This window comes from Okeania sp. SIO3I5, assembly GCF_010672085.1.
Classification (GTDB): Bacteria; Cyanobacteriota; Cyanobacteriia; order Cyanobacteriales; family Microcoleaceae; genus Trichodesmium.
Window position 1 is genome coordinate 24521 of the sequence record NZ_JAAHHT010000019.1, and the last position, 57671, is coordinate 82191.

General features: G+C 34.7%; 38 protein-coding genes and 2 tRNA genes (1 of these 40 cut by a window edge). 26 read left to right on the plus strand and 14 right to left on the minus strand.

Annotated features, from left to right (window positions below; translation table 11 throughout):
- Positions 1 to 33 precede the first annotated feature (33 nt).
- Together F6K40_RS06885 and F6K40_RS06890 are read right to left on the minus strand one after the other, a co-directional pair.
- Positions 34 to 225 carry a hypothetical protein gene (locus F6K40_RS06885; RefSeq protein ID WP_293133260.1) on the minus strand — a complete coding sequence of 64 codons (192 nt, stop codon included), beginning with the start codon at positions 223 to 225 and terminating at the stop codon, positions 34 to 36.
- Positions 226 to 373: 148 nt separating this feature from the next.
- Positions 374 to 3001 (minus strand): dynamin family protein, encoded by a 2628-nt coding sequence (locus F6K40_RS06890; protein ID WP_293133263.1) that lies wholly within the window; start codon positions 2999 to 3001, stop codon positions 374 to 376.
- Positions 3002 to 4075: 1074 nt separating this feature from the next.
- Here F6K40_RS06890 and F6K40_RS06895 point away from each other — a divergent pair.
- A complete protein-coding gene (locus F6K40_RS06895) occupies positions 4076 to 6481 on the plus strand; it encodes a hypothetical protein (RefSeq protein ID WP_293133266.1) in 2406 nt (801 codons plus the stop codon).
- An 872-nt stretch (positions 6482 to 7353) separates the two neighbouring features.
- Here F6K40_RS06895 and F6K40_RS06900 read toward each other — a convergent pair.
- Positions 7354 to 8223: a DUF47 family protein gene (locus F6K40_RS06900; RefSeq protein WP_293133269.1), complete on the minus strand. Its 870-nt coding sequence runs from the start codon at positions 8221 to 8223 to the stop codon at positions 7354 to 7356.
- A gap of 185 nt (positions 8224 to 8408) precedes the next feature.
- On the opposite strand from F6K40_RS06900, the gene F6K40_RS06905 reads away from it, so the two are divergent.
- From F6K40_RS06905 to F6K40_RS40675, 7 genes are all read left to right on the plus strand, one after another.
- On the plus strand, positions 8409 to 8549 hold the full coding sequence (locus tag F6K40_RS06905) for a hypothetical protein (RefSeq protein WP_293133272.1): 141 nt from the start codon (positions 8409 to 8411) through the stop codon (positions 8547 to 8549).
- A 490-nt stretch (positions 8550 to 9039) separates the two neighbouring features.
- Positions 9040 to 9870: an OmpA family protein gene (locus tag F6K40_RS06910; protein ID WP_293133275.1), complete on the plus strand. Its 831-nt coding sequence runs from the start codon at positions 9040 to 9042 to the stop codon at positions 9868 to 9870.
- 185 nt (positions 9871 to 10055) lie between these two features.
- Entirely contained in the window at positions 10056 to 10199 is a 144-nt protein-coding gene (locus tag F6K40_RS06915) for a hypothetical protein (RefSeq protein ID WP_293133278.1), read from the plus strand.
- 446 nt (positions 10200 to 10645) lie between these two features.
- On the plus strand, positions 10646 to 11083 hold the full coding sequence (locus F6K40_RS06920) for an NUDIX hydrolase (RefSeq protein WP_293133281.1): 438 nt from the start codon (positions 10646 to 10648) through the stop codon (positions 11081 to 11083).
- Between the two features lie 741 nt (positions 11084 to 11824).
- Complete coding sequence (locus F6K40_RS06925; RefSeq protein WP_293133284.1) at positions 11825 to 11962, plus strand: hypothetical protein; 138 nt, start codon at positions 11825 to 11827, stop codon at positions 11960 to 11962.
- Complete coding sequence (locus F6K40_RS40670) at positions 11940 to 12173, plus strand: hypothetical protein (RefSeq protein WP_365670474.1); 234 nt, start codon at positions 11940 to 11942, stop codon at positions 12171 to 12173. The genes F6K40_RS06925 and F6K40_RS40670 overlap by 23 nt, the downstream gene beginning before the upstream one ends.
- 69 nt (positions 12174 to 12242) lie before the next feature.
- Complete coding sequence (locus F6K40_RS40675; RefSeq protein ID WP_365670517.1) at positions 12243 to 12668, plus strand: hypothetical protein; 426 nt, start codon at positions 12243 to 12245, stop codon at positions 12666 to 12668.
- Positions 12669 to 12850: 182 nt separating this feature from the next.
- Here F6K40_RS40675 and F6K40_RS06935 read toward each other — a convergent pair whose 3' ends face one another.
- Positions 12851 to 14554, minus strand: a complete 1704-nt coding sequence (locus F6K40_RS06935) for an asparagine synthetase B family protein (RefSeq protein ID WP_293133287.1) — start codon at positions 14552 to 14554, stop codon at positions 12851 to 12853.
- 955 nt (positions 14555 to 15509) lie between these two features.
- Positions 15510 to 16145 carry a ceramidase domain-containing protein gene (locus tag F6K40_RS06940; RefSeq protein WP_293133290.1) on the minus strand — a complete coding sequence of 212 codons (636 nt, stop codon included), beginning with the start codon at positions 16143 to 16145 and terminating at the stop codon, positions 15510 to 15512.
- A gap of 302 nt (positions 16146 to 16447) precedes the next feature.
- On the opposite strand from F6K40_RS06940, the gene iscB reads away from it, so the two are divergent.
- The 6 genes from iscB to F6K40_RS06970 all read left to right on the plus strand — a co-directional run bounded on the left by iscB (position 16448) and on the right by F6K40_RS06970 (position 22389).
- Entirely contained in the window at positions 16448 to 17236 is a 789-nt protein-coding gene (gene iscB / locus F6K40_RS06945; protein ID WP_293133293.1) for an RNA-guided endonuclease IscB, read from the plus strand.
- Complete coding sequence (locus tag F6K40_RS06950) at positions 17221 to 17556, plus strand: hypothetical protein (protein ID WP_293133296.1); 336 nt, start codon at positions 17221 to 17223, stop codon at positions 17554 to 17556. Before iscB ends, F6K40_RS06950 begins: the two co-directional genes overlap by 16 nt.
- Before the next feature lie 837 nt (positions 17557 to 18393).
- Positions 18394 to 20223: an ABC transporter ATP-binding protein gene (locus tag F6K40_RS06955; RefSeq protein WP_293133299.1), complete on the plus strand. Its 1830-nt coding sequence runs from the start codon at positions 18394 to 18396 to the stop codon at positions 20221 to 20223.
- Positions 20224 to 20550: 327 nt separating this feature from the next.
- Positions 20551 to 20632 (plus strand) — tRNA-Tyr (locus tag F6K40_RS06960).
- 26 nt (positions 20633 to 20658) lie between these two features.
- A tRNA-Thr gene (locus F6K40_RS06965) sits at positions 20659 to 20730 on the plus strand.
- A gap of 729 nt (positions 20731 to 21459) precedes the next feature.
- Positions 21460 to 22389, plus strand: a complete 930-nt coding sequence (locus F6K40_RS06970) for a transcriptional regulator (RefSeq protein WP_293133302.1) — start codon at positions 21460 to 21462, stop codon at positions 22387 to 22389.
- A gap of 208 nt (positions 22390 to 22597) precedes the next feature.
- Here F6K40_RS06970 and F6K40_RS06975 read toward each other — a convergent pair whose 3' ends face one another.
- Positions 22598 to 22858 carry a DUF1049 domain-containing protein gene (locus F6K40_RS06975; protein ID WP_293133305.1) on the minus strand — a complete coding sequence of 87 codons (261 nt, stop codon included), beginning with the start codon at positions 22856 to 22858 and terminating at the stop codon, positions 22598 to 22600.
- Between the two features lie 664 nt (positions 22859 to 23522).
- On the opposite strand from F6K40_RS06975, the gene F6K40_RS06980 reads away from it, so the two are divergent.
- On the plus strand, positions 23523 to 24188 hold the full coding sequence (locus tag F6K40_RS06980) for a phosphate ABC transporter permease (protein WP_293133308.1): 666 nt from the start codon (positions 23523 to 23525) through the stop codon (positions 24186 to 24188).
- A 544-nt stretch (positions 24189 to 24732) separates the two neighbouring features.
- On the opposite strand, the gene F6K40_RS06985 is transcribed toward F6K40_RS06980, so the two are convergent.
- The gene (locus F6K40_RS06985; RefSeq protein WP_293133311.1) at positions 24733 to 25359 is read right to left on the minus strand and encodes a precorrin-8X methylmutase; all 627 of its coding nucleotides are present in this window, start codon (positions 25357 to 25359) and stop codon (positions 24733 to 24735) included.
- A 925-nt stretch (positions 25360 to 26284) separates the two neighbouring features.
- On the opposite strand from F6K40_RS06985, the gene F6K40_RS06990 reads away from it, so the two are divergent.
- The 5 genes from F6K40_RS06990 (at position 26285) to F6K40_RS07010 (ending at position 34483) form a co-directional block, all read left to right on the plus strand.
- Positions 26285 to 27874 (plus strand): alkaline phosphatase D family protein, encoded by a 1590-nt coding sequence (locus F6K40_RS06990; protein WP_293133314.1) that lies wholly within the window; start codon positions 26285 to 26287, stop codon positions 27872 to 27874.
- 100 nt (positions 27875 to 27974) lie between these two features.
- Positions 27975 to 28964 carry a hypothetical protein gene (locus F6K40_RS06995; RefSeq protein WP_293133317.1) on the plus strand — a complete coding sequence of 330 codons (990 nt, stop codon included), beginning with the start codon at positions 27975 to 27977 and terminating at the stop codon, positions 28962 to 28964.
- 651 nt (positions 28965 to 29615) lie between these two features.
- Complete coding sequence (ilvN, locus tag F6K40_RS07000) at positions 29616 to 30140, plus strand: acetolactate synthase small subunit (protein WP_293133320.1); 525 nt, start codon at positions 29616 to 29618, stop codon at positions 30138 to 30140.
- An 872-nt stretch (positions 30141 to 31012) separates the two neighbouring features.
- A complete protein-coding gene (locus tag F6K40_RS07005; protein ID WP_293133323.1) occupies positions 31013 to 32728 on the plus strand; it encodes a CAP domain-containing protein in 1716 nt (571 codons plus the stop codon).
- A 426-nt stretch (positions 32729 to 33154) separates the two neighbouring features.
- A complete protein-coding gene (locus F6K40_RS07010; protein ID WP_293133326.1) occupies positions 33155 to 34483 on the plus strand; it encodes a calcium-binding protein in 1329 nt (442 codons plus the stop codon).
- Between the two features lie 882 nt (positions 34484 to 35365).
- On the opposite strand, the gene F6K40_RS07015 is transcribed toward F6K40_RS07010, so the two are convergent.
- Entirely contained in the window at positions 35366 to 39019 is a 3654-nt protein-coding gene (locus F6K40_RS07015) for an adenylate/guanylate cyclase domain-containing protein (protein WP_293133329.1), read from the minus strand.
- Positions 39020 to 39493: 474 nt separating this feature from the next.
- Here F6K40_RS07015 and F6K40_RS07020 point away from each other — a divergent pair, with 474 nt between their 5' ends.
- Positions 39494 to 39712 carry a hypothetical protein gene (locus F6K40_RS07020; protein ID WP_293133332.1) on the plus strand — a complete coding sequence of 73 codons (219 nt, stop codon included), beginning with the start codon at positions 39494 to 39496 and terminating at the stop codon, positions 39710 to 39712.
- 532 nt (positions 39713 to 40244) lie between these two features.
- Here F6K40_RS07020 and F6K40_RS07025 read toward each other — a convergent pair.
- Positions 40245 to 41366 (minus strand): Rid family detoxifying hydrolase, encoded by a 1122-nt coding sequence (locus tag F6K40_RS07025; protein WP_293133334.1) that lies wholly within the window; start codon positions 41364 to 41366, stop codon positions 40245 to 40247.
- Positions 41367 to 42159: 793 nt separating this feature from the next.
- Between F6K40_RS07025 and F6K40_RS07030 the strand changes: the two genes are divergently transcribed.
- The 5 genes from F6K40_RS07030 to F6K40_RS07050 all read left to right on the plus strand — a co-directional run bounded on the left by F6K40_RS07030 (position 42160) and on the right by F6K40_RS07050 (position 46875).
- Positions 42160 to 42681 (plus strand): pentapeptide repeat-containing protein, encoded by a 522-nt coding sequence (locus tag F6K40_RS07030; RefSeq protein ID WP_293133337.1) that lies wholly within the window; start codon positions 42160 to 42162, stop codon positions 42679 to 42681.
- A gap of 415 nt (positions 42682 to 43096) precedes the next feature.
- Positions 43097 to 44086 (plus strand): threo-3-hydroxy-L-aspartate ammonia-lyase, encoded by a 990-nt coding sequence (locus tag F6K40_RS07035; RefSeq protein WP_375340554.1) that lies wholly within the window; start codon positions 43097 to 43099, stop codon positions 44084 to 44086.
- A 523-nt stretch (positions 44087 to 44609) separates the two neighbouring features.
- A complete protein-coding gene (locus F6K40_RS07040) occupies positions 44610 to 45137 on the plus strand; it encodes an AlbA family DNA-binding domain-containing protein (protein ID WP_293133345.1) in 528 nt (175 codons plus the stop codon).
- Positions 45138 to 45361: 224 nt separating this feature from the next.
- Positions 45362 to 45892 carry a hypothetical protein gene (locus F6K40_RS07045; RefSeq protein ID WP_293133347.1) on the plus strand — a complete coding sequence of 177 codons (531 nt, stop codon included), beginning with the start codon at positions 45362 to 45364 and terminating at the stop codon, positions 45890 to 45892.
- A 5-nt stretch (positions 45893 to 45897) separates the two neighbouring features.
- Positions 45898 to 46875, plus strand: coding sequence for an ATP-binding protein (locus F6K40_RS07050; RefSeq protein ID WP_365670520.1), 978 nt, complete (start codon positions 45898 to 45900; stop codon positions 46873 to 46875).
- A 474-nt stretch (positions 46876 to 47349) separates the two neighbouring features.
- Here F6K40_RS07050 and F6K40_RS07055 read toward each other — a convergent pair whose 3' ends face one another.
- The 5 genes from F6K40_RS07055 to F6K40_RS07075 all read right to left on the minus strand — a co-directional run.
- Positions 47350 to 48789, minus strand: a complete 1440-nt coding sequence (locus F6K40_RS07055) for a trypsin-like serine protease (protein WP_293133351.1) — start codon at positions 48787 to 48789, stop codon at positions 47350 to 47352.
- A 709-nt stretch (positions 48790 to 49498) separates the two neighbouring features.
- Positions 49499 to 52639, minus strand: coding sequence for a contractile injection system tape measure protein (locus F6K40_RS07060; RefSeq protein ID WP_293133353.1), 3141 nt, complete (start codon positions 52637 to 52639; stop codon positions 49499 to 49501).
- 178 nt (positions 52640 to 52817) lie between these two features.
- Positions 52818 to 55487, minus strand: coding sequence for a hypothetical protein (locus tag F6K40_RS07065; RefSeq protein ID WP_293133355.1), 2670 nt, complete (start codon positions 55485 to 55487; stop codon positions 52818 to 52820).
- 254 nt (positions 55488 to 55741) lie between these two features.
- Complete coding sequence (locus tag F6K40_RS07070) at positions 55742 to 55978, minus strand: hypothetical protein (protein WP_293133357.1); 237 nt, start codon at positions 55976 to 55978, stop codon at positions 55742 to 55744.
- A 70-nt stretch (positions 55979 to 56048) separates the two neighbouring features.
- A protein-coding gene (locus tag F6K40_RS07075; RefSeq protein WP_293133359.1) for an autotransporter outer membrane beta-barrel domain-containing protein crosses the window boundary here: on the minus strand, positions 56049 to 57671 show its 3' portion. It continues 402 nt past the right edge of the window; 1623 of the gene's 2025 nt are visible here — the last part of the coding sequence; its start codon lies beyond the right edge, outside the window; the stop codon is at positions 56049 to 56051.

Sequence of the window (57671 nt, forward strand, 5' to 3'; positions counted from 1 at the left end):
GATTGTTTCAATTTGATTTTTTATTTCTTTAAGTTACTGTCTTTTTTCGGTAATTATATTTTTCTGTGAATCTAATTGTTCCTGAGTTTCTTGGTGCGCTTTTTCTTCTTGTTCGAGGAGATTTTCGTAAATCAATATTGCCTGCTCAATCACTTTACTTGCTGATTTAAACTGACAAGAGAAAACCTCAGCAATATTTTCACAAATCGGTAAGCATTCAACCATCAGCTATTAATTTTGGGGAAGGTAAAAGCCACCTTTGAAATTGAGACATCATCAAAAGTTACTGGCAAAGTCTCCTTCCCCAACCTGAGAAGTAATTATTCATTACTAATTGCTGAAGTCCTGAATGCTAAGAGCTGAATGTTTACATTTATCGACGACTATTAATTTCAGCTAGGATTGTTTCAATTTGATTTTTTATTTCTTTAAGTTGCTGTTTTTTTTCGGCAATTATATTTTTCTGTGACTCTAATTGTTCCTGAGTTTCTTGGTGAGCTTTTTCTTCTTGTTCAAGGAGATTTTCGTAAATCAATATTGCCTGCTCAATCACTTTACTTGCTGATTTAAACTGACAATAGAAAACCTCAGCAATATTTTCACAAATCCGATTAAATATTTCCAAAGTAGATTTATCAAACTTCTGAAAACAGACATCATAAACTTGCTGTTTAATTTTTAGTTCGGGATTCTCATCATCCGCACCCATACCCAAAAATGAGCTAATCAAAGCTACAGCACTTCCAGCTAAAAATATGGGTAAAAATCCTACTCCTGTAAACATAAATAAAGCACCTGCCGTTAAACCACCTAAGGTTAAATTTTCCCATAAACCACTTTTTTTACTATCATAATTTTCTTCTAACTTAATCACTGAAGAGATATCCAATCCATCTCCTTTAATATTTTCAATTGCAAAATTAAATTGCTCATTCAAGTTAGAATTTATTTGACAATCTACTGCCTGTAAATCCATTCTAATAAATTCTAGATTTTGGTATATTTCCTTGCTTAAAACTTCTAAATTATTCACCAAAATTTCTTTGACTTCCCGATTACTCCAGTTTTCTAATTCAGTTTCCAGAGAACTTGCAAATCCTTCTGCATAATCTTTGATAACTTTTTCCTTATCCCAAAGAAGCGAATGTTCTGAACACCATTCGGAACTTTTTTCCTCTAGGCGATCGCCCAATCCTTCTACCCATTTATCCCAAGACTTTGCAGCTTGTTTAATACTCTGGTTTTTCAATTTTTCAGTAGTTGATAAAATTTTGACATCTCGTCCACTAGCATCCTCTATTTTTTTCAAAATTTCTAATTTTGTCTCTACAGACAAATACACCTTACCATCTAAAACTTTTTCGGCTCTATCTAATGCTTTGATTCCCTCAGTAATCAAAGCATTAATCTTAGTAAAAATTTGCTGAATTTCTACAGCACCCCGCTCAACAGTCAGAAACTTTTCTATCGAGTGCGTGAAATTTTTAAAGTAGGTCAAATATTCATTTTCTTCACATTCTTCACATTCTAAAATTCCATCTAAAGCAGCTTGAGCAGAAATAAAATGTAAACGACTCTCATCAGCAATAATCGGTTTTTCACCCAACAGAAAATTTTCCAATCTCTTCCTAATTTGCCGACGATTCTTTTGACTTCTGACTAGATCAATAAAATTTACCAACACAAATAAATTATCCGCAGGCAAATCAATATTATTACCATTTAACTCCAACTTCACAGTTTGAATTAACTCTCGTTCCCCTAGAGTTAGTGGGTGAGAAGCATTAGTTAAAAAAATCACCGCATCAGTATCTTCTAATAATTTTTTAGTAATAGCTGTGCGGTTTGGATGTTCATTTAAACCAGGAGAATCAATAATTTCTACCCCACTTTGACATAAGTCTAAATCTGGATGTTCAAAAAATATTTCTTCCACCTCCGATAGAGCTAATTCTTCACTCATATTTCCTAAAGCTGCTGATTCTGAAATAGTTACTTTTGACTGATATTCTCTGAAAGGAATTTCTACTTCTTTGCCATCTTTATAACGACAAATAACTCGCTTTTTTTTGCCATATTTTAAAACTGTAACTGTGCCACTACAAGGAATTTCTCTGACTGGTTGAATTTCTTCTCCAAGTAAAGCATTTAATAAAGTTGATTTACCTTGACTAAATTCTCCTATCGCTGCAATTCGGAATTTTTGAGATTGTATTTTTTCTAAGATTTTATCTACTTCATAAATTAATGTATTGGGCAGTAAATCTCGCTCACTTGATTCGGTAAATATTTTATAGGTTTGGTGACAAATATCCTCTAGTTTTTGTCTATATTGTTGAAACTCTTTTAACCCTTTATAAACAGCAGTTTGTTTGAGCGGATTTGTTTTATTTTGTTTTTGGTTATGATTCGGCAAAAGTGAATTTAGCATTTCACTAGCAGCTTTAACAAAAATACAATCTAACTGATGGAAACGCGCCGGGTTAAGTAAATATTTCACTTCATCCCTAGATTCTTGATCGAGATTGTCTTGATGAATAAATCCTGCTTCTAAAAGTTGTAAACTTTGGGGTCTAACACCTAATTTTTTCCCCACAATTTCTAGATATTTTATCTCCCGTACATCCATATCTCCATCGGCAGCAGACATTTCATAACCAAAGCTAATTAATAACAATTTTTCTGGAGTAGAAAGAGGAGGAATTAATGTCAAAATTGTCTCAATTTTTTTGTAAAGCTGTTGCTTAGATACTCCATGAATCATTAATTTAGTTAATTCCAAGACATTGCCCTTTGGAGGGATAAATTTATGGATAGTTATTTTCAGTCTAGCTTTTTCTTCTTCTAATACTTTTCCATCTGCATAGATAACACCTATCAGGATAATTACTAGATTTGCTAAAAACAATACTGGTGGCGTAATATCCTTTTTAGTCAATTTTTTTCCAGTAATAAGAGATAGTAATTCTACTGATTCGTTGCTAAGTTTGGTAATATCCATTAGTCTGTATATGTGATAGTTTAGTAGTGTTTTTCTAAGAGAATTTAGTCATCAGCTATTAGTTTTCAGCTATTAACTTATTTTTTTTGAAGGAGGAATCAGAGTTGAAAGATTGAGGGAAATTTCAAAGTTCTTCTCAAAGCATTCTTTGCTAATCTTTCTTATTAGTTACTTGGTGTAGAATAGTTACCAAGGAAAAGCTAAAGGCTAATATCTAAATGCTTACGTCTTTTTTTATTATACTAAGTATTAGTTATAGGAAAGTAAAAAAATGTACAATCAACAGCTAAGATGATAAAAATCTTAATTTATTGATAAAAAACTATACTAAATGACTTATATAGTAATCCTATTTAAGTTTTAATATTTTGCTGAAAGTTAGGAGTCAGGTAGGGGAGCATTCGGATTGGTGACTTACAGAATTTTAAAGGTTTTAAGAATAAAGATAGAGATATAGGAAATCAAATAGGAAGTCAAAAATTCTCCAATTTTATTGATCGCTAATTAAGCAGATACTATAGTTACTCAGTAAAATATATTTTGATTAATCCAACGGTTAGTTTGATTGCTAATTATGGTAATTTTGAGGTATTCGATAATTAACAATTAACAATTAATAATTACCTCTTCTCCAAGATGAAAATTAGTTAAAAGGAAAATTCTTGCTTTTTTGTCCCTGAAAGGAGAGACTTGAAACCTTAGTTGTTGGGTAAAATTCGGAGCGCTAGCTTTTCGACAATTAATAATTACCTCTTCTCTAAGTTCGGGATAAGTTAAAAGGAAAATTTTAGCTTTTTTTAGACCTGAAAGGAGAGACTTTAAACTTTAATTGTTCGGTAAAATTCGGAACACTATATTTTTGAGGTTTGAGATGAGTTAAAAGGAAAATTTTGGCTTTTTTTATCCTTTCAAGGAGAAACTTTAAACCTTAGTTGTTGGGTAAAATTTGGAGCGATCGCTCTCTTTAAAAATCTGATTTGACAAAATTTTTTGAGCCGATATATCGCTTCTCCTATGTTATACTTGGATGTTAAATAACAATACTCAAGTCTCACCAATTTTTAAACACCGCTTATGGCTACGGATATATCGTTGAAAATTCAAAGCATCATAGAAAAACGTCAACCTCTAGCTAAGAGAGTTGAAAAAGTAGAGACTCATTTGACTTCTCTACAGCAATATATTCAACGACTAATTAAAGAACGAAATAATTTTATCCCTCAGCTTAATGATTCTCAAACATCGGAAATTTTGCAAGGGATTAATTTGCCTCAAATAGAGCAAGAGATAACAACGAATTTAACGATAATTAGTAAACTAAAAGCACGGTTTTATCGCCAAACTTTAAATATTGGTGTAGTTGGTAAACCAAGACAAGGCAAAAGCAAATTTTTACAGACTTTAACAGGATTAACTCGCCATGAAATTCCTGATGGTAGCGGACAACATTGCACGGGAGTTATGAGTATTATTTATCATCAATTACAAGCACAATCCACTACAGGAAAAGTCTACTCTCATTCCCAAAAAAGTTTACTAGAAGAAGTTATTAAGCTTTACTATGAAGACTTATCATTAGGAACAACACCACAAAAATTTGACGATTTTATTAACAGAGGTTTACCTGCATTACCAAGCAATATTACTAACAAAGTAGACCAAGCAAAATATGAATATTTGAAGCGGTATAAAGAACATTATCCTCAATACAAAGATTTGTTCAATCTGAAACCAATTTTTCCTATTACCCAAGAAAAAATTAGAGAATATGTTGCCCAAGATGATGTTGATGGCAAACAAGTTTATTACAATTATTTAGCTGTCAAAAAAGTAGAAATTAAATCTCAGTTTCCCCACTCAGATATTGGTCAAATAGCAGTAGTAGATTTGCCAGGTTTAGGCGACACAGGAGTAGGTGATGTAGAGCGAATGATTAAAGTTTTGAGTCAAGATGTAGACTTTGTTTTATTTATGCGAAAACCTAATCCCGGAGGAGATTATTGGGATAAAGATTCTGATGTGGGTTTGTACGATAAAGCGCAAAAAGGAATACCTACAATTCCTTTATCAAGATGGTCATTTTTAATTCTTAATAAGACTGCTCCTGACTCGGAGCAAGGAGATAATTCCAAAAATTGTCATGGTTTTTTAGATGAACTTCCTAATACAAGGATGGAGTTTGCTGACTGCATTATTGCTGATTGTGCTAATACAAAAGAAACGGCGAATGTGTTAGAAAAAATCTTGCAGTATTTGACGGAAAATATTACTGAGTTAGACCATAAATATGCCTTAACTTTTGAAAATAAGTTGATTAAGTTAAGTAAGAATTTGCAAGCTGAGTTAGAAAAAGCTAGTTCTGCTCTACAACAATATGCTGGAGATAAAAGACTTTTTCAGAAGTCGTTTAAGCAATTTTGGGATAAATTAACAAATACTTTACAGCCATATTTGGAAACTATTGAGTTGGCAAGTAACCAAACAGATGAAACTTTCCAAGAAGAAGTAAATAAAGTCATAGAAAATTGCCAAAAACTGTCATCTATTCCTAAGTCTGTAGAGCAAATCAAAAAAGATAGCAACATATCTGGTTCATATACGGAAGCTTACAGTCGTTATCTACATATTATCAGAACCGATTTATCCAAACAATTCTTATTTCTAGATGGAAAAATTCAAGATTCTTTGGATGCGGTTAAATCAGAAATAGGTCGGTTATTAACTGATAAAGTGCAACTAGGAGGATTAACTGATCTGCGAGAAATTGAGTTCCTAAAATGGATGGCAGAGCATATTCCAGGGGATTTAATTAATCTGAAGCTAGGGTTTGACACTATTTCTGATTTTAACGTATCTTATGCAGGTATTATTCAGCGTCAAGTCAGACAGCATATTAATCAACTTAACCCCGATAAAAAAACTCTAAGTTTAACTCCAGATTTAGAAAAGTTGCGTTCGGAAATAGAAGAAATTTTAGATCCTGAGAAATATAATATTAATAAAATTATGGCTCAGTTTCAGACTATAGAGCAAATAAAAGATTGGTGGGAAACAAGGCTATCCAACCTATTAAAATCAGGTAATATATCTGACGATGAAAAAATTAAGTCAGAACTTTTACTGGAGAAAATGGAGAAGGAAATTTCTACTAAAAATGCTGAATCTTCGGAAAAAGTGTTGATAGAAATTCAGAAAATTCATCAACGGGTAATTGATTTATGCAAGTCAGATTTAGACAAGTTATTATCTGAACCTAAACAGTTAGCTTATGCGATGGTAGCTGAGTTTGTAGATCGGATATTGCGTGCTGAAGATATTAAAGATGATTGGGAGATTTTTTTAGATGATGAACAAGTACGACAGAAGGTTTGGCCGGAGTTTAAGACTATGGCAAATCGGATTAAGATTCAAAGAAATTGGCAAAGTTTAGTCGAGCAAATTATGGATATTAATCGGTTAGAAAATATGAGTTTTTTATAGGGAAGTTTGTATCTTTTTTGAGGAGCGATCGTTCGTGCTTGTTAATAAGGAATTAAAATACTGTAGGTTGGGTTAAGCGCCAGCGCAACCCAACAAAAATTTCCCTAGCAGTACATTTTTTAGGTTGGGCAATATAATTTTATTTCAAAGGTAATACAGAGATTTTATAATCTTAATCGGTAGCTATGTATTTTGAGTTTCTTACCTAAACTGATTAGTAGTTGTAGGTTAGATTAAGCCTTAGAGTAACCCAACAAAAACTTCTCTAACAGTACATTTTTTAGCGAGGGCAATATAATTTGATTGAAAAAGTAATAGATATTTTTCCTAATCTTAATGTAGAGCTACATATATCTTTTTGCATAACAATTAGGTACGGCAATCAAAGAAACGAACTTTTGAACAAATCATAAATTATTTGACTCACTGTTGTTAATTTATTGATTAGTTGTGCAAATATATTTCTGTTGGGTTTATCCTGCGGATAAGCTTCGCTTTTCATGTCGCGCAGCGAAACGTTCCTCAACCCAACCTACAAAGTGTTATATAAAATTCTGACTATGGCAAATCGGATTAATATTCAAAGAAATTGGCAAAGTTTAGTCGAGCGAATTATGGATATTAATCGGTTAGAAAATATGAGATTTTTGTAGGGAAGTTGGTATTTTTTTTCAGGAGCAGCACTTGTTATTAGTAAACAATTATAGTAATCCTAAATAGGTTGTAAAACTTTATCGTAGGGGTTGGATTTCCAAACTCAAGCGACAATGGAATTTCCAGACCAAAACCCTACAGTTTTTTTCACAAATCATTTAGGATTATTACATAGCATTTTTATTTGATAGTAAGTCTTTCAGCACTCTAGATATTTACTAATTATTTACAAAACTTTTAAGAACACTAAATATAATGGCTAGGGACGTTCCTATTAAAAGCAAAAATATAGATATTAAAAATATACATCCCTGCAATTGTTCAATCTTTACGGAAGACTTCTTGATACTTTCATTCAGTTTACGTTGTGAATCAAGAATATTTTTAATCTTTCCTTTTAGTTGATCTGCCGAATTTTCTAATGACTTAACTCGACGAAACAATGTATCTAAATCACCATCTCCATTAAACTTTTCCTCCTGTAACTCCTCCAACAAACTAGACATTCGATAAACTTTTTCCTGAAGTTGAGAGTAATTACTTTCCACATCTTGAGAAAACATCTCAAACTTTTCTCTGAGCAAACTAATATCTTGAGATAATTCCTTACTTTCTGCAAATTGGGAAATTTCTTCATCAATTTCCTGTTGTGAATCAAGGGTACTATTAATCCTTTCCTCTATTTTCCTAGGTAAACTTTCTAATGAATTTTCTAATGACTTAACTCGACTAAACAACGACTCTAAATCAACATCTACACTCGACTTTTCCCCCTGCAACTCCAACATAAAATAAGACAACCGAGAAACTTCTCCCTGAAGGTGAGAGTAATTATTTTCCACATCTTGGGAAAACTGCTCTAACTTTTCTCTAAGCAAACTAATATCTTGAGATAATTCCTGATAATTTATTGTTTCAGTTTCAACCGGCAAAACTTCATTAACTTTCTCAAATTCCTCCTCAGTTTCTACCTGCTCAGAATTACCAGGATAATTATCAGATTCCGAACTATCCTTTTTTACACCCCTGATTAGATCCGGAGTAAATGGTATATCATCTAATGGGTTACCCTCATTATTTTCCGACATAACACACCGCGTAAAAATTTGATATTTGGTTATATATTAATATTCTACTTCAGTTCTTTATTATTATTTTAAAATTCGAGACGAATCTGCCATAGAAAGAAATATTAGAAAACACAGTAACAGCATAGACATATTTCTAGAAATTCTTAGCTAAAATAAAAAGCATAATTTAGGAGAAAAATACCATGTCAGACCTTAACCGTGGCATAATGAAATTCAAGGGAGCAGATACTCCTAGCGCGATCGCTATTTCTGCGATTATTATCTTAGGTGGTATAGTCTTTCTCCTTTTGTGGGGACTTAGTACCGCTTATACAGTGGGTTAATTAATACTAATCAAAACTTTCTAGAGGCGTTCCTGTGGAACGTCTCTAACTATTCTCGCCATATAATAGTTGTCCGTTTATTAGAAAATTTAAAATTAAAATCTAATTATTAAACAAAATTATTAATCTTTCACTTCCTCAGCTAGAAAACTAAATTTTCATACCAATTTATTCTAAAAATTTCACAAATATTTTCAAACTTTAGATGTGAAATAATTCTCGGAAATTACTATAGCATCAAAGTTTTTAGTCTATTGACTATTTCAGCAGAGCAAAATTCAATGGAATATAAAGAACTTCAGAAAAATACATTACAGTTTATACCCTTTATCATAAAATCCTGATATAAATAAGGGCAAGAATCTCAATATCGTGACCAATTACTAAAATTTGGTTTGATTTGCAGATTCTATAAACCTCGATCGTTAGATCGTCAGATTAGTTCAATAAAAGTAATAATACCAATCTAGTTTGGAGTTATATTTTAGATATGAGTGCAGAAAAAAAAATAGATAACCAACAAGTTGTAGGTCCTACAATTTTAGCAGGATGTATGGGTTTTATGATTATTTGTGCTTGGGCATTTGCTAGTCCTAATGCTTTTAAACGCCCTACTATTGATGTTCAATTAACTGAAAATGTAGATTCGGAAAATGTAGATTCTCAAACAGAAGAAATTCAAGTAACAGAAACCCCAGAAACTGAGACAAATACAACTTCTACTGAACCAGAGTCTTCAACTACAACCATAGAAACAGAAGACACCGAGACAATCACAACTGCTACAACAACAGATCGAGAGTCAGAGGTAAACACAGAAACAACAACCTCTAGCGAACAACCTACTACTGAGACGACAGAAACTCCTACTAACACTGAAGCTATACAAGTAACTGCTACATCACAACCCGAACCTGAGACTCCGACTTCTACAACAGACATAGCGACAACATCTCAGTCACAAGGAAAATCTTTGACTCAAGCAAAAACTCTAGGTCAAGTCAAATTTGGTTTCAATGCAGTGGAATTATCTTTCCCAGCAGAACAAACTATAAATGGTTTCATCTCAGAAATTAAAGAATACGATCCTAATAAAGTTGCCATTAAAGTTGAAGGTCATACATCTAGAGTTGGTGATGCTCAATTAAATCAACTAATTTCCCAAGATCGAGCAGATGCTGTGGTCAAATATTTAAAAGGGCAAAATTTACTGCATCAGGTTGTTGGTGAAGGAGTGGGTTATGAGCAACCACTCCCTGGTACTGATCCTGCTGCTGATATAAACCAGCGTACAGTAATTATTTTGACACCTGCTAATTAACTGTTAATTTAGCGATCAAATTTAGGGGTTTGGTAAACAAACTCCTAGCAGAAATTATAAATTGTTTTTATTTATTCTTGTTTGTCGCTAAACCTCTGACACTGCTTTATAAAACCGATATAAAACGTCACATAGCGTGATATTTTAAAGTTTACTTCCTGCTGTACGGACGTTGCATAACAAAAATGCGTTACATGTCGCGCAGCGATACGTCCCTACGGCCGTCGGCGGTTACTCATCCACAGGCATTTTCATGTCGGCGACAGCCGAAACGGTTAAGCCAACCCCATCTTAACAGTCTATACTTAGATTTAAGTCTTTGTCAATAGATATTACTATTCATTTGCTTCTCAAATCCTGATTGCGCCGTCCCCAGTAGCGAGGGGGATGTTTGGAGATGTCTAATAGATAGACTGCCAGAAATGTTTAAGCAGCGAGCCGGTGCAGAAGATGTAAATTTCACCCTCGTTACTTTCTGTGTGAAGAGAACTACCGTATTATATCGCTTACACACGTAAATTGTTAACAAGCGTCGAAACTCTTACCCATAATTTAGAAATCAAATTAATATTAATTCTTGAAAACTACTGTGGGGGTTTCGCTACCAAATGTGGGGGTTTGGTCACCAAACCCCTACTATAAATCATAAATTGTTCCTATTTATTCTTGTCTGTCGCCAAACCTCTGACACTTTTAGCTACTAAAAAATTTGATATAGGAATATTTTTTTAAATTGCTAAAATAACCAAAAATAGTTTTAGAGAAACTCAATTAAATGACTCGCAAAAAACCTTTTTCTCCAGAAGAATTCCAATTTTTATATTCTCAAGTTCCCAGACTTGTTGTAGAAGTAGTCGTGAAAACTCAAACAGGTGTGGTATTAACTCTTAGAAAAGATGCTGCTTGGAATAATCTTTGGCATATTCCAGGAGGTACAGTTTTTTATCAAGAATATATTGAGGATGCTATTCAGAGAATTGCTCAAGAAGAGTTGAGTATTACAGTTACAAAACAAAAGTTATTAGGATATTTAGAATATCCTAGTGAAGTCAAACAACGAGGTTTTGGTTGGTCGGTGGGATTAGTATTTTTATGTACTGCAAATTCTCCTCTTCCTTCAGAAAATCAAGAAGGAGAAAAGATTCAAATTTTTGATTATATTCCAGATAATATTGTTGAAGAACACAAAAAAATATTGAATCAGGTTTTATAATTGAGTTTTGCCAGTCTTGCTGTTAATACCAAATCTCAAAAATCTTGCTATATTTTATTAGGGGGGAGTGTGCGAGGTAGGGGGAAAGATTAAAAGTAGGAATGATAATTACTGACTGACTAATAATTGTTAACAACAGACTTTGAATCTTGGTAATTCTTGAGGTATTGAAGTATAGCTCAAATATAGCATTAATGTATAGTTATCTCTATCGTTAGAGACTGAATGTATCAGGAAATATAAAAAGGAAATAGGGAACACTTAACACTTAACACTTAACACTTAACAGGGAATAGGGAATAGAGAATAGGGAATAGGGAATAGGGAATAGGTATGGGGGGCCGAAGAAATCAAGACAAGTATTGAAGAGTTAAAATCAAGGGAATATATATACCTTTCCACCTAATCAATCTACCAAATTTCAATCTTTTGAAGTACCTTTTACTTTGAGATTTTAGTCACTCAACAACTCTCTTAAGACTTATTTTACAAACAGTTTCTTACCCATTCTTACTTCTACCATTTGTAAAAAACATTTATAAAATTGGTATTATAGGGTATCGATAGATAATAATTTGTACAGAGGAAGATTGTTCTAATTAATGGTACACAATTATTTTTATGAATAATATAAATGCCGAAGAATTAAAGCTAATTATTTCGCAGATTGAACGATTATATTCTTTCAAATAGTCGCAGATTTCCCGTCAGCAATTAACGTAAATTATCACATAATTAAACTTGTCTATTGAATTATTATATGAAGCTATCCTAGCAGTAGAAAGGCAGAAAAATTTAGCTCAAAAAAGAAAGAAGTCACCATTAACTTCTACTGTTATTAGTGTCTTGGTAGTCCTTGGTATTTCCTTTAGCAATTAAATTAACAAAACAATATGGATTAAAATTAACAGGTTTACATTTTTATCGAGGAACCGGAACGAATGCGACTCAAGCTTTTACCAAAGTTATTAATGAATTATTGGAGATTGGTCAACAATTACCAGACTGGGAATATTTAGATTTTGGTGGAGGTTTTGGTTATCCCTATCAACACAAAAAAGTCGCTTTTGATTGGCAAAAATTGGGATAAAAATTAACCGCAGTTTTAGATAAGTTAGAGCCAAAAATTAAACTTATTATTGAACCAGGTAGAGCAGCGATCGCTCAATGTGGCACTCTTTTAACTAAAGTAGTTTCTGTGAAATGGCAAGGAAATAAACAAATTGTTGGTGTGGATACAACTATTTCTAATTTATCAGTTTTATCTGTTCATCGAGGTTATCGAGAAATTGTTTCTTGGCAAAAAAATTCAGAACAATTGTATGTAACTGATGTCTGTGGGAATACCACCTATTCACGGGATTATTTGGGTAAAAATTGTCAATTACCTGCTTTGAAAAACGACTATATTTTAGCTATTTTAGATGTGGGAGCTTATGGTTTTGCCATGTCTTCCCATTTTTTACATCGTCCTTTACCTGCTGAAGTTTTATTAGAAGATAATCGTCATTTTCTAATTCGTCACAGGGAAAATTACGATACTTTATTAACCAATCAAATTTTTAGCAACTTCCAAAAAGCGTAAGGAAAAAAATTAGTTTGTTTTAGGGAGAAGGAATTACTCAAACAAGTCAAGCTGAATTAAATCAAGGAGAATCATCAGAAACTTGGCAAGAATCTGGAGTAGATTATAGTGCCGAAACTGCAATTATTTTCAGTGCTGATAGTTTTGGTTGAAATTTATTTTTGATTAACTTCTAACCAGATTTATAAACTAATCAATAACTCTAATTTCAACCCATAACGTCCCCACACATCCCCACGATAATTCAGCCATTCTTTAATCAAATCTTGGTTAAGATAATCAGCAATTTTAGCTTTTCTAGAAAGTAATAATCTTTTAGCTTTATTGCGCCAATAACGATAGAAAAAATACTGTACAGGAACCCTCATTCCACTTTTAGGACGATCAACAATAGCTTCCGGTAATAAATCTGCAACCGCTTGCTTCAAAACAGCTTTTTCCTCTGAACCTTTTAACTTATACTGTGGAGGAATTTCCATTGATAATTGCACAATTCTTTTATCAAATAAAGGGGAAAGTCCGATTAAATTTGCCGAGCAAGTTAGATTATTAACCTTAGTTAAAATGTGGTCTGCACCTTTAAACTTGATATTAATCCACATCAAACGGTTCACAAATTCATTAGACGAAATTAAATCATCAATAAATACTGATTGTTCCGTTTCAACTTGCTGATAAATATCAGGTTTTAATAGGTTAGGTAAATCAACAAAACACTTTTTAAAAGACGTCAAATAATTATTCAGTAAATTAGAATCCAAACTTGAATTACCATATAACTGACTTAAAATCATCGGTTGATTTTTCAGACCACCAAAACAAGGATCTCCTCCCTCTCCATTCAGAATAACTTGACTATTTTCTTGAGCAACTTGAGCTAATAAATAATTAGGAAAAGTCAAAGGATCGCCAATAGGATCGTCTAAATTAGCCAAAGTAATCGGTAAATTATCCCACATTTTTTGAGGAGTAATTTCCAAAATATGATGTTCAGTTTGACAATGTTTAGCGACTAAGCGAGAAAACTCTAATTCATTAGGACATTCTGCACCAAAATGAATCGAATAAGTATGAATTTTTTCTTGATGAAATTTAGCACATAAAGCAGTAATACAACTAGAATCTAATCCCCCTGATAAATAAATCCCAATAGATTGTTTTTTGGGTAAATATTCTCTCACAACCTCTTCTAACTTTTTTTTTAATCTATCACCATGAAACTCTAAGGTTTCCTGAGAATATTTAATATTTTGTTCTGGTTGCCAATAATAATCAATTTTTCCCGTAGGTAAAGTTAAAACTGAACCAGGACGTAATTCTTTTACTCCGTTCCACAATGTATTTTCTCCAGGAACAAAAGAACAAGTTAAATAATCTCTAAGTGCAACTAAATTTAATTCTTGTGAGTGAAAAGGCAGTAAAGTTTTTAATCGAGGTGCAATATAATAATTACCACTTTGTTGACAATAATATAGGGTACGACTTCCTACTCCATCCCTGACTAAAAATAATTTTTGTTCTTGATTATCCCAAATAGAAAAAGCAAACATTCCTTCGAGTAAATTCAGACAATCTCTTCCTAATTTTGACCACAATTTAAGAATTAGCTCATAGTCATTTTTAAATTCATATTGGTAGTTTAAATTCAGTTCAGAATATAATTGAGTTTGATTAGTTAACCAAATATCGCCGATGATCAGTAAATGCTCTTCTTCATAGCAAAAATATCTAGTATTATTTTTCTTCAATTCATATTTGATTAAAAAGTTATCGGGAATTATTGCACCACTATAGCTATTGAAAACGATATGCCAATTAGGAATTAAATTAATATTTAATTGATTATTATTGTTATAAATAAATTGATTTAATTGGGAAAATAACATTGATTTTTAACCTGATTGATCAGAGACTGTTTGTAAAATAAGTATTAAGAGAGCATCACTTGTGATGTGAATCTAAAAGCGGTAATAATTCAAGAGATTGAAAGAAGGTAGATAAAGAAGTATTCAGTACTTATGTTCCGAGACTTTTTAAGCGACAAATATTTATGTTTATTTCTTCCTCCTTATTCCCTATTCCCTATTCCCTATTCCCTGTTCCCTGTTCCCTGTTCCCTGTTCCCTGTTCCCTATCTCCTTTTTATATTTTCTGATACATTCAATCTCTCAAATTATGATTTGATTTTCAGCAAAAAAATTTTAGTAGCTTGTATTTTATGTTAGGTTAGCAAAACATTAGCACAAATTTTTCCTATTTGTGGTTGCTAAAATTATTTATAAACTGTTTGTAAAATAAGTCTTAAGAGAGTTGTTGAGTGACTAAAATCTAAAAGTAAAAGGTACTTCAAGAGATTGAAATTTGGTAGATTGATTAGGTGAAAAGGTATATATGTTCCCTTTATTTTAACTCTTCAATACTTGTCTTGATTTCTTCCTCCCTCCATGCCTATTCCCTCCATACCTATTCCCTCCATACCTATTCCCTCCATACCTATCTCCTTTTTATATTTCCTGATACATTCAGTCTCTTATTCGAAAAGATAGGGAATATTCCAAGTATATAAGTACAAATATAGCAATTCCCAAGAAGCGTGAGGTACAAAATTCCTTGGTTTTAGGGAACAGGGAACAGGGAACAGGGAACAGGGAATAGGGAATAGGGAATAGGAAACAGGGAATAGGAAATAGGAACAAATAAAGATAGGTGTACCTCACGATTGCTGAGAAACGCTATATTAATAATAAAACTATTTATAAAATCTGCTTTAATTTAAACTGCAACTATTACCTATTAATCGAAATATCTCTATTGCTATTATTCAACGGAACATGAGATTAATTAATTAATTGTAGAATGGGATTTATTAGATTTTAAATTGAATAGTAAACTACTTGTAACGAAGTAAAGCATAAATCCATTAAATATATGCCACAAGAAATGAGCCCCGATGGGAAATATCGGACAAATATATTGGTCTATTGTTCGGAAAAATAGAGCTATTAAAAATATACCTGCTCCTGCTAAAACTAAAAACTTACTTTGCTTTTTTGCTTGAAAATGATAAATTCCTAATCCTAATAAATAAATTAAAGCTGGTGCATAACTAATAGAACCATTCAGTACCTTGAGTGGCAGAGTTGCTAAACTAGCAATTACCAAAATTACGATTAAAATCATAGATATTATAGATTTTAATTTCATCACTCTACGGGTATAAACCCACAAATAACATATTTGAAACATAGTTATAGGTACGACATCCATTAACAATGCCCAACTTGTAGCATAAGTGTGAAATAAACTACTACCAATACCAATAGCTATCATTAAATACATTAACAGTTTCACACTTAAAAATTGCACATTTAAACTACGTGCTAAACGCCAACTTGACCATGCTACAATAAAAAAAGCTAAGTTGCTAATAGCATTTATTAGTTCATCCCATAAACCACCTTTGAAAAACCTAGCCAATCCTAGACATTTTTAGGAATTGTCTCTCAAAGGTTGCAGATTAAGTCTTAACTGACTACGTTGGCTTAGTCATGACCACGATAAGTGAACTCCAGCTTATGTGCGGGTCGCTCTAAATTAAGGACGGCGTTTAATAGCGCCAATCGGAAGTAGGTTTTGTACCGATAGTGTTTAGGGCATGAACAAGCTGGGCCAACATAATCGAGGAACACTTTACTGAAAAGGACTAGACACCACAATGTCTAACACTAATTACGTTTTTGTCATAGATACAAACAAAAAACCATTACAACCTTGCAAGCTTGCCTGTTGCTCGTAGATTGTTAAATTCGGGGCGAGCTGCTGTCTGGCGACGCTTTCCTTTTACTTTGATTCTTAAAAAAGCCGTGGAAAAAGTTGTAAAAACAACTTTAACCCTCAAGATTGACCCAGGCTCAAAATTTACAGGCATGGCTCTTTTAGAAGGAAACAAGGTGATCTGGATGCTAGAAATTGAACACCGAGGTTCGTTAATTTCTGAAAAACTGCAAAAGCGTTCTCAAAGAAGGAGAGCTAGGAGGACAAAAAATCTCAGATACCGTAAACCAGGTAACCCGAACAAAAAGAAGCCTAAAGATTGGTTAGCCCCCTCTCTAATGCACAGAGTCGAAACTACTATGACTTGGGTAAAACGATTAATTAGGTTTTGTCCTGTTCAATCAATCTCAATGGAACTGGTTCGCTTTGATACTCAATTGATACAAAATCCAGAAATTTCTGGTACTGAGTATCAACAGGGTGAATTGGCAGGATATGAATTGAAAGAATATTTGTTAGAAAAATGGGGTCGAACTTGTGCTTATTGTGGTAAAAAAAATACACCGCTAGAGGTAGAACATATCTACCCCAAGTCAAAAGGAGGTTCAGACCGAGTATCTAACTTAACTGTTGCCTGTACTAAATGTAACCAACTTAAGAGTAACCAAGATGTCAAAGAATTCTTCAATACGAAAACCAGAATTATTAAAGCGAATAGAAACCCAAGCCAAATTATCTTTAAAAGATGCACTACTCGGTTAATTCTACGCGGTGGAAATTGTTCAATACTTTAAAGACTACTCGGTTGAGGGTAATCACATCTACCGGGGGACAAACAAAATTTAACCGCAGAAAACAGAAGTTACCTTCATCGCACTGCATAGATGCTGCTTGTGTAGGTGAAGTGAATAAGTTAGAATTTAAGACCACCCAAGCTTTAGTTGCTATATGCAAAGGACAAGGAGGTAGACAAAAAGCAGCGGTAAATAAATATGGATATCCCATCAGGTACAACCCACTAAAACCAATCAAAGGTTGGAATAGTGGAGACTTAGGGTTGAATATGGAAACAGGGGAAGTAGGTAGAGTTAATCCTCGCTCTTTCATCAAATAGTTTTAATTTCACAGTGCCAGGACAAAAAGCAAAAAGTGTTCATGTAAGTAAATTAAAAGTTGTACATCAAAAAGACGGTTATACCTATACATTTGGTCCACATTTGTCCATAAATGTCGAGGAAAATGCCGTCTAAAACTTAGCAGAACAAAGTCAAAGATTACTTCTGACACCAATTCACTTTAAAGATGTCACAAATAGTTTTAAACCCCATAAGTAAAATAACTCTCTGAAATTACTGCTGTAACCTCAAAGTTTTGATCCGACAAAATATTTCTTTTAAATTTTGAATTTTGAATTTCGTGAAACAGTAGCGATCGCCACTCAAGAACTGCAACGATCTAGTTTGATGCTCCAAAATCTTGATGCCTGAATTTTAAATTTTGAATTTTGAATTTCGTGAAACGGTAGCGATCGCCACTCAAGAACTGCAACGATCTAGTTTGATGCTCCAAAATCTTGATGCCTGAATTTTAAATTTTAAATTTTGATTTTCGTGAAACGGTGGCGATCGCCACTCAAGAACTGCAACGATCTAGTTTGATGCTCCAAAATCTTGATGCCTGAATTTTAAATTTTAAATTTTGATTTTCGTGAAACGGTGGCGATCGCCACTCAAGAACTGCAACGATCTAGTTTGATGCTCCAAAATCTTGATGCCTGAATTTTAAATTTTAAATTTTGATTTTCGTGAAACGGTAGCGATCACCACTCCTTAACTGCAACGATCTAGTTTGATTACCCAAAATCTAAATCGACAAATTTATATATTAGTATTACAATAGTAATCTTTTTGTATTAACATGAAGAACTGTGCTTCTAAAATAAAAAAAAATAATGGCCACCTTTAGGGACATAATTAAATACTACCAGGCATACCTGCCACTTTCAATCTTCAGTATGGCAGTATCAAGCGCCATAGAACTAACAGACCTCATAGTTCCTTATGGCATCGGTCAGATTTTGAACTTACTCTCAGGACGTTCCACAGACTGGCCAATGGAACCATTAATTGGGGCGATCGCCAACTTAACCGGATTACCCACTAATCAACTATTATCCCTATCTGTACCATTAGGACTAATATTTTTAGTCAGCATTGCCAAAGGTCCAAGTACCGCTTGGCTCGGCCACTGGTATCATTGGGTAGTTCCTCTCAAAGCACGTCGAGACCATTTGCAAAAAGGCATCCAAAAAATTCTTACCCTACCCCTAGAATTCTACGACGAAAATAACCCAGGACGTATCGCCAACCGTATTTCTAAAGGAGTGATGAACCACACCTGGACTTACCCAGAAATTGCAGGTATTTTAATCCCAAAATTAGTGCGGGTATTCGGAATTTTTATAATCATCTTTTTGATAGAACCACCAATTGCTCTTTTATTCCTTGGTTCATTTATTTTTATCCTGACTTTTACCCTCAAAAGCCTTCAAAAAATAGCAAAAATAGAAATCACTTGTGAGAAGTATGAAGAAAACACAGAAAGTCACAACTCAGAAATTATTACCAATATAAAAACAGTCAAAGCATTTGCTACAGAAACTCAAGAACTGCAAAGACAAACTACTCGAACTAACCGCGGTCTCAAAGTTATTATAGGTAGAATTCATAAAAGCTATGTTTGGCTATCCATGTATCAGACAAGTATTGTTCAATTTTGCCTATTCTTCATTCTAGGTTTGACATTATCTGCAACATTATCTGGTAAAATTTCTCTAGGATATTTTGTGACTATATACACTTTAGCCAGCATGGCTTATGCAGAGATAATTCCCATCAGTAAATTAACTGAAGAATTTGTCCGTCGCTATGCTTCGATGATTCGTTTCCATGAATTTATGCAGTTACCCATAGGTTATGATGCTGCTAATTTAACAGAAGTAACTGCCAAATCTCCAGATATTAATCCCTATAAATTCACAGGTAAAGTTGAGTTGGAAAAATTGAGCTTTGGTTACAATCCCAATAAGCCAGTTTTAAAAGATATAAACCTCTTAATTAAACCTTGTCAAACTATTGCTTTAGTCGGAAAATCTGGCTCAGGAAAATCTACTTTAGTCAAATTACTATTCAGATATTTTTCACCAGATCAAGGCAAAATTTTAATCGATGGAGAAGATATTAATAGTCTTGATATTACAGGTTATCGACGTCGATTAGCGATCGTTCATCAAGAGGTAGATATATTCAACGGCACTTTATTAACCAACTTAACTTACGGTAATCCTCAAGCAACTTTTGATCAAGTAAAAGAAGCTTGTAAAATTGCTAAAGCTGATGAATTTATTCAACAAATGCCTCAAGGTTACTATACAGTTGTGGGAGAAAGAGGAGTGCGATTATCAGGCGGTCAACGACAACGTATAGGAATAGCTAGAGCTTTATTAGTAGACCCAGATGTACTAATTTTTGATGAGGCCACTTCTAGTTTAGACTATGAAAGTGAGCGGGCTATTCAGTTAGCAATGCACGATATTTTTGGGACTCGCACCACCATTATTATTGCTCATAGACTCAGTACAGTACGAGAGGCCGATAAAATTGTCGTACTTGACCAAGGTAGAATTGTTGAAGTTGGCAGCCATGAAGAGTTATTGTGCCAAGAGGGTATTTATCACCGGCTACATTCATTGCAAGAAACTGCTAGTAGGATAGTGGGTTGAACTTGAGAATTAGTAAATAGGGCTTGCTGATTCAATTTAAAAGCTTTAGCCTTTGCGTATGCAAAAAAAGTACAAGCTTTGTTCTCCCTTAAGGTCACACAGCTTAGGATTTTGAGTAGGCAAGGGCAGAAAAATTGAGGGACAATTCTGCAAACTACATCCTCTGTCATTCCCATTAGTCCTGACTCCTAACTTCTGACTCCTGATTTCTGACTCCTGACTCCTTCCCACCCATAAGACTTTTTCAGCAAACCCTAAATAATTTTTTTTCACAAAACTCTTGCAATAAATATTTTTTGTGTTAATATATATAGATGTGAGTAACAAGGGTCGATGCCCGAGTGGTTAATGGGGGCGGACTGTAAATCCGCTGGCTACGCCTACGCTGGTTCAAATCCAGCTCGGCCCACTCACAAAAAGGATTGAAATAAGAACGCCCGTGTGGCTCAGTGGTAGAGCACACCCTTGGTAAGGGTGAGGTCACGAGTTCAATCCTCGTCACGGGCTTTGATCTATACATGAAATTATTTTTAATTATATAGTCCTCTCCAGAAAAGAGGGAATAGGGAATAAGGGGAAATAATAATTATTTCTGTAGGATAATTAATTTTATTTCTGATTTTGGGAGATTTCTAATAATCTTTAAGTATCCACTACCATAAAAATAAATAAGTAGTTTCTAATATCTAGTTAAGCTGTTAAAAGGTTAAGTTCTTATAGTAAATCTAGGTGAATAATATATTACTAAAGCAGCAAAAGACTGTCTTTCCTATGACTGCTACATGAAAGCTTTATTATTAGAATACTTTTGAAACATCAAAACTCTATTAACTAAAATTAGGAAACCATTCTAATAGAACTAAGCATTTAGGACGCCGACATTGGTAATCTCCTTGCAGTTTGTATGTGCATCCCATAAAAAAGGATTTGGACGCCGAAAACTTACTTAGAGATTACTTTTAACTTTTGACCAAAAAATCAGGTCTCAAGCTTGCCCTTGCCTGGACTGCGAGCTGTCGCTCTACAAGGGGATGAAAAAACAGGTTCAATATTTAATATTTCAAGCCTCTGACTTTCCTGGGTCATGCGGAGCAAACAGGCAGAGGTACTGATAACTGATAACTGATAACTGATAACTTAAATGACTTGCCCATAACACTATAGAATTATTTAAGATGAAAATTGTTGAAGACTATAGCACAATAAATAAATAAACTATTTGTTGGGGAAACTGGTATGACACCTACAAAGCTGTCAGATTCAGAAAAATTAGAAATTATAGAACTCTATAAAACTACAGAAGAGAATACTATTACTCTAGCAGATCGCTATGGAGTGAGTAGTTCCACAATTAGACGGATATTACAAAGCAGCATACCAGAAGATGAATATAAAGAGCTAGTTCAACAGAAGCAAAAGCGTCCATCTCGTTCCCCAAAACATATCGATCAAGATACTGATGACTTGGATGAATCATTAGGTGGGGAAAATTTAGAGACAGAAGAATCAGACGATAGGGAAGATGAAGCAGATGGAATGGTGAAAAGACGCCGCCGACGTTCTTCTTCATCTAGTGATGCTGAAACTGAACAACTGACAGAATTGCCCAAATTATCTTTAACTTCTCAATACACTCAGAAATCAAATGATACATTTGAAGGTAATTACCCACCTACCGAAGAAATAGAAGAGATTTTAGCAGCAGATTTACGAGAGCAACCCCAAAATTTAGAAGATTTTGAGAATAATGATTTAGAAGATTTTGATGAAGAGTTTGATGATGAAGATAAATTTGAAGAAGAAGAAGAAGGAATAGACACTTCTTATAATATATCTATTCATAGTTCTAGTTACTCTGAAGTTAAGGTATACGATCTGACTGAGGCAGTGCTGCCAAAAACTTGCTACATAGTAGTAGATAAATTTACAGAGTTAGTGACTAAACCTTTGATAACTTTTGGGGAATTAGGACAAATACCTGTAGAAGAGTCTCAGGAGAAAACTTTACCAGTTTTTGACAATCACCGAGTAGCTCATAGATTTTCTGCCCGTAACCAAAGGGTACTGAAGGTTCCTGATGGTAGAATGTTACAAAAAACTACTGTCTATTTGCAAGCAAAAGGAATTACTCGACTACTAATTGATGGTCAAGTATACAAGTTATAATGATAACTTAAATCAAATGTTGACAAAATCCTGCTTTATTCCTTAAGCGTAATGTCGGCAGGATGTCATTTCAGTTATCAGCATCTCCAACTAAAATCTTATGCTTGAAATACTGAATATACTTTTTATTCCTTGAAAATGGGAAGCTTAAGACCTTGTTTTTTAGTCAAGGGTAATAACTAGGGACACCCATAAATTGTCCCTAAAATTAAAAATATTCTTGACTATCTTTCATCTGTCCAAGATTCAAAAGAGGTGGCAGGAGAATCGAACTAATGATAAGTCCCACACTCACACTAAGGGACAATATTACTCCAATAGGAATCTGGATAGACTGGAAACCAAGAAACTTTAAAGATATTGGAGTGGCATTCTGAACTGAGAGTATTGCCATCCCACTTATCCACAATGCCAGCATTATACTGCTAATAATTGGTGAGATAAATTTTTGCATAGAATATTTCATCATATAATTACATAGAAATAATTATAATCTTACCATGGATAATCAAAAAAAATAAAATCCATCCTACCTCAAGAATATACAGCCATTATCACTGAGTTATACCCTTGGAGGGCTTTTTTGTTGACCATTTTTGGAATTCAAAATTCAAAATTCATGCATTCAAAGTTCAAAAAGTTTGCTTCTAACTTAATTTCAATAATCGTTTCTGTTTAATTAAGGATTCAAGCTTCGTTCTTCACAAAGAGAGCGCAAAAAATCAAAAATATTTTCCTGATTTCAAGCCTCTGACTTTCCTGCAGAATGCGGAGCAAACAGGCAGAGGTTATAATGAGCGAATTAATAATGCAAGAATTTTGAATTGATTTGACCTAATTGTGCCTTGTATTCAAGGATTGTTATTTGAACTTATCCCTATGAAAAATATTAGACTTCTTGCAGAAGTCAGGGAATAGGGAATAGGGAATGAAATTGTTGATTTGATATCTTTAATTTATTTCATTTTTTATTTTTGGAGATGTCTATTATATAACTAAGTCAAGAATTCCCTAGAACTATAGACTGATGATCAATCAAGAACGTGGAAATGTTTTTCCAACTTTTCCCTGTTCCCTATTCCCTGTTCCCTCCTATAAAATAAATCAATTAATCTCAATTTTTAAACTCATAAATGCTAGTTCCTTTAACTCGTAAAACATTTGAACAATTAATTCCAATTGTAGCTACAAGCGATCAATATCAATATTATTGGGGTAGGTTATCTGATGTTTTGAAACGAGCTTTAATTTCTGCTATTTCAGTTTTGACGATTGTTTTAATTAATGTATTTCTTCATGATGATGGAGACCCTTTATTTTTAGTGGTTGGTATTACGGCAGGTCTTTATTGGTTGTGGGGACCTGTTTTATTAGCTAGTTTTCGGAATGTTGAATTTAGACGCTATCCATATAGTGGTTTATGGCAAGGAAAAGTTTTCGATGTATATCTTACTGATGAAGTAGTTGGTCAAGAAGAAAAAGTTAATCAAAAAGGAGAATTAATAATAGTAGAAAATTTAGAGAAACGAATAAATTTAGAATTGGGCGATAAAACAGGATTTACAGTTGAAATGCAAGCTCCTCTACGTCGTTATCATCAAGGTATTTCTAGAGGTCAAGTAGTTGTAATGTTGGTAATGTCTTATCAACAAGATTTAGAAAAAATTGCTAAATATTCAGATGTTTATCTTCCTACTGCAAATTTATGGGTTAGTGATTATCCATATCTCAGAAGAGATGTATTTATTGAGGTAATTAATCAGGTACGTTCATCTCGCAGGAAAGATAAACAACATTGAGAATTGAGAATTGAGAATTGAGAATTGAGAATTGCCACGAATAAATCAAGACAAATATTTGTCACTTTTAAATCTAGGAAAATAATTACTAAAAATCTCTCTATCTACGATATTTCAATCCCTTTAAGTCTTACTGCTTTTAGATTTTAGTCACTATTTAACTTCTTAATACTTGTTTGACAAACAGTCTCTTAAAAAGACTCTTTCAGCAAACCTGAATTATCTAATTGTTTAATTGTTTAATTTTTTAATTGTTTCGGTAATTATTAATTATTAATTGTTAATTATTAATTATTGCTCTGCTGATTAAATCTCAAAGCATTGACATTAATCATGGTTTGAGCTTTTTCAAGATTTGAAAAAGTACAAGTTTTTCCTTATAAAGAGCTGCATAAAGTGAGGATGAAAGGGTTGACTATTGGCTGAAAAATTAAGGGATAATCTTCCTCCTGCCTTCTGAGTGATTCCCCATTCCTCCTGTCTCCTGTCTCCTGTCTCCTGACTCCTACCCAAACTCCATGCATACTTTTTCAGCAAGCCCTAATTATTGAACTTTACCTTGTTGGCCATAAGCCTGCCAGGCCAAGTCTACTAAACCATTAATAATAGCAACTGCTACTACAGCACTACCCTTACGGCCATCAATTCTAATGTGAGGAATCATAGAATCATATAAACGTGACTTAGCTACATCCACCCCCACAAAACCAGAAGGAGTGCCAATAACTAAAGCTGGTCTAATTTCTTCTGCTTCAATTAAATCAACAATTGCAGACAAAGCTGTTTGAGCTTGACCAATAACAAAAATACCCTCTGGATAACGTCTAGCTAAAGTTTCAATTCCCCAAGCAGCGGTAGTTTTTTCCTTCTGGGGTCTGGTTATCGCATCCATTGAACAGTAAACAGGGTTAGCGAAGGTACTTTGAATAACTGAGGTAATACCTACTTGTACCATTGGCACATCTACCACAATAGTTGTACGAGCTGCCAAAGCAGCAGCTCCAGACTGTAAAGCGTGTTCAGAGAAACTAATCAGAGATTTATATTCAAAGTCTGCCGTAGCATATATGACTCGTCGAACTATCTCATACTCTGCAGGAGATAAAGCATGAGGGCCAATTTCCCTATCAATAATTCCTAAGCTTTGGGCGTCTGTGATGTGCCATTCCATATCAATATTATTCCCCTTATAGTTATAGTTATATAGTGAGTTAAATTAAGGATTCCCAAAAACAAAAGTGAAAATATAAGCAATTTATAATACCTTTGAATTTTGAAACATTCCCTGATCTAAAAGCCTAGGGATTCTTATTCAAAGAATGATTTTTGGTTCACTCACACAACTTTCTAAATATAGTTCCTGACTGGTAAGCATTCTGCTATTACTATCAGCATTCAGCATTCAGTTTTTGAAATAATCAATCAACTACTAAGGTTAGCAGATCACCTTTTTATTCATAACTTTTAATTCTCCCTGGAAACTAATTCATAAGCATTCAGCATTCAGCATTCAGCTATCAGCTTTTAGTTATTAACTTCCAGGGAAGGAGGAAGTAGTCTTTACAGCAGAATTAAAAGTTATGGATGAAATTGGTCAACTAGCTAACTTTAGTAACTTATTATATTCATGCATCTTAATGCTGAATACTTACACTAATTCTTCCTTTCTATATAAATAATGAATTAATAACTCATATATTAACTGACTTCTTAATACTTACCCTGACTATTTCCTATCAACATTATTATTAAAAATATAGAATAGCTTTGTTAGCGATCGCCTGAGCAGTTTTAGATAGATTTATAAAATGATTTATATTGTTTTTTTATCTTGTTTAATAGTTAGGCAATTCTGACTAAGATTACTATCTGTTTGATTTCAAAATATTATTTAATGGTACTTTTTAGGAAATCAAAAACTATTTAAAACTAATTGTCTGGAAAAATATGTTCTTCTGGACGGGGCTTTAAACTCAATTTTTTGGGAAATCTGTACCATAGATATTAACACTTGGCTATCAGTTTTTTTGTTTATTTATAATAAGAGTCTTAGATTTGTCTATCGTTAACTATACTTCATTTCAACTAATATAGAAATGCTCAACCGTCGTCAATTTTTACTTACCTCTGCTTTGGTTGGTAGTGGGTTAATAGCTACTTATTCAATACTAAAATCAAAAACAAACCCTAGGTCTGCACCAGGAATTATTACTTCAGAGAAGATGCGTCCTCAAATTCCTTATGGGGTTGCTAGTGGAGATATTTCTGCTGAAGGAACAGCAGTAATCTGGAGTCGGAGCGATCGCCCAACTCGAATGATAGTGGAATATGCCACTAATGAATCTTTCCAAAATGCCCAAAAAATTATCGGGCCGGCTGCTTTAGAGACTACAGATTTTACGGCCAGAGTTAATCTTTCTGGTTTACCTACTTCGGAGCAGATATTCTATCGTGTGAGTTTCCAAGACTTGTCAGATATTAACATTTATAGTGTTCCGGTTATTGGTAAATTTCGCACTGTGCCAAAACCAGGGCAGGATATTTTGTTTGCTTGGTCTGGAGATACGGCAGGTCAAGGTTGGGGTATTAATGTGGAGTGGGGGGGAATGAAAATTTATGAGACTATTAGACAGGTTAATCCAGACTTTTTTATCCATTGTGGGGATTATATCTATGCGGATAATCCGATAAAATCTGAGGTTCAGTTGGATGATGGTAATATTTGGCGAAATTTAACTACACCGGAAAAGTCTAAGGTGGCGGAAACTTTGCCGGAGTTTCGGGGTAATTATATCTATAATTTGTTGGATGAAAATGTGCGTCGCTTTAATGCTGAGGTACCTCAGATAGTGCAATGGGATGACCACGAAACTACAAATAATTGGTATCCCACTGAGAGGTTATTGGATGATGACCGTTATAAGGTTAAGAGTGTTGCGCTTTTAGCAGCTAGGGCAAAACGGGCATTTTTGGAATATACTCCCATCCGTATTAATGGCAATGACCCGGAAAGAATTTATCGCTCGTTCAGTTACGGGCCGTTGTTGGATATTATGATGTTGGATATGCGGAGTTATCGGGGACCAAATACGGAAAATCGTCAGAGGAGTCGGAGTGAGGAAACGGAATTTCTGGGTAGTCAGCAAATAGAATGGTTGAAGGGAAGGTTGGTTAATTCTCAGGCAACTTGGAAGGTTATTGGTAGTGATATGCCAGTGGGTTTGGTTGTACCGGATGGGGATAGTGCTGCGGAAAATTTGGCTAATGGGGATGGGGTGCCATTGGGGAGAGAGTTGGAGATGGCGGAGTTATTGCGGTTTATCAAAGGAAAGGATATTAAGAATGTGGTGTGGTTGACTGCGGATGTTCATTATGCAGCAGCTCATTATTACGATCCGAATTTGGCTCAGTTTCAGGATTTTAAGCCATTTTGGGAATTTGTGAGTGGACCGTTAAATTCGGGAACTTTTGGTCCAAATGAGTTGGATAATACCTTTGGTCCGGTGGTGAAGTATCAAAGTGTTAAGGTTGAGGATAAGGTGGTGAATTTTCCTCCGAGTCAGGGTTTACAATTTTTTGGCACGGTGAAAATTGATGCAGGTACGGAGGTAATGACTGTGACGTTGAGAAATATTGAGGGAAAGGTGGTTTATGAGGTTGATTTATTGCCGGAAGAAAAGAGTTAAAAATATATTTTAGTTAAGCGTTGAAGAAATGAAATTTATTAGAGGGTAGTAACAGTAAGAACTATAGTTTTTCTAGATAAAAATTAAAAATAGAGGCAAAATGAATCAAGTATATCTTCAACTTTTACGGGATAAACTTCAAAGAAGGTTTAAGCAACTCAGTGAATCTGAACACCGTAATTTTCATAACTACCTAAACGTATTTTGGGATTTTCTCCAATCCCCTCAATTTAAAACTATTCTTGAAAATTTAGCTTATTTACATCCGGAAATGGAAATAACAGCTAGAAACTTTGTTATCGAATTAGAACAGAGTGTTAAGAGCTACCCACCATTTGATGATACATTTGAAAAGCAGAGTGCCATTGCCTATTTTATTATCAAAGAGTGTATTAAGCGTGATGATAATAGTAAAGTTGAATATCTTGTAGGAGCTAATTATATAAACAATTTTTCACAGGAAGAGTCTATTAATGCTTTTATCTCATACGTTGTTAGACCACTATACGAATACATCAATGAATCTTTAGAAGAAAACACAGTAATTTCATATTTTCTAGTTCGTTATAAACATCGTTCTGAATGGTTCCAAAGGGAAAACTTACACAACCTCTACAAAAGCAAGACTGGAAAAGGAGAGAAAAACCTTTGTTTAAATTTGTACGAATATTTATTTGAGCAAGGAATAGACTTTTCAATAGAACCATGGTCAATTTCTGGAGAAGCTGACTTAGTATTAGATAAAAGTTCTGATAATCCTGTAATAGCTGATGCGAAAATATTTGACGGACAAGATAAAAATAAGAGCTATTTGTTGAAAGGTTTCAGACAAATTTATCAATATACTCTTGATTACAATCAACCTTTTGGCTATTTGATAATATTCAAAATCTGTGAAGAATATTTAAACTTTGAGGTTACTCAAAATAATCAATCAGTACCTTGTGTAGTTCACAATAACAAAACAATCTTCTTTTTGACAATTGATATTTATCCACATGAAAAAACTGCTTCTAAGAGACCAAAACTTAAATCTTATATTATTAAAGAATCAGATTTAACTGAAGCAATGAAAACTGAGGAGGACTAAAAATAAATACTATTATAGAGTAGTAATTTTTGAGAGTTTTGAGGTAGCGATCGCCTCCTTATAACTTTTAACTTTTATCTAAATATCAGGTAAATATCTAAAATCATAAAAGACTAACTTGATTAGCTTCTGACTAGATAATTAGATTTAGTTGTAGAAATAAAAATTCAGGAGGAGTTAAGAATAAATACTATTAATAGAGTAATGATTTTTGAGTGAGCGATCGCCTCTTTATCATTTTTAACTTTTATCTAAAATTTTAGGAGATATCTATAAATAATAAAAGACTAGCTCCATTAACTTCTAAATTCTAAATTCTCTAAAGTGAGCGATCGCCTCTTTATAACTTTTATCNGTGTCAAATACAATGAGTCATGTCAATGTTCGTTTAAATACCGATAAGAAAAGTAGTCCCAAACGCTTTTAGCAATGGGATAGAGGGTGTTGTAGTTCACCCCGTTAAGGTAACACTTAATTAAAACTAAGTCAAGGAATATTTTTCTATAGATTTAGTAACTATAAGATATAGCAGTCGAAGCAAAGAGCGGGGACATTTATCAACCCTCAAACTCAGTCAGGACTAACTTCTGGCTTATTAAATATGACTTCTGACTTGCCCATAGATTAACCAAGAAACTCTGAATTTAGAGAATGAAACATACTCTTTCTGTTTTAGTTGAAGACGAAGCGGGAGTTTTAACCCGCATTGCCGGTTTATTTGCCCGTCGTGGTTTCAATATTGAGAGTCTAGCAGTTGGCCCAGCAGAACAAACTGGTGTTTCTCGAATTACAATGGTAGTACCTGGGGACGATGGGATTATTGAACAGTTGACCAAACAACTATATAAGTTGGTTAACGTTTTGAAAGTACATGATATTACAGCTATTCCCTGTGTAGAACGAGAATTAATGTTACTCAAAATTAATGCTACTACTGGTATGCGCTCAGAAGTGATCGAAATTGCAAATATTTTTCGGGCGCGGGTAGTAGATGTGGGGGAAGACTCACTAACTATTGAAGTAGTAGGAGACCCAGGAAAAATGGTAGCTATTGTCCAAATGCTTGCTAAATACGGTATCCGTGAAATTGCTAGAACTGGCAAAATAGCTTTAACTCGTGAGTCTGGGGTTAATACTGAGTTCCTTAAAGTTACAGCTTTGGAAGCCAAAGTCTAAGTATTTTTTTTGATGTAAATTAGCAGATAGTTAATTATATGAAATAGGAAATACTAATTTAAACTTAGATACAAAGTTTAAAGACTACTATTTTGCTCTCTAACAACTTAAATTACCTTGAATAATTACTGATTTAAGTTTGATTTTTAGCTAATTTATTCTCAATTAAATTTCTGATATTCGTCAATTACTCCTTGATTTAGCATTAGCTAATTAGGAGTATTTTTTTGTATTGATTTAGTAAATATAAATCCCATCCATAAGAGCTGATTTACTTTATAAATCTTAATTATTCATTTGGACATTTAGAAACACTTTCTTTAGATTATCTTTATAAATTAACTCTAATACCAAATTGATAAATGTTTGCTACAAATAGCTAGGGAATTTTTTAGGAGTCAGGAGTTTTATGGGAATAGCTTCAATACCATTTATTAGTTCATAACTGAGCTTTTTAGTCAAAGATACATCCTACAAAGTCTTTTATCGCCCTTAGTATTCGTAACATTCTTTTTTTGAATTGGTATAATACCGCTTTAAAATCAATTATACAAACTATTTATATCCCCAATAAAATTAATGATTCAGTGTTGATTTAGCATTTTTGCTTAAGACAAAAATACTAATTTTTTTAGATTCAAAAAATACTTCCGGATTTTTACATAATAGGCAGTAAAAGTTGGTGGAAAACTCAAGAATGATTTTTCCTAAAACCACAAATCAAGTAGTCAAAATTCACAATTAATTGTGAATTTTGACTACATAACTTCAAACAAATTTTGAATAAGTCTTGAGTAATTAAAAATCTAACTTCAATAGGAAAATAATTCCTGTTTTGTCAATTACTGTCGTTCATATTTACAACAAAAACCATGACACAACCAACTGCACTAGACCAATATATGCTTGAGTTAGTAAACAGAGCTAGAGCAAATCCTCAAGCAGAAGCCGATCTTTATCTAAATGGAAACATAAATAAAGACTTTCCCTATACAGATGACGATGGGAATATCATACCAGAAATCCCTACAGGTACAAATCCAGTACAACCTCTAGCATTTAATCTCAACCTCAATACTGCTGCTAACGGTCATACTCAATGGATGCTAGATAATAATGTATTTAGCCATACAGGGGAAGGTGGTTCAAGTGTAGGGGCACGTGCGACGGCTGCGGGTTACACCTGGTCTGGTATTGGGGAAAATATTGCTATCAGTGGAAGTTCAGTAAATACAGCTACCGATTTTGTCAGGAACAACCACCAAGAGTTATTTGATAGTCCAGGTCATCGTCTAAATATCATGAACAATGACTTTGAAGTAATTGGAATTTCTTCACTAGAAGGACCGTTTGATTATGGTAGTATAACTCTTAACTCAATGATAACTACCCAAAAGTTTGGCTATAATAACGAAGGGCCTTTTATCACAGGTGTTGCCTACACTGATGCAGTCAATAATGACGACTTCTATACAGTCGGTGAAGGAATAGGCGGCATAACAGTTACAGCAGTCGATCAAGCAAATAGTGCCAATACTTTCACAACCACTACTTGGGATACAGGTGGTTATCGTTTAGATGTAGAAGAAAATAAAACTTACAATGTAACCTTCTCTGGCGATCTCGATCAAGATGGCAAAGCAGGCGATACAGTAACTTATGAAGTTGTAGTTGGTTCCGAAAACGTCAAACAAGATGTAGTCAGTGACAGCTTACCTACTCCCCCTCCTAATGTTCCCACCCCTGGAGACGATAACCTCAATGTAGATGGTACTACCTCAGTAGTTCAAGGTTTAGGAGGCAATGACACTCTAACTGGAAGCAGTGGAGGTGATAGTATTGGTGGTGGAGAAGGTAACGATGTTGTCAATGGTGAACTTGGCAATGACTTCCTGACTGGATGGACTGGTAACGATGAACTTAACGGCGGTAGCGGTAATGATACCGTTCTGGGTGGAGATGGTCTTGATACTCTCAATGGTGGCGATAATCCTGACACTCTCAAGGGAGGAAATAATCCTGACGAACTTAATGGTGATGATGGCAATGACTTTTTACAAGGAGAAACTGGTAACGATATTCTCAATGGTGGTGATGGTGATGATACTGCCGGAGGTGGTATAGGTGACGATACTATTGATGGTGGTATTGGTAATGATTCCCTAACTGGTTGGAAAGGTAATGATAACATTACTGGTGGTGCAGGTAATGATATGGTTAAAGGTGGTGATGGTGTGGATACCCTGACAGGAGTCGATCCAACTGCTGCTCAACCAGGGAATAATGAGATAGATACTTTGCGTGGCGGTGCTGATGCCGATTTATTTATCTTAGGTGATGCTCAGGTTTACTATGATGATAATGGTACAGCAGATTACGCTCTTATCGGTACTTTTAATAGTGCTCAAGGCGATCGGATTCAACTTTCTGGTAATATTTCTGATTATAGTTTCAACGAAAATGTTTCTGGGTTACCTGCTGGAACAGCTATCTATGCCAACAGTGGCAGTGAACTAATTGCTGTTGTTGATAGGGTTACAGGTATGAATTGGAGTGATACAAATACAACTGGGCTCTCTTTTGTATAATAGACCTCTCCGATAATCAAAAATCAAATCAATTATCGTACAGAAATAATCAATTCTTTCCCCCTACTCCCTACTCCCTACCCCCTACTCCCTACTTCCTACTTCCTACTCCCTCTTTTCCGGAGAGGTCTAATCTCTAGGAGTTACAGAGATTGGTCTTCAAGTGTACCTCACCATCGTAAAAAGTGCTGTAATAAAGTTTCTATTATAACATAGGACTTACGCAAAGAAACCGGGTTTTCAGGATAAATCGTTGTTTTGACAATAAATATCTACGAAACAAACACGGTTTCTGGGTTTATCTGCGTAATTCCTGATAACAATTAAAATATAAATTTTTTTTAACTCCTCAAAAATTCCGGACTTTTGCTTAATATCTCGATAGTTTTTAACAGAAGTTAATTTATTGTTATTAGGAAACAAAAGATGACTACCATAGAAGGAACTACTGGTCCAGATATATTAAACGGAGACAGCTTGGCAAATACCATTTTTGGTAGGCTTGGCGATGATATTATTGATGGCGATCTAGGAAATGATACCATTGGTGGTGGTGGTGGAAATGATACTATTGATGGTGGTGATGGTGCCGACTCCCTCACAGGTTTTACAGGAGATGATAGCATTGATGGTGGTGATGATAATGACACTATCCAAGGAGGAGACGATAACGATACTCTCAGGGGCCAGGCAGGTGACGATGTGCTCAGGGGTGGAAATGGCCTCGATGTTATTGATGGTGGAATTGGTGACGATATTATTGATGGTGGTGCTGGGGCAGACTCTCTAATAGGTTGGATAGGAGATGATTCAATTCTTGGTGCTGGAGGGAATGATACGATTGTTGGTGGAGCTGGCTCTGATACTATTGGTGGTGGAGAGGGAAATGATATTCTGGATGGCAGTGATAGTGAAGCGGATGATGGCGCTGCGGACTCGATCACAGGTTTTACAGGAAATGATTCCATCAGTGGAGGCGGTGGCGACGATACCCTCAGAGGAGGAGACGATAACGATACTGTTGATGGTGGTGCTGGAAATGATAACATTCAAGGAGGGAATGGCAACGACTCTCTAAGAGGTGCCACAGGAAATGATAGAATATCTGGTGACAGTGGTACGGATATTCTCCAAGGAGGAGCAGGCGACGATACACTGCTGGGCGGTGCAGGTAACGATGAACTTCTGGGCAACCGGGGCAACGATCGCATTAATGGAGGTAACGGAAGTGACACTCTCGTTGGTGGTATTGGTAACGATTTCCTTCTGGGAGTTAATGGCAATGATGTTTTAATCGGTGGTCGTGGTAACGATATTATGCTTGGTGGTAATGGTGCAGACATATTAGAAGGACGTACAGGTCGCGATCGACTGAATGGAGGTTTGGGTTCAGATACTCTGACTGGTGGCGCTGGTCGCGACTTATTCATCTTCAACACTAATACAGCATTTTCAACAGACATAGGTGTCGATACCATCGTAGACTTTACTCCAGGAGAAGATTTAATTCTACTTGACACGAGAACATTTACAGCGTTGACTCCTATTGATGGCGGTATTGATGCCAGTCAATTTGAAGTCGTTACTACTGACGCAGATGCTGCAACTAGCGAGGCACTAATTACTTACAACTCTAACACTGGTGCATTGTTCTATAATCAAAATGGTAATGCACCTGGTTTTGGTAATGGCGATCAATTTGCACTTCTAGAAAATACCTCTGTACTTGAAGCAGCAGATTTTACAGTGCGTTAGGCTTCGAGGTTTCTGGCAAATACAATGGATTCCACCTTGGTGAAGTTATATCAAATCCGGTAGCATCGGTATAAAAAGAGTTTGGGAAGTGTGGGAAGGGTGGGAGGTGTGGGAAGTGTGGGGAGATTATAGAAAGATTTGGTAATGCTTGAAGATGGAACATTTTTTTCTACCGAACCCGAGCGGATTTGATATACAGCGCTTTTCAGATTGATGGACCACATCATCACAAGTAAAACCCCGTAGGGACGTTCCATGGAACGTCCCTACTGTGGTCTACCGTGCAGGAAAACTGCTGTAATATGAAATCCGGTAGCATCGGTAGAAAAAAGCTGAGAAACCGGGTTTGTATCAAATGTCCTTGTACGGACGTTGCATAACAAAAATGCGTTTTCCTTACGGAATGCTCCGCTTTCCATGTCGCGCAGCGTTAACTCGTTGTGCTTTGCTAAACGTCCCTACCATTGACTTCCCACAAACCCGGTTTCTTGTAACTCGGAAGCCAGAGGATTTGATATTACAGAAGATAGGAGATTTTTTTTATGCCCAATTAAACGGATTTGATATCAAATCCAGTTGTACCGCTACAATTCATGCCTCGTAGGGGTTTGGTCACCAAACCCCTACAATTTTTATCAGAAACAGGACTTACGCAGGTGAACCCAGAAACCCGGTTTCTACGAGAAACCGGGTTTCTTTGCGTAAGTCCTAAGAAAGTAGACCTACTAACAGGTAAGGAGTGATGACTTTGAACTCAATATCAGCAGGACTTACGCAAATTCTTAGACAATACGCTATCTGTAGAGGGCTTTCTTCCATTCGCTAGATATGGGCAAATGCCATTTGCCCCTACGAGATATGGAGGTTCTGCGTAAGTCCTAATCAGATTTGCTTCACTCTATCTCTGAGCCAATAAGTAATCATTTCTCCTCTACCTTTAACTGAAATAGATCCCCTGGGTTCTAATAAAAACTTATCTTTCAAAAGTTGATAAGTAGCTTCGGTAAGTTGAATTTTACCACAAATTCCGCTTGATTCCATCCGAGACGCTACATTTACTGTATCGCCCCACAAATCATAAATAAACTTTTTAATACCAATGACTCCTGCTACCACAGGTCCGGTATTAATACCGATGCGAATTTGAAAAGCTTCTCCGCGATCATTGAAAAATTTCCTAATCGCCTTTTGCATATCTAATGCCATATTAGCGATCGCCTCGGCATGATTGTCTCTAGCTTCGGGCAAACCACCAACTACCATATAAGAATCTCCAATTGTTTTAATTTTTTCCAAATTATGTTGTTCAGTCAATTGATCGAACTCTGAGAAAATTTGATTCAGTATACTCACCAGTTCACTAGGAGATATCCGAGCTGAATAACCAGTAAAATCGACAATATCAGCAAACAAAATAGTCACATTTTCAAACCGTTTCGCAATCGGATGTTGATTTTGTTTTAATTTTGCAGCAATCTGAGCCGGCAAAATATTCAATAATAAGCTGTCAGATTTTTGTTGTTCTAATCGCAGTGCAGTTTCTACAGATTTACGTTTTGTGATGTCTTGAACAGTACCTTCATAGTAAAGTATTTCTCCTTCAGAATTATGGACTACATGAACATTTTCAGAAACCCACATTACACTACCATCAGCACGATAAACTTCTGATTCAAAATTTGATATAGAATCATATTTTTCAAGTTCGCTAATAAATTTAGAGCGATGGTTTGAGTCAACATATAATTGTTTACTAATATCAGTTATCTTATTTTTTAACTCTGTTTCTGAGGAAAACCCATACATCTTAACTAAAGCAGGGTTGGCACTGATGAAGCTTCCATCAGGAGTAGTTTGAAATATACCTTCTTCAGTATTTTCAAAGATAGTACGATATTTTTCCTCTGCTTTTTGTAAAGCATCCAGCACTCGTTTGCGTTCTGTAATATTACGCGCTACCCAAATTACACAGTTATCTGGTAATGGTGAAATGCTAGCAGTAAACCAAACTTCATCAGGTTTAGGAATTGGAGAATGGGGATGAGGAACCGATCCGCCAGATTTGTAATTAGGAAGTTTACATGAGATTCCCCATATACAATTATAATCTTGGCAATTAGGATCGTGCTGTTGATTATTAGATACGAGCAGACTATATTCTAAGTTAACAGTTTCCTGTGTATTCAGCACCCGTTGAATATTAATCATAAATAGGTTAGCTTGCTGAGGGGGCAAAACCTCATAAACACTTTTGCCAATCAATTCATTGATCGGAGTATATAATACCTCAGAATTAGTAGATAAGATTTTGACATATTTGCCTTCAGCATCGAAAACAGTAATTACATCAGTCATTGCCTCAAACAAGACTCGTAGTTCTGCTTCCGATTTTCGTAAGGCAGTCTCTACACGATGACGTTCTGAAATTTCTGCCATTAGCAAACTATTTGATTTCCTTAAAGCTTTAGTGCGTTCTTCTACTTTGCCTTCTAACTGCTGATTAGCTCTTTGTAAAGCTTCCTGTGCTTCTTTCCGTTCCGTAATATCCTCAACAGTTCCCTCATAACGAATTAATTGACTATCTTGATCGTACACAGCTCTGGCATTTTCAGATATCCAAATTAGACTGCCATCTCGACGATAAATTTGTGATTCATAATTAACTACAGCACCCTGCTGCTTTAATTTTTTGAGAAATCGCTGCCGATCTTCAGAATTACCGTAAAGTTGATGTTGTAAGCAGATAAAATTAGCTATCACTTGTTCAGGAGAATCATAACCATAAATTCGAGCTAATGCTGGATTAGCACTGATCAAGTAGCCATCTGGAGTTGCTTGGAAAATTCCTTCAACGGCATTTTCAAAGATAGTACGATATTTTTCTTCAGCTTCTCGTAATGCTGCTTCTGCATATTTGCGATCGCTAATATCAATGCCTACAGCAACAGCAGCTTCTCCTTGAGCATATTTTTGGGAGACAATTAAATAATTTCGGGCAGTACCATTAACGTAAGCAGATATTTCTCGATAATCATCTTGAGCAGCACTGGCAAAGAATTGCTGCATAAATTCATTAAATTCTTGACTAGCTTTGAGAAAGCCAATATTTTGACCAACAAAAGCTTCTTGGGGCAAATTGTAGGTCTTTGCTAAGTGTTGATTAACTCCTAAGTAGCATAAATCTGAGCCGATCCAAGATACAATTCCTGGTATTGTTTCTAAAATAGTTTTGAACTGTTCTTGAGTTGCCCCAAGTTCTAATTGTGCTTGTCTGTGTTCGGTAATATCAATCCCCACTACGAATGCTGCTTGATTGCGATTATATTTGCGGGCAACTATTAAATAATCTCGGTATAAATTGTCGTATGTTGAAGTAATTTCAGCAGTTATTTCTAGCTCAGAACTAGCAAAAAAATCTGCCATCAAAGAGTAAAATTTAGAATTATCGTCTACAAGATCAAGATTTTTGCCGACAAATTCTCCTCGTGGTAGGTTAAAGGTATCAGCTAATTTTTGATTGACTTCAATATAGGTTAAATCTGCATTAATCCATGAAACCATTCCCGGAACAGCTTCTAATACTGTTTCTAGTTTTTCTTTACTAACTAACAGATTTTTTTCTGCTTGTTTCCGTTCGCTAATATCTATACCTACGACAAAAGCAGCTTGGTTTTTATTATACTTTTGGGCAACAATCAGATAGTTTCGAGGTTCCCCATTAATTTTTGATACAACTTCACCTATTTTTTCTGATTTAGAACTAGCAAAAAACTCTTCAACAAAATCATTAAATTGAGAACTTGTTCCTAAAAAACCAATATTTTTCCCTGGAAATTCTGCTCTAGGTATACCAAAAATATCAGCTAACCGCTGATTAACTTCTATATAATTTAATTCTGAACTAATCCAAGATACTGTACCAGGTACTCCTCCCAAAACTGTTTCTAACTGTTCTTTGGCTTTTCTTAATTTTTCTTCTCCTTGTTTAGCTTCAGTAATATCTATGCCTACTATAAAGGCAGCTTGGTTTTGATTGTATTTTTCTGCAACAACCAAATAGTTTCGACGTTCTCCATGAACTATTGATATAATTTCACGAGTTGTTTCTAAAGACGAACTCTCAAAAAAGTCTTTGATAAAGTCATTAAACTCAGAACTTGCCCCTAAAAAACCAATATTTTTCCCCGGAAATTCTGTTCTGGGTATACCAAAAATATCAGCTAACTGCTGATTGACTTCTATATATTGTAAATCTGAATTAATCCAAGATACTGTACCAGGTACTGCTGCCAAAACTGTTTGTAACTGTTCTTTGGCTATTTTTAAATCTTTTAGTGCTTGTTGGTGTTGAACAATTTCTTCTATTAAGCGATCGTTTGATTCTTTTAGTGCTGCAGTGCGCTCTTCAATTAGATCATTTAATTCTTGTGCCGTTAAGCAGCGATTTGAATTGACTTCTTTAAGTTCATTAATAGTTTGACGAAGTTCTATTAACTCCTGAATTAGTTCCTCTTTAGTTTGATCTAGAACGTTCATAATTTTAAATTCTTATGATACTTTGTCAAGAAATTTATTCAAGTTTAACCATATCTTTTTTCATAAATAATTATCTTGATTTGTATCTAATTTTGGGATAACTAAATCTGATAATTTTGCTCATTCAAAACTAAATAAGCTGTCAGTCAACTCGGTTGAGAAAGCCTATAATTTTAAATTTACTTAATTTATTCGATAAGTTTAATTTCTCAAGAAAGTATGAAATATTTCTTGGATTTTCTAGTAGATGCCGATCCTGTATAACTCCTATCAACTATTCTGTAGATTTTTATCTAGTTAAATATCTTTATTTTTCTACTGTTGAGGAGATTAAAACAATATAAATATAATTTCCCTATGCATTGTAACACATATATACCTTAATGTCAAAAATTAGCCAGGGAAAAGAAATAACTTGTTACTTTAACTTTCCTGGCTGTTGTCCCGCGCTCTCCATCCCCCCTAACCCCACGAGTGAAAGCTATCCCTGATCAGGAACTCCTGAAACCCTTGTGGGAGGGTGGGGAAGATGGGGAGGTGTGGGAGGAGGAGGAGGAAGAATCCCGCCTACAATCATCAAAAAAATGTCTAATTCAATACACTTTTCTGCTGAAAAAGCCGTTTATGAAGCATGAACATAACTTGTCATTAATGCCCAAGTTTTATGTTAAGAAAGATGTTTATAAAGCATAGCTTGGAAAGGGGGGAGCGTCGGGATGAAAGCCTGGGCCAGGATTCGGATACCTTCATAAGCTAAACGTTCATATGCCCAAGACACAAGCTAGGAGCATTTTGTTATTATCAATGTCAATACAGGGGGAGGACATCACCTCTGTCATGCGCAGCGGTCAGGGTTTCCCAGACGCTCAGAATCCCTATGGGTCCCGTAAGGGCAACGTCGGGAGTATGTCAAGCATAACTAAGTACCTAAATGGAAGATTTCAGTATTTTCAGTCACAGTTCTATACAAAATATCCGGAAAATATAGGTTAAGTCAGAACTCAGAAGTCATATCAATTCAAAATTCAAAATTATAACCCTAAAGTCAGGGGCTTGAAATAAGGAAAATATTTTTGATTTTTTCGCTGGTGAGGAACGAGGCTTGAATCCTTAATTACAGCGCTTTTCAGTTGAGTATAACACAGTAGGGACGTTCCATGGAACGTCCCTACAGGGTTTTGGTTGCGACGATGTGGTTCATCAATTTGAAAAGCGCTAAAACTTTCTATATTACAGCAATGCAGTCAATTTCTACAAGTACGTCTTTGGGTAAACGTGCTACTTCTACACAAGCACGAGCAGGTGCATTTTCGGAGTCGAAATATTTGCCGTAGATGTTATTGACAGTGGCAAAGTCGTCCATGTTTTTCAGGTAGACTGTGGTTTTAACAACATTTGACCAAGTTGCTCCTGCTTCAGTGAGGATAGCTTCGAGGTTTGCCATGACTTGTTCCGTTTGTTTACTTACGTCCTCGGTGTAGACTATTTGATTAATTCTGGTGTCGATCGCTATTTGACCAGAGATAAAGAGCATTTGGCCAGTTGTGGCGATCGCTTGATTATATGGGCCAACTGGGTCTGGTGCTTTGTCAGTTTTGATTATTTTACGAGTTGTCATGTTTTCTTTTATTGTTTCTTTTGTTGGTTGATTATCGGTGGGTATTTCAGCATTAGTAAATTTTCTCCCATCAGGCATTATAGTATCAGTAAAGTCTGCATCTTTTATGTTCCATAAATAAGTTTTAGCGCCAGATAAATTTGCTTTACTAAGATTAGCTCCTTCTAAATCTGCCCTTATTAAATTTGCTCCTTGTAAATTTGCTCTTTCTAAATTAGCTTCTTTGAGAGAAGCTACACTTAAGTCGGCATTACTTAGGTCTGACTTTCTCAAATTGGCATTATTTAATTTAGCGAGAATAAAATTAGTATCTTTAAAACCTCCTTTACTCAAATCTGCTTCTTGCAGTTCTGCTCTACTAAAATTTGATTCTGTACATTTTGAACCAACTAGGTTTGCATTCTTTAAAGATGAATTGCTTAAGTTTGTGTATCGAACATCAGCATAGCTTAAATTTATCTCATTTAAGTCTGCATCTGACAGATTTGCTTCCACAATATTTGCCTTAGACAAATTTGCTTTACTTAAGTCTGCTCCCAGTAAATTTGAAGCTTCTAAGTTAGCTTCTGTTAAATTTGTTTGAGTTAAATTTGCATTTAATAAATCTGCTAATGAGAAATTTATACCTGTTAAATCTTTTCCTTCAAGGTCTATTCCCATTAGTTTTCGCTTGGAGAAGTGTCTTTCTCCATCTTCATATTCTTCTAGGAATTCTTCTTGAGCATCCATAATTTACCTCTTGATTAACTTTTTCTAATTTTACTATTATTGATGGCTTTGTTGCATAAAAGTATATAGCTGCCGCACTTGGGACCCATATCTACAACAATAACGCGCTGAAACTGCTGTAACTATTGGACAATAGTTAGATAAAACATCAATCTTTGAAATCAAAAGGCTGAAACTTTTACCTGTAAAGGTTTTGAGATTTAAACTGTCAGCTCTAACTATTGGACAATAGTAAATAGAACATCAATAATCGCGTGCTTAGAGCGATTAAAGGAGTTTTCATTTCGGTAGACCTTGTAGGGACGTTCCATGGAACGTCCCTACAAGGTTTTGGTTGTGCCGGTGTCATCAATCTGAAAAGCGCTGTAAACTGTGGAATGGATGTTAAGAACGCTACTTTCATGCAACAAAGCCATTATTGATACTCAACAATTTCATAATTTACGTAGGGGAACCCAGAAACCCGGTTTATTGTAGACATCTTTTATTAAAAATAATGTATCGTAGAAACTGGGTTTATTTCCGTAATTCCTAAATTTATCAAATAAATATATTTCCACCTAATTATCTTTCTAGAAAACGATTAATTTTCCCAAAAATATTATGCTGATAATTAATAACACTGCTATTTCATCAAGGGTTAAGTAAACCTGTAGCGGGCAAGATGCCCGCACTACAAATATTTGACTTAAACTTCGCCCTCAAAGGGGAGATATTATTGAATATTTGCACTTCATATACTTTAAATTTGCTGTAATATTATAGATGTTAACCTGAATAAAAATTAACCACTATGAAACTGAAAAAAATTATCACTATTACCCTGTTAATAATTGGCTCCTTAGCAACACCTATCCTCGCAGAAAACGTCGAACAACTCCGGCAATTTTTAGATAACTCATCAGCAGTTTGTCAAGGATGCGACCTTAGTGGAGCTGACCTTAGTAACATCAGACGACGAGGTGCAAAACTAAGACAAACTAACTTAAAAAATGCCGACTTAAGCAACAGTAATTTCAGTTCTTCTTACTTTACTTGTGCTGACTTAACTAATGCTAACCTACAAAATACTAATCTCGAATGGTCTAATTTAGTAGATGCTAATCTCCGTGGGGTTGACCTCAGAGGTGCTGACTTGAGCAAGACAGATTTAAGTGGCGCTATTTTTGAAGGTGCTTTGACAGAAGGAGTAATATTAGAAGGAGCAAAAATGCCTGATGGAGCAACTATTTATGATGGTCGTGGTTTAGAATCATTTCAGCCAAGACCAATTTTTTCTCAACAAAGAGTTCAATGTTTAGGAGACCAAAAATAATATTAATTACCAAATTGGGTTTGGAGACCAAATTGGATTTGGAGACCAAATTGGGTTTGGAGACCAAACCCCTACGATCAAATATTACCGAAAAATTTTGGTTTAAAGTCTACCCTTGGATAGGGAATAATATAGAATCCGGGTAATTAGTTATCGTATTACTGAGGAGTAATGAGTAATGAGTAATGAGTTAGGAGTAAGAAAGGAAATGAAAATGCATAAATTTTTAAATTCGTATTCAATAGAATATTTGTAAGTTGAGGATTTTTGAATGCGATTACTGTATAACCTGATTTTATATAATAAATAAAAATTTTCATAATTAGTCAATTCTCTTCTTTTCAAGGAGAGGTAATTATTAATTATTAATTGTTAAAAAGCTATTTAAGATTGCTATATTTATTGAAATATGTCTATGTATAATTCAAAATCTACTAATAATATTGCAGTTAATTACAATCAAATTACAGCAGCAGCTAATAATTTATATTCTGTAGCTCACCGCACACCTGTAATAACTTCAACAACTGTAAATAAACTGACTAATTGTGAGGTATTTTTTAAGTGTGAAAATTTTCAACGGACAGGTTCATTTAAGTTTAGAGGAGCTTACAATGCTCTATCTCAACTATCAGAAACTCAAAAACAATTGGGCGTATTAACCTATTCTTCTGGAAATCATGCTCAGGCGATCGCTCTAGCAGGCAAATTATTAAATATTCCCACAACTATTGTGATGCCAAATAATGCTCCAGAAGTTAAAAAATCTGCTACTCGTGGTTATGGAGCTGAGATAATTTTCTACGATATAAATCAAACAAATAGAGAAAAGTTAGCTGCAAAAATTGCCGAAGAAAGAGGTTATATAATTATTCCGCCTTATGACCATCCTGATATTATTGCCGGACAAGGTACGACTGCTTTAGAGTTAATTGAAGAGGTAGAAAGTTTGGATTTATTATTAGTATGTTGTGGAGGCGGTGGTTTACTTTCTGGTTGCGCGATCGCTACTAAAAATCTATTAAAAAACTGCGGAGTTGTGGGAGTTGAACCGAAAAATGCGGATGATGCTACTCGGTCTTTTTATTCTCAAACTCTGCAAAGTGTACATAATCCTAATACTATTGCTGATGGTGCTAGAACGCCCTATTTGGGTACATTGAATTTTCCATTAATTTTGAATTATGTTGATGATATGGTGACGGTTTCGGAGGAAGAAATTTTAAGAACAATGTATTTTATTTGGGAAAGAATGAAGTTAGTAATAGAACCAACTGGAGCTTTAGCAGCAACAGCTTTATTAGAAAATACTGTTAAAGTTTCTGGTGTTAGAGTGGGAGTAATTATTAGTGGCGGAAATGTAGATTTAAAACAGGTATGGGAGCTGTTTAAATCTGTTGTTTGACTGTAAGTATAGCAATCCTAAAAAGGTTGCCATATATCAATTAATGAATGTAAGGGTTTGGTCTCCAAACCCTGTTTTAGCTCAATACCATTTAGATAAGACTGAAACTGCTATGGAATCGAACCATTAAATAAACTTTTCTTTCTTACCGAATTGCCAAGGGTTTTAACAACTAGGTAATTATCAATTATCAATTAATGAATGTAGGGGTTTGGTCTCCAAACCCTTTTTTAGCTCAATACCATTTAGATAAGACTGAAACTGCTATGGAATCGAACCATTAAATAAACTTTTCAAATTACCATTATCAAGTATCAATTAATGTTTTTTCACAAATCATTACTGCCAAAAGAAAATCCTTAACTGAACTGTATTGTATTTCCGCTTGGATTTGGAAACCAAACCCCTACAGTTTTTTTCACAAACCATTTAGGATTGGTATAATTTAACCTATCAATTTTAAAATTGAAAAACTCAAATAAATAGTAATTCAATGTATTGAAAAATCAAACAATTTAAACTGATGGATTTAGATACTTTATTAGAACATATAGATATTGGAGAAGACCAAGAGATTGAGTTTAAGTCTGCTAAAAATAGTTTACCCAAAGATATTTGGCCAACTCTCTCAGCTTTTGCAAATACAGATGGTGGTTATATAATATTAGGAGTTAGCGAAGCTGATGATGGATTTATTATTTCAGGAGTTAATAACCCAGAAAATTTAATAACCCAATTTTGGAATAATCATAATAATCGTGAAAAATTGAGTTTTCCTATTTGCTCTAATTCTCATCTAGAAATTAAAGAAATTGACAGTAGTAGACTTATTATTATTTCAATTCCTAGAGCAACCCGTACTCAACGTCCTGTTTATATTAATAATAATCTGATGACAGGAACTTACAAACGTGACTATTCTGGAGACTACCGCTGCACCGAAATAGAAATTAACTTCCCCGAAGGGAAGTCAAAGCTCTCCATCCCCCCTAAACCCCCTTTCCAAGGGGGGAGGGGAACTCAGAGATGGAAACCCCGGGTCAACGGTTAGATACCTCCATATCCTAAACGTTATGCTCCCCTTGACAAATAGGAGGTATTTTATTACAATACTGTTGATTGAGCGTAAGTTCAACGAACACAGGGGGAGGACATCACCTCTGTCAAAACAGCAGTCAGGGTTTCCCAGGCTGAAGAATCCCTATTTTTCCATCCCCCCTAACCCCCCTTTGAAAGGGGGGAATAGAAGGGTAACGTCGGGAGTATGTCAAGCAGATGTTGCGAGATGCTAGTAGTGAACCTCAAGATTCTCAAATTTTAGATAATTTTAATTTGAACGATCTAGATTCAGAAACTCTGAAAGCATTTCGGCAACGTTTTAGTAATAGAGAACCGGAACATCCTTGGTTAGCGTTTGACGATAAAAATTTACTCCTCCAATTGGGAGGATGGAAACGCGATCGCGACACAAATAAAGAGGGATTAACTCATGCAGGGTTACTTATGTTTGGTCGCGAACGCACTATTTTAGATGCTTTTCCTTATTACCACTTAGATTATCAAGAACGTTTCTCTAGTGATCCAGACCAGAGGTTGGATTATCGTTTAACTCTTGATGGTAGATGGGAACCAAACTTATTTAATTTTTATTATCGTGTTTATAGTCGTTTGGTCAAGGATTTAGATGTACCATTTCAACTTGATAAAAATGCTACTCGCAGAGAAGAAACTCATGTTCATCAAGGTATAAGAGAAGCATTAGCAAATACTTTAATTCATGCCGACATCTATCTACAAAATCATTAGTTATCATCAAGTTCCAACAAGGTTTTGCATTTTCTAATCCCGGTCGCCTCAGAATACCTATTAATCTTTTGTATGAAGGTGGTCATACAGATCCTCGCAATCCTACCTTACAAAAAATGTTTCAAATGTTAGGATTAGGAGAAAAAGCAGGTTCTGGATTTGGGAAAATTCTTGGAGCATGGAAAGAACAACAATGGTTTATTCCTTTGGTATCAGAAAAGCTTGATGTAGAAAGCACATCTTTATTATTACCAATGGTTAGTTTTATACCAGAAAATGTAGAAAAAGAATTAAAGCAAATAATTGGAAATAACTATTCCAACTTAACAGAATTAGAACGTATTATTTTGGTAATTACTCATAAATTTGGAGCAGTTAGTAATACAGATATTCAACGTTATAGAAAAGAGCATCCTACAGATATAGGTAGATGTTTAAAACGTTTAGTTAATAATGATTATTTGGAAAAATCTGGCGAAGGGAAAGGTACACGCTACAATTTACCAAACCAAGGTCAGCTTGATTTATTTTCGTTGTTGACTAGCTCCGATCATAACGAACCTAACTCCGATCATAACGAATCTAACTCCGATCATAACGAATCTAGCTCCGATCATAACGAACCTAGCTCTGATCGTAACGAATTTAGCTCCGATCATAACGAACCTAGCTCCGATCGTAACGAATCTAGCTCCGATCGTAATCAAAAACAACTGTTAATAGATATTGCAATTCCAGTTAGAGAAAAGAAACGGGTAAATCGAGAACTAATGAGAAATACAATTCTTAATCTATGCTCAAATGGGTATCTAAACCTCAAAACATTAGCTGAACTTTTAGCTCGAACTCCAGATAGTATTAGAGCTAATTATATTAACCCTATGCTAAAAGAAGGTAACTTACAACTTCAATATCCAGACAAACCTCATCATCCACAGCAAGCATATAAAACTGTATCGAACCAAAATGACAAATTTACATAAAAACCGGGTTTGTTTTAAATGTTCTACCATACTAATATCTATCTCTCACCGAATAATTAATAATTAAATAATTAAATAATTCAGGTTAAAAACCTCCCCTTTCAAGGGAAAAAATTTATTTTTTTTCCTTTTAGTAAATCCTCTACTTAGGGTTTGCTGAAAAAGTCTTATGGGTGAGGGTAGTCCTCAGGAGTTAGGAGTCAGGAGTCAGGAGGAATGGGGAATGAGCGAGGAGGCAGGAGGAAAAATTATCCTTTGATTTTTCTGCCACAGTCAACTCAAAATCCTAACTTTTTGAGATCCCTAGAACAAAAACCTTGTACTTTTTCAAGACATAAAAAGGCTAAAACCTTTATCTGTCAATGCTTTTATATTTAATCAGCAAGCCCTACTTAAAAGGGAGAGGTAATTATCAATTATCCATTATCAATGGATGAAAAACCCGGTTTATGATCACACTATCAGCACAGGATGCTAACTTCTAAGGAAGAAATCTTCTGCTTCTAAAGATACAGTATTTGTCAAAGTAGCAAACTGACCCCCACTGCCAAAACCCGCTGCGTTACCATTAGGATTATAGAACAAATTACCATTGTTACTGTTATAGACAATAACCGCATCCGAAGTTGCTGCTTGTCCGTCATTCGCAACTGTAGCAAATTCATCTGCAATGCTGAACCCAGTTCCTGAGTCACTGTCAATAGCAGTGAAAGTTCCCAAGTCTAGAAGAAGAATGTCTTCTTGTGTTTGGGAAAAATCTGTAATTTCGTCTATACCAACATCCTCTGACTGAAATTGCTCATTAGTATTAAAGATAAAACGGTCAATACCGCCACCCCCACTGAGTGTATCATTGCCAGCACCACCATTAAGGCGATCGCGACCAATACCTCCTTCTAGAACATCATCACCTGCTCCTCCTAACAAAATATCCTTACCACGGCGACCTATCAACAAGTCATCACCATCTCTTCCTACAAGTCTGTCGTTACCACGAGCTCCATTAATAGTATCGTTACCAGTACCACCAACTAAAGTATCATTTTCTCTAGTTCCGGTTTGTGACAAAAGAAGAATATTATCAATGAAGCTAGCATAAGCTGAAACCCTTGTATCAACACTGTATTCTCCGAAAGTGGAATTACCACTGATATCATCCACATCTATACCATCAGTAGATGGAGAAAAACCATAGGATGTGAAGCCAGCTATTTGGCCATCAATAAAGGCGGGACCTCCAGAATCTCCTGCTGTAGAATTAACCTCTCGCTCCACTCCCAACTGATTCAACCCATATTCAAGACCAAAAGCATCGTTCTCTGGTTCTCCACTATCAAAATCGAAGGCAAGCTGTGTACCTTCTAGCGCTTGAAGATTATTAGGAGGATCGCTAAAAATATCACTTAAGGCATCATAAGTATTTTGTCCAAAACGCTTGACAGGAGGGTCTTCCTCTGGAGAGGAAATCTGACCAGTTGTACCAGTTCCACGTAAACCATAACCTACACGGGTAAAAGTTTCCCCAATTTCATCAGTATCACGATATATTTCATAGCTCTCAACGTCAGGCGCTTCATTAGAGAGCTTAATGATGGCAACATCATTATCACTGCTGTTATTGGCTGTCCAATCAGGATGAATAAAAATCTCTTCGACATCTATTTCTGGAAAAGTGCCATCAGCTAATTCAAAGGTAACTACATAATCATCAGGGTTAGGACTTAAGTTGGCCGAATCATCCTCATTATTAAAGCAATGGGCGGCCGTCAGAATATGAAGGCCATCACCAGCTAGTAAGGCACCCGTGCAAATCTCTCCTGTAGTGGTATTTTCAAATCGAACAACTCCAGTAAATTGATCGGAGGGGACGATAAATTCTGTATCGTTAGGGTCATTGCTAGAAACTGCTACCATTAGATATTTCCTCAAGTGAAGTCCACTTAATTGTATCATGTCTCATATCAAGTTCAGGAGCATCAGTATTGTGTAGCGCTATGCCCAAGTCATTTCAGTTATCAGTTATCAGTTATTAATTATTAATGGCTTTGTTGTATGAAAACATATAGCTACCGCAGAAGCTTAAGATCCATGTACTTCATACTTCTACAACTATTGTCCAATAAATAAATCAATTATCTTCGGTATTAAAAAAAAGGCTGAAACTTATACCTGCAAAGGCTTTGAGCGATTTAACTATTGGCCAACAAATGAATAAAGCATCAATCTTTGATAAAAAAAGGCTGAAACTTATACCTGTAAAGGCTTTGAGCGATTTAATTATTGGTCAACAAATGAATAATATCAAATCCGGTTAAACAGTTATAGATTGCTTAACTCAAGAGGAGTCAGGAGTCAGGAGTCAGGAGTCAGGAGGAGAGACAATCATAAAGATGAGCGTAGTTATGAAGATAGGAGATTTTTTTTATGTCCAATCAAGCGGATTTGATATAAAGCATCAATCTATAGAAATAGGGTGATATAGCTGCAACTAGGTTCACCTTTCATGTCGGGAACAACCGAAAAGCGGAACGGATGTTCTGTCGCTACTTTCATGCAACAAAGCCATTATTAATTATTAAATACTTCGTTGTTTTTTTATGACTTTTTCTGCAACAAAACCCATCTACCACTCCACATATAAAATGTTATTCATCCAGGGTAGTTTAACAACTTGTATGCTCCAAGGAATTCTATCTAGTAAGATATCGTAAGTTTCGCGTTCAACCTGTAGTAGATAACTACCATCACGAATTTTCAAAATACCTTTTCGTTGCAAAAAAGCTTTTCTAAATCCTTCTATAGATGTATTTTTTAAAATTGACCAATTTTGAATTACAGCAGATAGTAAATTTTCACATTCTGTTATTTCTTGTTTAGTGATTTCTAAATTTGTGTCTATTGGTTCTAATAAATTTATACCACAAAGTATTTTATTAAGAGGTAAAATATATTCAGGTATTTCTGTTGAGTTATCGACTATATACTGGAGTAAAATAGCTGCCCGTTCAGCAGATGTGATGTTAATAAAAAGATTTTCTTGTACCAGTCCTATTTTGAGCAAAAAACGCTTGAGGAATGGCCATAATAAAATTAATCCTGCATTGCGAACATATATTTCATCGGACTCACTAAAATTATTAACGGAATCTACAAATTTAGTTTGACGATTAAGTTGCTGAATTTGTTGTTGATATCTTTCTAATATCCGTTGATTTTGACTTAACTTTTGACCAGATTCTAAGAATTCTTTCTCCCTAGACTCGCCACTAATATTTTCTGTGACGGATTGAGAATTTTTCAGATTCTCATTAATTTCTGAATCGGATTTATTCCCGACTAGACTAGAATTTCTGATTTCCTGTAATAAATTTTCTATTTGCCGATTAAGTTCTTGAATTTGCTGTTGATATCTTTCTAATATCCGTTGATTTTGACTTGATTTTTGACCAGATTCTAAAAACTCCTTCTCCCTAGAGTCGCCAGGAATATTTTCTGGAATTGAGTCAGAGGTTTTCAGACTTTCTAAGATTTCTGAATCGGATTTATTCTCGACTAAAGCAGAATTTTTGAGTTCCTGTAATAAAGTTTCTATTTGCCGATTAAGTTGTTGAATTTGCTGTTGATATCTTTCTAATATCTGTTGATTTTGACTTAACTTTTGACCAGATTTTAAGAATTCATTTTCTCTAGAGTCGGCGGCAATATTTTCTGGAATTGAGTCAGAGGTTTTCAGACTTTCTAAGATTTCTGAATCGGATTTATTCTCGACTAAAGCAGAATTTTTGAGTTCCTGTAATAAAGTTTCTATTTGCCGATTAAGTTGTTGAATTTGCTGTTGATATCTTTCTAATATCTGTTGATTTTGACTTAACTTTTGACCAGATTTTAAGAATTCATTTTCTCTAGAGTCGGCGGCAATATTTTCTGGAATTGAGTCAGAGGTTTTCAGATTTTCATTAATTTCTGAATCGGATTTATTCTCGACTAAAGCATAATTTTTGAGTTCCTGTAATAAAGTTTCTATTTGACGATTAAGTTGTTGAATTTGCTGTTTATATCTTTCTAATATCTGTTGATTTTGACTTAACTTTTGACCAGATTTTAAGAATTCATTTTCTCTAGAGTCGGCGGCAATATTTTCTGGGCTTGAGTTAGAGGTTTTCAGATTTTCATTAATTTCTGAATTAGATTTATCCTCTACTACATTAGATGTTTTGATTTCCTGTAATAAATTTTCTATTTGCCGATTAAGTTGTTGAATTTGCTGTTGATATCTTTCTAATATCCGTTGATTTTCACTTAACTTTTGACCAGATTCTAAAAATTCTTTTTCCCTAGACTCGCCCCGAATATTTTCTGTAATAGATTTAGAAGTTTTCAGATTTTCATTAATTTCTGAATTAGATTTATCCTCTACTACATTAGATGTTTTGATTTCCTGTAATAAATTTTCTATTTGCCGATTAAGTTGTTGAATTTGCTGTTGATATCTTTCTAATATCCGTTGATTTTCACTTAACTTTTGACCAGATTCTAAAAATTCTTTCTCCCTAGACTCGCCCGGAATATTTTCTGTAATAGATTTAGAAGTTTTCAGATTTTCATTAATTTCTAAATTAGATTTATCCTCTACTACATTAGATGTTTTGAGTTCCTGTAATAAATTTTCTATTTGCCGATTAAGTTGTTGAATTTGCTGTTTATATCTTTCTAATATCCGTTGATTTTCACTTAACTTTTGACCAGATTCTAAAAATTCCTTCTCCCTAGAGTCGCCCGGAATATTTTCTAGAATTGAGTCAGAAGTTTTCAGACTTTCTAAGATTTCTGGAAGTCCGCTTTTAAATTCTCTTCCTTCTCCAAGTAGATACTCTATTTTAGTAACAAGACTATTGAACAACTCAGTATAATTAATCCCATTACTGGTTGCTATAAGTAATAAATTTGCTTCGACCAAACTGAGCTTATTTACTTTAGTATTATCCCTAGGAGAGAGACTCAATAATATTCCCTCCCATCTCTGAAATCTTAATTTTGCTATAGGAATATTTCTCGTCTGCTCTAGTTGTTCAAAAATAGACTTAATATCTGTATTATAATTAGCAATAAACTTGACTAAATCTCCAGTAAATAAACTGACTATTTTTAGGAGTATTACATCAGAAAATTGGTAAATTAAACGCTGTAACCTCTTGATATCTTTTAAGCTTTTTTCAATAATATACTTTACCTGAATAGGTGAATCTGTAATTAGATAATCGCAACATTTTTCTAAGTCCTGTTTGCTGAAATTTTCCGCCCACCAAGGAAGCATTCCTGTTTCTACGAAGTAGCTCAAAATTTCTAGTTGCGATCGCCTCTTATTCTCAATCTTAAACACTTGTAAATTTTTCAATTTACGTTCTTGTTGAGAATCAGAATAATTACTGCTATCGACATTTTTTTGACCAGACTCAAAGATATTTTTTTCCTTAATAGAAGAGCTAAACTCTATCTCCAGTTGTTGTTTAATTTGTTCAGTAACTTTCTCAATCAAATCCTCTTCTAGATTATTAATATCAATATTTCCTAAATTAATATCTAGAGTATTAATTCTATGTATTGTATCTGGAGCGATCGACTGACTTAATAAATTATCAATTAGAGGAACAACCTTTTGACGATATATTCTACTTACCTCATTTTGTAATGCAAAAGCATCTCGTTGTGAACTTAAATTAAGTTCTATAACCTGTTTTTTGATAATATGTCGTTGTTTCTTCACGGGTAAATAATTTAATCGATTATGTAAGGATTCAAGTATATCCAACCCAGTTATAGAGAAAATTCTGAAAACGACTGACTCAGCAATTTAATAGTCTCATTCTTAATAAATACGAAAATAAAGGCTTGTAGTCATTTATAATTGATAATATAATTTGGGAGCTAATTGCCGTAAATGCTTATCCTTCAAATTTTAATGGATCGTATTTGTCTGGTATTATTTTAAATTTTTCTAACTTTTCATTTAGTTGACAATCTTCATTTTCTTCACAATCTTCATCTTCTCCACAAATCATCATATATCCAATACCATGAAACTTATCAATTGATAATAGTTTGATCATTTCATTAGTAAGATTAATATTATTATTTGTTCCATTCATAATTTCATCTAACCATTGAAAGTAAACACTCTCAAAATATTCCATTTGACCTTTACCAAACCAGTGAATATAAGGAGTTATATGTGCTGGTGTTTCTGCAGTAATAATATCATAAACTATATTTCTAAAATCTTTGTCTTTAAAGCGACCTATCCAATCAGGGAAAACAAAACTGATTTGAAAAGAAAAAGGATCTTTGTGTGCTTCTTTATGTATCCATTTTCCTGTTTTTGGTTCTGCTGAAAATTCTTTTTCTATATTGAATGTATCTTCTGCAACGTTCCTAACAGTGTAATCGTCATTATAGCTTCCTGAATCAAATATTTGTATTGCTTCATCATTTGAAAGTCCATGCTTCTCAGATGTACAAGTAACTTTTTCTGTTTCATTCTCCTCTTCTTCTTTTTCTGTTTCAAACTTTGAAATTGGATAACCCAAATTTACAGTAAAAAATTCATCCTGATTAACAGGAAGTAAAATATGCTCAATTAAATGAAAACCTTCTATTTCATCGGATTCTGAAAGAGATACTCGATCGTAAGGCATTCCTAATAAGGCACAAATTCTTTTCTTTAATCCTGAAACATTGTCTGTATCCCAAACTTCTTGAGAATTAGTACAGTCAAATGCTTGACCCCTACCAGCACTAATTTGAGGATAATTTTGTAAAAAATTAATTTTATCTTTAATCTGTTGCTTTAAATTAAGTAGAGCAGTTTCATTTTGAATATATTCGTTTAACAATGAAATAGGTTCTTGATTTTTATTTTTAATATTGAACCTTAAAGCTACTTCCTTCAGTAAGTTGAAAAATATTTCATTCAGTAATTTTAAAGGAATTGCATTCTGTAATTTCAACAAATCTTTCAGGAAGTTTAACAAATCTTTAAGCAATTGAATCTGTTGAGCTTCTGGTGAAATTTTACTTTTATATAAAAGCAAAGAAGGATCTGTGAATTTTTCACAAAACTGTGCCATTAAATAATCTAGAAAACGACTCTTTCTTTCTAAATTAATTTCTTTCTCTTTCCATAAATCCTCTGGTTGCTTGTCTGCAGAACCATTTGAATTTAGGATTTCGTCCGCACCAGGAAAACTAGAAATATCCTGAGGAAAGTAGGTTTGATTATCCTCATTTTGGAAAGAAAACAAATCTTTAGTATGGTCTAGTTGAGTAAAATAATTAGCTAAAATCTGGTCGAAAAACATCAAATAAGCTTGTAACTGCTTTGCTTGACTTTTGCGTTCCGTAGTTGCAGAAGCAGGTAAACCAAATTCTCCAATACCATAATTAACTGGGAACTCATTTTGGATTGATTCATAGTCAGATAACTCTCTATACTCTCCTACTGGAATAGGAATATCTTGTGCTTGTTGCCCTGATTCTGATAGTTCCAAGTCATTATTGTCATTATTGTCATTATTGTCAATCTCAAGAGGATAAGAACGGTTTCTTTTGTAAAAAGTAATTGGAATATCATCGTTAAGTCGTGGTGTTTGATTAGGAGCTAATGGTAACACCCATTTTTGTGGTTCTTGTTCTGGATCAAAACTACTTAAAAGAGAGATACTTCTAATTGTTTTTATCCCTTCAATCTTTAAAAGCTTCTCAATTAATTCAGAAGTATACAATGCTTTTTTCTTCATCAGGATATCAAATTCTTCGTCTTTAATAAAACCATGTTCAAGAGGATATCCCTCAAAAATATCTTCAGTATTTCTACCTTCATCTTGTAGTTCTTTTAAAGAATAAAATTCTAACCTAGGAGAAATATAATTATATAACTCATCATAGACCTTTTGCATTAACTCTGTTTCATTAGAGTCATCTTCTATATCAATATGTGCCTCTACAGTAATTTCTTCAATCTCTAATATAGTAACATCACCGAAAAAATATTCACACAAATTTCGATGCTCGTTCAGTTTAGATGCTACTTCTTTTTTAAGATTTTTTGCGTCTCTTGTTATCTTTTCGTCTAGTTCAATAATTACTTCATAAAGTCCTTTTAAATAGACCCGTTCACCATTTTCCTCAGTAGAATTAACAGTTAAACTATGATTACTTTTATCGTAAAACATATAAGGTTCTGTATGCTCAATTGGTTTTAATTCAGCATTTTTTACACCATCAATATCAATTAATATTTCCCGATAATCATTAATAGTCAGAGGATTAACACTGAGAATTTCTCTAGCTGTATAAAACTGTTTTATATTTTCTTCAGCATCTTCAGGATGAGGTGTAAGTAAGTCCTTCATCTCGAAGTTAAGTCGATAGCTTAAATCAGTTATGACATAGCAAAACTGCTCTAAGATAGTAATACCTGGGTCATGGGTATTGTAGTCTGTCCAGATTTGACTTCCTAGCTCTTGGATATGCTGAATACCCTCTTCCCGCAACCCAGTAAAATCCATACCTGGATGTTCGGGAGGAGTATTAGAAATGGTAAGCTCTTCATTCATATTGGTTATTAGTAATTTATTGCTGCGGACTATTTTCTGAAGTTAATTTATCTGAAATTAATTGATTGGTCGAGGATTGTTTTTGAGCAATTGTCTGATAGATAGGTTGAACTAAATTTTTTAGACTCTTAATATCAAATCCGCTTGATTGGACATAAAAAAAATCTCAAATCATCATAACTACTCAATCTTTGTAATTCTCTCCCCTCCTGACTCCTGACTCCTGACTTCTAACTCCTAAAGACTGGAGCAATCTATAACTGTTTAACCGGATTTGATATAACCTGATTTTTTGAAAAGTCTAATGTCTCAGCAAAGTCATCTTGCTCTCTTTTAACAATCTCTTCTTCTAATACTTGAATTGCACCTTGAATACGCAGTAAAGTTTGATTGAGATTTTTTTGTTTAGCTTTTAAATCTGCCACCATTTTTTGTCCTGATGCTAATTCATTTCTGAGTTTTTCGAGACGTTGTTTGAGTTGTTCTTTCATCTTAGTTTTATAGATATTGGAACTATTTCGATACTTGTATTTACTAATCCATACAAGTTTACGGTTTAACTTAAGCGTCTATAAATCCAGCAATTTTTGTACTAATTGCCATTACCCAGACCTCAACGGTTGTATTAGGATACATCGAGTTTGCTCTAATTTTCCATATATCACCATCTTTTTCGGTATAAACGGAAAGCTGACTGACTTGTTTTTTTCCGGTACTTGATTGAAAATCAAAACCAGCAATTACACAAATCCAATCTAATGTTTGATAATCAGTTTGTTTCTCAGTATTACCGCTTGATATTGTATACTTTTTCACTTGAATGAGTTTGTTGCTTACCGTTAAATCTCCAGTTACATTGAGGTTTGCTGGTTCCGGTGAAGTGAATTCTATCGGTGGATGGATAGTGCCTCTTACCCGCAAATCCCCACTTACATAGAGGTTTACTGGTTCCGGTGAAGTTGAAATAAAATTCCCAATACTCACACTACTACTACTATTATCTACTACTAAGCGATCGCCTCCTACTGTTAAATCTCCACTGCTTACATTTAGCTCAGTTGATGTGCCAATATTCACACCACTACCATCTACTACTAAGCGATTTTCATGCACTTTGAAAACTTCTATTGAAGTTGCATTTCCAATACTTACACCTGTGCTGTTTACTATTAAGCGATCGCCTCCTACTGTTAAATCTCCACTGCTTACATTTAGCTCAGTTGATGTGCCAATACTTACACCTGTGCTGTTTACTATTAAGCGATCGCCTCCTACTGTTAAATCTCCACTGCTTACATTTAGCTCAGTTGATGTGCCAATATTCACACCACTATCATCTACTACTAAGCGATTTTCATGCACTTTGAAAACTTCTGTTGAACTTACATTCCCAATACTCACACCTGTGCTGTTTACTACTAACCGATCGCTTCCTACTGTTAAATCTCCACTTGTGACATTTAGCTCACTTGCATTCCCAATACTCACACCTGTGCTGTTTACTACTAACCGATCGCTTCCTACTGTTAAATCTCCACTTGTGACATTTAGCTCACTTGCATTCCCAATACTCACACCTGTGCTGTTTACTACTAACCGATCGCTTCCTACTGTTAAATCTCCACTTGTGACATTTAGCTCACTTGCATTCCCAATACTCACACCTGTGCTGTTTACTACTAAGCGATCACTCCCTACTGTTAAATCTCCACTTGTAACATTTAGCTCACTTGCACTCCCAATACTCACACCTGTGCTGTTTACTACTAACCGATCGCTTCCTACTGTTAAATCTCCACTTGTGACATTTAGCTCACTTGCACTCCCAATACTCACACCTGTGCTGTTTACTACTAAGCGATTTTCATGCACTTTGAAAACTTCTGTTGAAGTTGCATTCCCAATACTCACACCTGTGCTGTTTACTACTAAGCGATCGCTTCCTACTGTTAAATCTCCACTTGTGACATTTAGCTCACTTGCATTCCCAATACTCACACCTGTGCTGTTTACTACTAACCGATCGCTCCCTACCGTCAACTCTTCAGTTACCTCTAGTGCTGTGATTGTTGTTGAAGTCCCTATATTCACACCACTATCACTTACTACTAAGCGATCGCTCCCTACCGTCAACTCTTCAGTTACCTCTAGTGCTGTGATTGTTGTTGATGTCCCTATATTCAC

What these genes read in the sequence shown, in the direction of transcription:
- F6K40_RS06885 (WP_293133260.1), bottom strand. Translation starts at nt 225, where the DNA reads ATGGTTGAATGCTTACCGATTTGTGAAAATATTGCTGAGGTTTTCTCT.
- F6K40_RS06890 (WP_293133263.1), bottom strand. Translation starts at nt 3,001, where the DNA reads ATGGATATTACCAAACTTAGCAACGAATCAGTAGAATTACTATCTCTT.
- F6K40_RS06895 (WP_293133266.1), top strand. Translation starts at nt 4,076, where the DNA reads ATGGCTACGGATATATCGTTGAAAATTCAAAGCATCATAGAAAAACGT.
- F6K40_RS06900 (WP_293133269.1), bottom strand. Translation starts at nt 8,223, where the DNA reads ATGTCGGAAAATAATGAGGGTAACCCATTAGATGATATACCATTTACT.
- F6K40_RS06905 (WP_293133272.1), top strand. Translation starts at nt 8,409, where the DNA reads ATGTCAGACCTTAACCGTGGCATAATGAAATTCAAGGGAGCAGATACT.
- F6K40_RS06910 (WP_293133275.1), top strand. Translation starts at nt 9,040, where the DNA reads ATGAGTGCAGAAAAAAAAATAGATAACCAACAAGTTGTAGGTCCTACA.
- F6K40_RS06915 (WP_293133278.1), top strand. Translation starts at nt 10,056, where the DNA reads ATGCGTTACATGTCGCGCAGCGATACGTCCCTACGGCCGTCGGCGGTT.
- F6K40_RS06920 (WP_293133281.1), top strand. Translation starts at nt 10,646, where the DNA reads ATGACTCGCAAAAAACCTTTTTCTCCAGAAGAATTCCAATTTTTATAT.
- F6K40_RS06935 (WP_293133287.1), bottom strand. Translation starts at nt 14,554, where the DNA reads ATGTTATTTTCCCAATTAAATCAATTTATTTATAACAATAATAATCAA.
- F6K40_RS06955 (WP_293133299.1), top strand. Translation starts at nt 18,394, where the DNA reads ATGGCCACCTTTAGGGACATAATTAAATACTACCAGGCATACCTGCCA.
- F6K40_RS06970 (WP_293133302.1), top strand. Translation starts at nt 21,460, where the DNA reads ATGACACCTACAAAGCTGTCAGATTCAGAAAAATTAGAAATTATAGAA.
- F6K40_RS06975 (WP_293133305.1), bottom strand. Translation starts at nt 22,858, where the DNA reads ATGATGAAATATTCTATGCAAAAATTTATCTCACCAATTATTAGCAGT.
- F6K40_RS06980 (WP_293133308.1), top strand. Translation starts at nt 23,523, where the DNA reads ATGCTAGTTCCTTTAACTCGTAAAACATTTGAACAATTAATTCCAATT.
- F6K40_RS06985 (WP_293133311.1), bottom strand. Translation starts at nt 25,359, where the DNA reads ATGGAATGGCACATCACAGACGCCCAAAGCTTAGGAATTATTGATAGG.
- F6K40_RS06990 (WP_293133314.1), top strand. Translation starts at nt 26,285, where the DNA reads ATGCTCAACCGTCGTCAATTTTTACTTACCTCTGCTTTGGTTGGTAGT.
- F6K40_RS06995 (WP_293133317.1), top strand. Translation starts at nt 27,975, where the DNA reads ATGAATCAAGTATATCTTCAACTTTTACGGGATAAACTTCAAAGAAGG.
- ilvN (WP_293133320.1), top strand. Translation starts at nt 29,616, where the DNA reads ATGAAACATACTCTTTCTGTTTTAGTTGAAGACGAAGCGGGAGTTTTA.
- F6K40_RS07005 (WP_293133323.1), top strand. Translation starts at nt 31,013, where the DNA reads ATGACACAACCAACTGCACTAGACCAATATATGCTTGAGTTAGTAAAC.
- F6K40_RS07010 (WP_293133326.1), top strand. Translation starts at nt 33,155, where the DNA reads ATGACTACCATAGAAGGAACTACTGGTCCAGATATATTAAACGGAGAC.
- F6K40_RS07015 (WP_293133329.1), bottom strand. Translation starts at nt 39,019, where the DNA reads ATGAACGTTCTAGATCAAACTAAAGAGGAACTAATTCAGGAGTTAATA.
- F6K40_RS07025 (WP_293133334.1), bottom strand. Translation starts at nt 41,366, where the DNA reads ATGGATGCTCAAGAAGAATTCCTAGAAGAATATGAAGATGGAGAAAGA.
- F6K40_RS07030 (WP_293133337.1), top strand. Translation starts at nt 42,160, where the DNA reads ATGAAACTGAAAAAAATTATCACTATTACCCTGTTAATAATTGGCTCC.
- F6K40_RS07035 (WP_375340554.1), top strand. Translation starts at nt 43,097, where the DNA reads ATGTATAATTCAAAATCTACTAATAATATTGCAGTTAATTACAATCAA.
- F6K40_RS07040 (WP_293133345.1), top strand. Translation starts at nt 44,610, where the DNA reads ATGGATTTAGATACTTTATTAGAACATATAGATATTGGAGAAGACCAA.
- F6K40_RS07045 (WP_293133347.1), top strand. Translation starts at nt 45,362, where the DNA reads ATGTTGCGAGATGCTAGTAGTGAACCTCAAGATTCTCAAATTTTAGAT.
- F6K40_RS07055 (WP_293133351.1), bottom strand. Translation starts at nt 48,789, where the DNA reads ATGGTAGCAGTTTCTAGCAATGACCCTAACGATACAGAATTTATCGTC.
- F6K40_RS07065 (WP_293133355.1), bottom strand. Translation starts at nt 55,487, where the DNA reads ATGAATGAAGAGCTTACCATTTCTAATACTCCTCCCGAACATCCAGGT.
- F6K40_RS07070 (WP_293133357.1), bottom strand. Translation starts at nt 55,978, where the DNA reads ATGAAAGAACAACTCAAACAACGTCTCGAAAAACTCAGAAATGAATTA.